General features: G+C 44.7%; 46 protein-coding genes (2 of these 46 cut by a window edge). 30 read left to right on the forward strand and 16 right to left on the reverse strand.

Annotated features, from left to right (window positions below):
* A protein-coding gene (locus tag MD536_RS16695; RefSeq protein ID WP_239602220.1) for a hypothetical protein crosses the window boundary here: on the forward strand, positions 1–368 show its 3' end. 451 nt of this gene lie to the left of the window's left edge; the window shows 368 of its 819 coding nt (coding positions 452–819); its start codon lies off the left edge, out of view; the stop codon is at positions 366–368.
* Positions 369–706: 338 nt separating this feature from the next.
* Here MD536_RS16695 and MD536_RS16700 read toward each other — a convergent pair whose 3' ends face one another.
* A complete protein-coding gene (locus tag MD536_RS16700; RefSeq protein WP_239602222.1) occupies positions 707–2,872 on the reverse strand; it encodes a T9SS type B sorting domain-containing protein in 2,166 nt (721 codons plus the stop codon).
* 138 nt (positions 2,873–3,010) lie between these two features.
* Here MD536_RS16700 and ileS point away from each other — a divergent pair, with 138 nt between their 5' ends.
* Together ileS and MD536_RS16710 are read left to right on the forward strand one after the other, a co-directional pair.
* Complete coding sequence (ileS, locus tag MD536_RS16705) at positions 3,011–6,412, forward strand: isoleucine--tRNA ligase (RefSeq protein ID WP_239602224.1); 3,402 nt, start codon at positions 3,011–3,013, stop codon at positions 6,410–6,412.
* A 40-nt stretch (positions 6,413–6,452) separates the two neighbouring features.
* Entirely contained in the window at positions 6,453–7,556 is a 1,104-nt protein-coding gene (locus MD536_RS16710; RefSeq protein WP_239602226.1) for a TraR/DksA family transcriptional regulator, read from the forward strand.
* 100 nt (positions 7,557–7,656) lie between these two features.
* Here MD536_RS16710 and MD536_RS16715 read toward each other — a convergent pair whose 3' ends face one another.
* The 3 genes from MD536_RS16715 to MD536_RS16725 all read right to left on the reverse strand — a co-directional run bounded on the left by MD536_RS16715 (position 7,657) and on the right by MD536_RS16725 (position 12,797).
* Positions 7,657–8,763, reverse strand: coding sequence for a Gfo/Idh/MocA family protein (locus MD536_RS16715; RefSeq protein WP_239602227.1), 1,107 nt, complete (start codon positions 8,761–8,763; stop codon positions 7,657–7,659).
* A 76-nt stretch (positions 8,764–8,839) separates the two neighbouring features.
* Positions 8,840–10,951: a S9 family peptidase gene (locus MD536_RS16720; protein ID WP_239602229.1), complete on the reverse strand. Its 2,112-nt coding sequence runs from the start codon at positions 10,949–10,951 to the stop codon at positions 8,840–8,842.
* A 25-nt stretch (positions 10,952–10,976) separates the two neighbouring features.
* Entirely contained in the window at positions 10,977–12,797 is a 1,821-nt protein-coding gene (locus MD536_RS16725; RefSeq protein WP_239602231.1) for an ABC transporter ATP-binding protein, read from the reverse strand.
* A gap of 95 nt (positions 12,798–12,892) precedes the next feature.
* On the opposite strand from MD536_RS16725, the gene rbfA reads away from it, so the two are divergent.
* Positions 12,893–13,255: a 30S ribosome-binding factor RbfA gene (gene rbfA / locus MD536_RS16730; RefSeq protein WP_234867790.1), complete on the forward strand. Its 363-nt coding sequence runs from the start codon at positions 12,893–12,895 to the stop codon at positions 13,253–13,255.
* A 10-nt stretch (positions 13,256–13,265) separates the two neighbouring features.
* A complete protein-coding gene (locus MD536_RS16735; protein WP_239602232.1) occupies positions 13,266–14,486 on the forward strand; it encodes an FtsX-like permease family protein in 1,221 nt (406 codons plus the stop codon).
* On the opposite strand, the gene MD536_RS16740 is transcribed toward MD536_RS16735, so the two are convergent.
* Entirely contained in the window at positions 14,483–15,319 is an 837-nt protein-coding gene (locus tag MD536_RS16740) for a transketolase (protein ID WP_239602234.1), read from the reverse strand. The two genes, MD536_RS16735 and MD536_RS16740, sit on opposite strands and share 4 nt — an antisense overlap.
* A 141-nt stretch (positions 15,320–15,460) precedes the next feature.
* On the opposite strand from MD536_RS16740, the gene MD536_RS16745 reads away from it, so the two are divergent.
* On the forward strand, positions 15,461–16,588 hold the full coding sequence (locus tag MD536_RS16745; RefSeq protein ID WP_239602236.1) for a glycosyltransferase family 4 protein: 1,128 nt from the start codon (positions 15,461–15,463) through the stop codon (positions 16,586–16,588).
* A 37-nt stretch (positions 16,589–16,625) separates the two neighbouring features.
* Positions 16,626–17,189, forward strand: coding sequence for a ribosome recycling factor (gene frr / locus MD536_RS16750; protein ID WP_239602237.1), 564 nt, complete (start codon positions 16,626–16,628; stop codon positions 17,187–17,189).
* Between the two features lies 1 nt (position 17,190).
* Here the strand turns inward: frr and MD536_RS16755 are convergent, their stop codons facing one another.
* Positions 17,191–18,066 carry a DMT family transporter gene (locus MD536_RS16755; RefSeq protein ID WP_239602239.1) on the reverse strand — a complete coding sequence of 292 codons (876 nt, stop codon included), beginning with the start codon at positions 18,064–18,066 and terminating at the stop codon, positions 17,191–17,193.
* Positions 18,067–18,124: 58 nt separating this feature from the next.
* Between MD536_RS16755 and mscL the strand changes: the two genes are divergently transcribed.
* The 5 genes from mscL to MD536_RS16780 all read left to right on the forward strand — a co-directional run bounded on the left by mscL (position 18,125) and on the right by MD536_RS16780 (position 21,719).
* Positions 18,125–18,535, forward strand: a complete 411-nt coding sequence (gene mscL, locus MD536_RS16760; RefSeq protein ID WP_239602241.1) for a large conductance mechanosensitive channel protein MscL — start codon at positions 18,125–18,127, stop codon at positions 18,533–18,535.
* A gap of 83 nt (positions 18,536–18,618) precedes the next feature.
* Positions 18,619–19,653 (forward strand): DUF3078 domain-containing protein, encoded by a 1,035-nt coding sequence (locus MD536_RS16765; RefSeq protein WP_239602242.1) that lies wholly within the window; start codon positions 18,619–18,621, stop codon positions 19,651–19,653.
* Positions 19,654–19,708: 55 nt separating this feature from the next.
* Positions 19,709–20,497, forward strand: a complete 789-nt coding sequence (locus MD536_RS16770) for a segregation and condensation protein A (protein WP_239602244.1) — start codon at positions 19,709–19,711, stop codon at positions 20,495–20,497.
* 110 nt (positions 20,498–20,607) lie between these two features.
* Positions 20,608–21,372, forward strand: coding sequence for a type 1 glutamine amidotransferase domain-containing protein (locus MD536_RS16775; RefSeq protein ID WP_239602246.1), 765 nt, complete (start codon positions 20,608–20,610; stop codon positions 21,370–21,372).
* A 197-nt stretch (positions 21,373–21,569) separates the two neighbouring features.
* Positions 21,570–21,719: a hypothetical protein gene (locus tag MD536_RS16780; protein WP_239602247.1), complete on the forward strand. Its 150-nt coding sequence runs from the start codon at positions 21,570–21,572 to the stop codon at positions 21,717–21,719.
* Between the two features lie 12 nt (positions 21,720–21,731).
* On the opposite strand, the gene MD536_RS16785 is transcribed toward MD536_RS16780, so the two are convergent.
* Complete coding sequence (locus MD536_RS16785; protein ID WP_239602249.1) at positions 21,732–23,090, reverse strand: vanadium-dependent haloperoxidase; 1,359 nt, start codon at positions 23,088–23,090, stop codon at positions 21,732–21,734.
* Positions 23,091–23,352: 262 nt separating this feature from the next.
* Between MD536_RS16785 and MD536_RS16790 the strand changes: the two genes are divergently transcribed.
* Together MD536_RS16790 and MD536_RS16795 are read left to right on the forward strand one after the other, a co-directional pair.
* Entirely contained in the window at positions 23,353–26,421 is a 3,069-nt protein-coding gene (locus tag MD536_RS16790; protein WP_239602250.1) for a ligand-binding sensor domain-containing protein, read from the forward strand.
* A gap of 10 nt (positions 26,422–26,431) precedes the next feature.
* Positions 26,432–27,196, forward strand: a complete 765-nt coding sequence (locus tag MD536_RS16795; protein ID WP_239602251.1) for a LytR/AlgR family response regulator transcription factor — start codon at positions 26,432–26,434, stop codon at positions 27,194–27,196.
* A 12-nt stretch (positions 27,197–27,208) separates the two neighbouring features.
* Here MD536_RS16795 and dxs read toward each other — a convergent pair whose 3' ends face one another.
* A complete protein-coding gene (gene dxs, locus MD536_RS16800; RefSeq protein WP_239602253.1) occupies positions 27,209–29,137 on the reverse strand; it encodes a 1-deoxy-D-xylulose-5-phosphate synthase in 1,929 nt (642 codons plus the stop codon).
* 157 nt (positions 29,138–29,294) lie between these two features.
* On the opposite strand from dxs, the gene MD536_RS16805 reads away from it, so the two are divergent.
* The 4 genes from MD536_RS16805 to MD536_RS16820 are packed head-to-tail and all read left to right on the forward strand — an operon-like array spanning position 29,295 to position 33,374.
* Positions 29,295–30,353 carry a sensor histidine kinase gene (locus MD536_RS16805; RefSeq protein WP_239602255.1) on the forward strand — a complete coding sequence of 353 codons (1,059 nt, stop codon included), beginning with the start codon at positions 29,295–29,297 and terminating at the stop codon, positions 30,351–30,353.
* Between the two features lie 10 nt (positions 30,354–30,363).
* Positions 30,364–31,095: a LytR/AlgR family response regulator transcription factor gene (locus MD536_RS16810; protein ID WP_234867813.1), complete on the forward strand. Its 732-nt coding sequence runs from the start codon at positions 30,364–30,366 to the stop codon at positions 31,093–31,095.
* Positions 31,096–31,140: 45 nt separating this feature from the next.
* On the forward strand, positions 31,141–32,430 hold the full coding sequence (locus MD536_RS16815; protein ID WP_239602257.1) for a M28 family peptidase: 1,290 nt from the start codon (positions 31,141–31,143) through the stop codon (positions 32,428–32,430).
* Positions 32,430–33,374: a M28 family metallopeptidase gene (locus MD536_RS16820; protein WP_239602259.1), complete on the forward strand. Its 945-nt coding sequence runs from the start codon at positions 32,430–32,432 to the stop codon at positions 33,372–33,374. The genes MD536_RS16815 and MD536_RS16820 overlap by 1 nt, the downstream gene beginning before the upstream one ends.
* On the opposite strand, the gene MD536_RS16825 is transcribed toward MD536_RS16820, so the two are convergent.
* Both MD536_RS16825 and MD536_RS16830 read right to left on the reverse strand, forming a co-directional pair.
* Positions 33,361–34,119 carry a phosphoglycerol geranylgeranyltransferase gene (locus MD536_RS16825; protein ID WP_234867816.1) on the reverse strand — a complete coding sequence of 253 codons (759 nt, stop codon included), beginning with the start codon at positions 34,117–34,119 and terminating at the stop codon, positions 33,361–33,363. The genes MD536_RS16820 and MD536_RS16825 overlap by 14 nt on opposite strands.
* A 58-nt stretch (positions 34,120–34,177) precedes the next feature.
* Positions 34,178–34,930 (reverse strand): DUF2490 domain-containing protein, encoded by a 753-nt coding sequence (locus tag MD536_RS16830; protein WP_239602260.1) that lies wholly within the window; start codon positions 34,928–34,930, stop codon positions 34,178–34,180.
* 255 nt (positions 34,931–35,185) lie between these two features.
* Between MD536_RS16830 and MD536_RS16835 the strand changes: the two genes are divergently transcribed.
* The 4 genes from MD536_RS16835 to MD536_RS16850 all read left to right on the forward strand — a co-directional run bounded on the left by MD536_RS16835 (position 35,186) and on the right by MD536_RS16850 (position 41,954).
* Positions 35,186–38,551 (forward strand): vitamin B12-dependent ribonucleotide reductase, encoded by a 3,366-nt coding sequence (locus MD536_RS16835; protein WP_239602262.1) that lies wholly within the window; start codon positions 35,186–35,188, stop codon positions 38,549–38,551.
* Positions 38,552–38,984: 433 nt separating this feature from the next.
* The gene (locus tag MD536_RS16840; protein ID WP_239602264.1) at positions 38,985–40,340 is read left to right on the forward strand and encodes an alkaline phosphatase D family protein; all 1,356 of its coding nucleotides are present in this window, start codon (positions 38,985–38,987) and stop codon (positions 40,338–40,340) included.
* A gap of 3 nt (positions 40,341–40,343) precedes the next feature.
* Positions 40,344–40,820, forward strand: a complete 477-nt coding sequence (locus MD536_RS16845) for a YcxB family protein (protein WP_239602266.1) — start codon at positions 40,344–40,346, stop codon at positions 40,818–40,820.
* A 63-nt stretch (positions 40,821–40,883) separates the two neighbouring features.
* Positions 40,884–41,954: a fatty acid desaturase family protein gene (locus tag MD536_RS16850; RefSeq protein ID WP_239602268.1), complete on the forward strand. Its 1,071-nt coding sequence runs from the start codon at positions 40,884–40,886 to the stop codon at positions 41,952–41,954.
* Positions 41,955–41,962: 8 nt separating this feature from the next.
* On the opposite strand, the gene gldB is transcribed toward MD536_RS16850, so the two are convergent.
* Positions 41,963–42,982 (reverse strand): gliding motility lipoprotein GldB, encoded by a 1,020-nt coding sequence (gene gldB, locus MD536_RS16855; protein WP_239602270.1) that lies wholly within the window; start codon positions 42,980–42,982, stop codon positions 41,963–41,965.
* Positions 42,983–43,063: 81 nt separating this feature from the next.
* On the opposite strand from gldB, the gene MD536_RS16860 reads away from it, so the two are divergent.
* On the forward strand, positions 43,064–44,773 hold the full coding sequence (locus MD536_RS16860; protein WP_239602272.1) for an NAD+ synthase: 1,710 nt from the start codon (positions 43,064–43,066) through the stop codon (positions 44,771–44,773).
* 88 nt (positions 44,774–44,861) lie between these two features.
* Here MD536_RS16860 and MD536_RS16865 read toward each other — a convergent pair whose 3' ends face one another.
* The gene (locus tag MD536_RS16865) at positions 44,862–45,338 is read right to left on the reverse strand and encodes a lipocalin-like domain-containing protein (RefSeq protein WP_239602274.1); all 477 of its coding nucleotides are present in this window, start codon (positions 45,336–45,338) and stop codon (positions 44,862–44,864) included.
* 144 nt (positions 45,339–45,482) lie between these two features.
* Here MD536_RS16865 and MD536_RS16870 point away from each other — a divergent pair, with 144 nt between their 5' ends.
* The 5 genes from MD536_RS16870 to rsgA all read left to right on the forward strand — a co-directional run bounded on the left by MD536_RS16870 (position 45,483) and on the right by rsgA (position 50,348).
* A complete protein-coding gene (locus MD536_RS16870) occupies positions 45,483–46,484 on the forward strand; it encodes an AAA family ATPase (protein ID WP_239602276.1) in 1,002 nt (333 codons plus the stop codon).
* Between the two features lie 72 nt (positions 46,485–46,556).
* Positions 46,557–47,468 (forward strand): DUF58 domain-containing protein, encoded by a 912-nt coding sequence (locus tag MD536_RS16875; RefSeq protein ID WP_239602278.1) that lies wholly within the window; start codon positions 46,557–46,559, stop codon positions 47,466–47,468.
* A gap of 4 nt (positions 47,469–47,472) precedes the next feature.
* Positions 47,473–48,381 (forward strand): BatD family protein, encoded by a 909-nt coding sequence (locus MD536_RS16880; protein ID WP_239602279.1) that lies wholly within the window; start codon positions 47,473–47,475, stop codon positions 48,379–48,381.
* Positions 48,378–49,385 (forward strand): vWA domain-containing protein, encoded by a 1,008-nt coding sequence (locus MD536_RS16885; RefSeq protein ID WP_239602281.1) that lies wholly within the window; start codon positions 48,378–48,380, stop codon positions 49,383–49,385. The genes MD536_RS16880 and MD536_RS16885 overlap by 4 nt, the downstream gene beginning before the upstream one ends.
* Before the next feature lie 36 nt (positions 49,386–49,421).
* Entirely contained in the window at positions 49,422–50,348 is a 927-nt protein-coding gene (gene rsgA / locus MD536_RS16890) for a ribosome small subunit-dependent GTPase A (protein ID WP_239602283.1), read from the forward strand.
* A gap of 106 nt (positions 50,349–50,454) precedes the next feature.
* Here rsgA and MD536_RS16895 read toward each other — a convergent pair whose 3' ends face one another.
* From MD536_RS16895 to MD536_RS22100, 4 genes are all read right to left on the reverse strand, one after another.
* Positions 50,455–51,711, reverse strand: a complete 1,257-nt coding sequence (locus MD536_RS16895) for a PQQ-dependent sugar dehydrogenase (RefSeq protein ID WP_239602285.1) — start codon at positions 51,709–51,711, stop codon at positions 50,455–50,457.
* Positions 51,712–51,805: 94 nt separating this feature from the next.
* The gene (locus MD536_RS16900; protein WP_234867831.1) at positions 51,806–52,138 is read right to left on the reverse strand and encodes a DUF3630 family protein; all 333 of its coding nucleotides are present in this window, start codon (positions 52,136–52,138) and stop codon (positions 51,806–51,808) included.
* A gap of 37 nt (positions 52,139–52,175) precedes the next feature.
* A complete protein-coding gene (locus MD536_RS16905; protein ID WP_234867832.1) occupies positions 52,176–52,346 on the reverse strand; it encodes a hypothetical protein in 171 nt (56 codons plus the stop codon).
* A 70-nt stretch (positions 52,347–52,416) separates the two neighbouring features.
* Positions 52,417–52,938: a gamma carbonic anhydrase family protein gene (locus tag MD536_RS22100; RefSeq protein WP_239602287.1), complete on the reverse strand. Its 522-nt coding sequence runs from the start codon at positions 52,936–52,938 to the stop codon at positions 52,417–52,419.
* Between the two features lie 146 nt (positions 52,939–53,084).
* Between MD536_RS22100 and MD536_RS16915 the strand changes: the two genes are divergently transcribed.
* The gene (locus MD536_RS16915) at positions 53,085–54,275 is read left to right on the forward strand and encodes an aspartate aminotransferase family protein (RefSeq protein WP_239602288.1); all 1,191 of its coding nucleotides are present in this window, start codon (positions 53,085–53,087) and stop codon (positions 54,273–54,275) included.
* Between the two features lie 39 nt (positions 54,276–54,314).
* Positions 54,315–57,671, forward strand: partial view of a TraB/GumN family protein gene (locus MD536_RS16920; RefSeq protein ID WP_239602290.1) — the 5' portion only. 90 nt of this gene lie beyond the right edge of the window; the window shows 3,357 of its 3,447 coding nt (coding positions 1–3,357); the start codon lies at positions 54,315–54,317; its stop codon lies beyond the right edge, outside the window.

The following is a 57,671-nucleotide window of genomic DNA, read 5'->3' on the forward strand; positions in this document are numbered from 1 at the left end:
CGGATTTAAAAAAGCAGCAGGTGGCTAATGAGGATCCGAACAATAAACAAATTGCTGCCTATAGAAAAAATTATCCGCAATTTCAAAAGGATGCGGAAGCGGGAAATCAGCGTTTGCTGAAAGAATGGGAAACCAAATATCCTGTGAATCATATGTTGTTTGTAAAAACCCGGTTGCAGCAATTTCTGGATGAAACTAAAGACATTGATTTTGATGCAGAACTCATTGAAAAGAATGGTGTAAAATACTTTGTGAATAAGAATTACGAGCAGAAAGGCAATCGCTGGAAAATGGCTTTTCGTGCAGGAAAACCGGTGATTGAAACTGCGAGAAAATTTACAGAAAACTGGATGACTGAAATTAAGTAAAGTATAAAAATGAGGAAGGGGGCTAGACAACCCCCTATTTTAACCCCTAAACCCTAAACCGTAGAAAGATTACCAGTTCGAGCTGGTATATTTTTAAGATGTGCGTCACATCTGTTTGTTTTGATTTTCGCTTAAATAATGACCAGAAATTGTGCCAAAGCTGGAAAATGTGGAAAAATCCAGGGTGCTTATTGGCTGTAAATGAGATTTTTAACAGAAAAAAGAGCTCATGTTCTCGCGTACTCTTGCCCGTTGGGGACTTTACTTTACGGAATTCGTAATTCTACCAGCTTGGACCTGGGATTCTGTCGCTAGTAAATATTACAGATGCTTTCGGGTTATCGGACGAGGAGGAGTTGTCCCTTCTTTCGTATTTGTACGCTGGTTCGGTCTCTTGCTTCCAGCACCCAGATATAGATTCCGGAAGACTGAGTTTGTCCTTTTAGTCTGCCATCCCATGCCTGTTCCGGAATGCCGGATTCAAATACCAGTTGCCCCAGCCGATTGTATATCCGGAGTTTATAGATTTCAAATGAACCATCTGTGATGGGTTTCCAGGTATCGTTGCGGCCATCACCATCCGGACTAAAAGCAGTTGGGAAAAAGAGTCCGGCTGCTTTACGAATCCGAACCCGGATGGTCGAGGTTTCACTCCAGCAATTCCCCTTCTTAATTCTGATAAAATAGGTTTTGTCAGAATTACCGGCATTTATGGTAAAGACTCCGGTGAAAGAACTATCAATTGCGGATGTGGATCCTGAAGCTTGATCAAATAGAAAATATTCCAATCCCGGTTCTGCAGCTATTACGATTTCAACTGTAGCATTTGCATCGGTCCATACTTCTCTTGATTGTGCTGGTGCAAATTCAATTCTTACTGCAGGTACCTGTATCGGTCCCAATGTGGTTTCGCAGGCTCCGGCGCTTTGCCTGCTGACCAGGAAATAATCGCCAGCTGGTAACCCGGTAATCTTTTTTTCTGTACCCAGGGATTCACCGGTTGAGGAAGTCCATTTCAATTGAGTACTAGGATCCAGGTTAGGCAAGCTGAGTTCAAGGGAACCTGTGCTGGCTTCACAGGTATCAGCAGTGATTCTGATGTCATTAAGCCGGATAAGATTGGATTGATTGGCCATCGGTTGCAGTGATCCGGTCTGACCATTTTTAGTAACAGTCAGAAAATAAGCGCCTGCCAGGAAATTATGCGAAATGGTCCAGTTGCCTTCTGCGTCAGCGGTAGCAGCATTGATATAGGTTTTAAGCGGACAGGGATCTGAGCAATTGGTGCCATACAGTTGCACTATGGCTCCCGGGTCCGTTTTCCCTCTCAGAATATTTTCAAAATAATAGGTGATGGTATTGCTACCCTGGATTGCTGTTGTTGAAGGATGGATCTCTCCTAATAGCTGGTTCTGCCATACGATCATTTTTCCTGTACCATATTGCCAGATGGAACCACGAATGCGGTTGGTTCCCTCTCCATCAGCTGTTCCAATAGTAACTTCCTTACAATCTGTAACGGTGATGGCAAACCGCAATTCTGCACAGGCTTGTGAACTGCTGGAACCAAGTAAGTTGGCCCGCATAAAAACCGGATGCTCTATGAGTTTTAATTCGATTGCCCTGTCAACCGAGTAGAGAAAGTTATTTTCAATAAGCGTTTTTCCATTGTTGCCAGTACTTCCTTCCAGTCGTAATAGAAAAGTGCCATCTGAAATCGGTTGTCCATCTATGTTGTTTGCCTGGTTATCGATGAAGTTTATAAAATCGCCAGCGGTATTACTTGCTTCCGTAACCTGCAATACCGTATTGACAAAAAGATTTTTCTCCATACTCAGGCGTTTTGCATTGGCCAGGTAGATACCATTGTAATCAGCTTTAGAAAGCACTGTATTCAATCCCACTATATTTCCAACAACGTGAACATCTCTCACAAAACCGGCCTCAACACCATTACGGGTTTCATTTACCAGGGCAACCATCGCACCCGAAAAAAGATTACCATTTTCTTCTTCACCAATTTGGATTTGGCTTGCATTGCTGAGCTGAATACCAGCTACTGCCAATTCAAATTGAAAGGGCCCCAGGAGGTTTTGAAAAGCGATGCCCTTTATCGTAATATCAGTAGCCTCAAGTATGCGGAAAAAATGGAAGCGTTGAAAGCTGAGTGGACCGGTGAAATTAAGAATAATGCCTGCATTGATGCGGGGCACACGCGGTCCCGTGGTACTGCTCCCATCTATCAACAGATTGGAAGGAAGAGGTGGTAACTCGGAACTCAATTGAATGGTTGGCAGGGCAGAACCAGAACCAGTAAGCGTAAAGAGGATTGTATCTTTTTCTGTGGTGCCATTGGCAGTGGCGGAAAGGATGGCGTTTCTCAGGCTACCCGGGCCATCATTTGCGGTGCTGGTAACCAAAAAGGTTGCTGCCCGGAGGGTAGATCCGGAAAACAGAAACCCACAAAGGAATCCCAGGAAACAGGCAAAGCAGTGTTTGGTCAAGTGGATGGCTTCACCTAAAATTACAAATACCTGGGCTAGAGGTTTAAGCTGCGATCAGGTTGCGGTCAAATTTCAGTAACTTCGCGTCTATTTCGATCTTTTAGTTTTTATAAGCACTTAAGAATCAGCTAGTTATTTATGGCAGCCAAGTATCGTGAGTTTCAACAGTTGAATTTACCATCCATCGAGACAACCATTCTCGAGAAATGGGCAAAGCACCAGGCATTTGAAAAAAGTATTGAAGTGCGGGAAGGGGCTCCTTCATTCGTGTTTTATGAAGGTCCGCCGAGCGCGAATGGTATGCCTGGCATTCACCATGTGATCTCTCGGACGCTGAAAGACCTGGTTTGTCGCTATAAAACCATGCAGGGATTCCAGGTGAAAAGAAAAGGCGGCTGGGATACCCATGGATTGCCTATTGAACTGGGAGTAGAGAAGGAATTGGGTATTACCAAAGAAGATATTGGCAAGAGTATCAGCATTGAGGAATACAATCAGAAATGCCGGGAAGCGGTATTGCGGTTCAAGGATAAATGGGATGAACTGACCAATAAAATGGGTTACTGGGTAGACCTGAAAGACCCTTATGTAACCTTTGAAAACGAATATATCGAAACCCTCTGGTGGTTGTTAAAACGCCTGCATGAAAAGGGATTACTTTATAAGAGTGTTAGCATCCAACCCTATTCTCCTGCGGCCGGAACCGGACTGAGTTCACATGAACTCAACCAACCTGGCACATATAAAGATGTAAAGGATACTTCTGCAGTTGCGATGTTCAAAGCAGTAAAGGATGAGAAATCGCAGTTTCTTTTTGATGCCGTTGAGTCTTCCATGCGTCTCACTTCTCACGTCTCACATCTCACGTCAGACATCTTCTTCCTGGCCTGGACCACCACTCCCTGGACGCTTCCAAGCAACCTGGGGTTAACTGTGGGACCGAATATCGATTATGTTTTGGTGCAGACCTTCAACCCGTATACACATTTGCCTGTGAATGTTGTACTGGCGAAATCCCTGCTGGGCAAGTATTTCAAGCCGGAAGGCGAAAATGGTAATTTTGAAAATTATTCAGCAGAGACTAAGTTATTACCCTGGAAAATAATTGCTGAGTTCAAGGGGTCTTCGATTGAGCGTGCCCGTTATGAACAACTGTTGCCCTATGAAGCAAACAGTCCGGCTGTAGCAGGAGGTGATCCTTTCAGAGTGCTCTGCGATACCTTTGTAACCACCGAAGATGGTACCGGTATCGTGCATACAGCTCCAGCTTTTGGTGCGGATGACTTTAAGGTTGGAAAGAAATATGGAATTGGCTTCCTGGCCATGGTGGATAGGGAGGGAAAATTTGTAGACGGACTGGGAGAATTCAGTGGTCGCTTTGTAAAGAATTACAAAGATGATCCGAATTATGTGGATGTGAATGTTGACATCAGTGTAAAACTGAAGAAAGAAAACCGTGCGTTTAAAGTTGAGAAATACGAACACAGTTATCCGCATTGCTGGAGAACAGATAAGCCGGTATTGTATTACCCGCTGGATGCCTGGTTCATTCGTACCACAGCGGTAAAAGACCGGATGGTGGAATTGAATAAAACCATCAACTGGAAGCCCAAGGCAACCGGTGAAGGCAGATTTGGCAACTGGCTGGAGAATATGGTGGACTGGAATCTGAGCAGATCCCGGTATTGGGGAACACCTCTTCCGATCTGGAGAACAGCAGATGGAAAGGAAGAAAAATGCATTGGATCCATTGCTGAGTTAAATGCGGAAATCCGTAAGGCAAATGAAGTGCTGGGTGGAGATATCAATAAACATTATTTGCACGATGGCATCCTTGATTTGCATAAACCCTATGTGGATGAAGTGGTGCTGGTAAATGAAAGCGGTCAGCCTATGCATCGGGAACCGGATTTGATTGATGTGTGGTTTGATAGTGGTGCAATGCCTTATGCACAATGGGGACTGGACCAGGAGAAGCTGAAAGCAGGAGCAGAGCAGCCCTTCAATGCACCCTTTGAGCAGAATTATCCGGCTGATTTCATTGCAGAAGGCGTGGACCAGACCCGTGGCTGGTTTTATACCTTACATGCATTAGGCGTATTGTTGTATGATAGCGTTGCCTACAAAACAGTAGTGTCGAATGGATTGGTACTAGACAAGAATGGCAATAAGATGAGTAAGCGCCTGGGCAATGTGGTGGATCCTTTCAAGACCATTGAAACCTTTGGCGCGGATGCTACCAGGTGGTACCTGATCACCAATGCATCCCCCTGGGATAGTTTGAAATTTGACCTGGAGGGTATCCGCGAAGTGCAGCGGAAGTTCTTTGGTACCTTATATAATACCTACCAGTTTTTTGTACTCTATGCGAATGTGGACGGATTTGCTTTCAAGGAAGCTTCCATCCCATTGGAAGAACGCCCTGAAATTGACCGCTGGATACTGTCGTCTTTGAATACACTGGTGAAGGAAGTGACTGCGGCATTTGATGATTATGAACCCACCCAGGCTGGACGACTCATTGAAGATTTTGTGGATGAGCAGTTGAGCAACTGGTATGTGCGTTTGTGCAGACGCCGGTTCTGGAAAGGTGATTACAGCCAGGATAAAATAGCTGCCTATCAGACCTTATATGAATGCCTTGAGACCATCGCAAGGCTGATGGCACCGGTATCGCCCTTTTTTGCAGACTGGTTGTTCAGCAACCTGAATGAGGTAACGGGTCGTCTAAATGGAGAATCTGTTCATCATGTATTGTATCCAAAGGCTGATGAAAGCCGGATTGACCAAAGCCTGGAAGAGCGGATGAAACTAGCCCAGGATGCCTCTTCTCTGGTATTAGGTTTGCGGAAAAAAGTGAATATCAAGGTACGGCAACCCTTGCAGAAAGTGCTAATCCCGGTATTGAACCCGGCGATGAAAGAACAGTTACTGAAAGTGGAAGACCTGATCAAGTCGGAAGTGAATGTGAAAGAACTGCAGTACCTGACCGATGCGGAAGGATTCATTAAAAAGAAAATCAAGCCGGATTTCAAGGCGCTGGGTAAGCGGGTAGGGGCAAAAATGAAGGCTGTATCGGCCGCCATTCAGGCCTTTGATCAGGAAGCCATTTCAAAGCTTGAAAAAGAAGGATCATATTCTTTGGAAATTGATAGCGAACCCTTAATATTACAAATCCATGAGGTGGAAATATCCAGCGAGGATATTCCGGGCTGGCTGGTAAGCTCAAAAGGAGCACTGACAGTGGCCCTGGACGTGACAGTGACACCGGAACTGGAGCAGGAAGGCAATGCACGCGAGCTGGTGAACAGAATCCAGAAGATCCGTAAGGACAATGGATATGAACTCACTGACCGGATTGCTATCAGGCTGGCAGGAATTGGAAGTCTGGCGGATTCGGTTAAGCAATTTGCCAACTACATTAAAACAGAGGTTTTGGCGGATGAGCTCGAATTAGTAGATCAGCTAAACGAGGGCATTCCTGTGGAGGTGAATGAACAGGAGGTCAAAGTTTGGGTGAATAAACTAAGCAGATCCTGACATATAAATAGGACATTGATCACCGGAAAAAGGAATATTTATGGCAACCAACAAAAAAGCACCGGCTGGTAAAGCAGCCGGATCAGCGAAAAAAGTTGCACCGGCAAAATCGGCAGCAGGCAGTAAAGCGGCTACCAAGGCTGCCCCTGCGAAGAAAGCAGCAGCCAAACCGGCTCCCGCAAAAAAAGCAGCTCCTGCTGCAAAGGCTCCTGCGAAACCAGCGGCCAAACCAGCGGCAAAAGCACCTGTTAAGGCAGCTCCAAAAGCAGCTCCTGCGAAAGCGGCCCCTAAAGCTGCTCCGAAACCAGCGGCTGCCAAAGCAGCTCCCGCAAAACCTGCACCTGCCAAAGCGCCAGCAGCGAAAGCTACGGCTCCTGCGAAAGCACCAGCCGCCAAAAATCCAGAACCACCAGTAAAAGCTGATAAAGCTAAAAAGGCAGAACCTATCAAACAACCAGAAGCTCCCAAACAGGAAAAAGCATCGACAGCACCAGCAAAAAGCACCAGTTCCAAATCAGAAGGAAAAGGTAAAAAACCAGTGGTTAAAACAATCCGACAACCAATCGGGAAGCCATCTGTTATGAAACCGGCATCGGTGAAGGATGATTCAAAACAAACGACCCCGATCCCTATTAAAAAACCGGCTCCACCTCCAGAAAAAAGACCGACCAAGTGGGTGGTGCCAGAAATAAAAACTAAAACCGTGAAGCCGTACAATCCTGATTTTACCAAGAGTGTGTTGGATCAGGAGGCTCCAATTCAAACCGGACCTACTATGCGATACAGTGATGCAGAATTAGCAGAGTTCAGAGAGTTGATTAACAAAAAACTGGACGCCGCAAAAAAAGAGCTGGCTTACCTACAGGGATTGATCACCCGTAAAGATGAAATGGGTGGTGATGAAAGTGAAAGCCGTTATATGACCATGGAAGATGGGAGTGTGAGTATGGAGCGTGAGCAACTGGCACAAATGGCCAGCAGACAGATCACCTTCATTGATCACCTCGAAAAAGCGTTGATGCGCATCGAGAATAAAACCTATGGTATTTGCCGGGTTACCGGAAAGCTGATTGATAAAGCGCGTTTACGGGCTGTTCCACATGCGACGCTGAGTATTGAAGCGAAGAATACGATGAATAAGTGATAAGTGAAACGTGAGACGTCAGACGTCAGAAGTGAGAAAAGATGTTAGAAGTGGGAGCTACTACAAGGTGGCTCCCTAATTTTTTATAGCAGTATAACTATCAATAACGAATAGGTTCTTTTTGGCCGGATGCGGCGGCTTTGTAGATGGCATCAATGATGACCAGGTCTTTCCAGCCTTCTAGGCCATCTACCGGTACCAATGGTTTTTTATTTTCAAGCAGAATGGCGGCCATCTCCTCCATCTGCGTGGTTTGATGCGCTACATGCGGATGATTCAATTCACCCTGGTGTGTTCTTCCTTTAATAGGGCCATATCCGGATGCGGGATAGAGTTCCGCGAAGCCTTTTTCTCCATTCAGAAAAAATCGATCCAGGTTATTCATGTTATACGTGGATAAACAGGAAGCTACTGCACCTCCGGGAAAACCCATCTGAAACTGAATGGTTTCATCTACCCCCTCTTTAAAGAGTGTTGGATTGGTTTTGGTTTCCTGCGCTGTTACCCAAATTGGATCTTCACCCACCATATAACGGGCTCCATTAACCGAATAAATACCGATGTCCATCATCGCGCCTCCTCCAGCCAATTCTTTGTTGAGTCGCCATTGACTTGGATTCCCGATACGGAAACCACTGAGTCCCTGAAAAAAAAGAATTTTGCCAAAATTTCCATTGATACGCTGCTGAATGATATCTACCGTATTGGCTTCAAAATGCATGCGATAACCCACCAGTAATTGTTTGCCGGCTTTTTTGCAGGCTTCCACCATTTCTTTTCCCTGCCTGGCATTGAGAGCCATTGGCTTTTCGCAGATCACGTGCTTGCCGGCAGCAGCAACCCGCAGCGCCTGGGGATGGTGCAACGCATTTGGTGTCAGGATGTAGACGGCATCAATTTCAGGATTGTTTTTGATGGCATCGAAATTTTCGTAGTTGTAACAGTTTTTGGTGGATACATTGTATTTCTGCTGCCAGGACTTCAGCTTCTCCGGTGTGCCACTTATGAGTCCTGTGATCCTGGCCTTTTTGCTGGCCTGCATGGCTTCAGCAACCCGCGTTGCATAACCTCCCAATCCCATCAGGGCAACTTTTAAAACAGGTCCTTCGTAAGGACTGGCACAGGAAGGAAAAGCCAGCTCCGATAATACCGGCATAGCCAGAAAAGGAGCGGTCAGTTTGCTGATGAATTGGCGGCGGTTTGTCATAAAAATCAAAGAGGTGTAGTATCTAAGTTACTACACCTCTTTGAGAAGTCATTAAGCCTTGTTGAAATCGTACTTTTTAAAATGCCTTGCGCTCTGTTTTTTTCCAGAAGACCTCCGGAATCGGCTTGTTCAGCAGGTGCTTATAAAAGAAGCTGGCATTCTCGGAAACCAGGTGCTCGCGCTTGGCGCGTACATTGGCACCAATGCCATGCCGCTCATTCGGATAGATCATCATCTCGAAGGGCTTGCCCAGGTCCTGCAGTTTGTTAATCAGCTGCACGCTGTTCTGCATGTGTACGTTATCATCGGTTGTACCATGTACAATGCGAAGGGTACCCTTTAAACGATCTGCATAGGTCATTACAGAAGTGGCTTTATACCCCTCAGGGTTTTCTGCCGGGGTATCCATAAAGCGCTCAGTATAATGGGTGTCGTACAAACTCCAATCGGTTACTGAGGCGTTGGCAATACCGTGGGTGAAATAATCCGAACCATAGGTTAGGGCCATGGCAGTCATATACCCTCCAAAACTGCCTCCAGTGATACCAATCCTGTCACCTGCAACCCAGGGCTGTTTGCGCAACCAGCCTGCAGCACTCATATAGTCTTCAATTTCGTATTTACCCAACTGGCGGTGAATGAAGTTCATCCCCTTTTTACCAAAATGACCACTGCTGCGGTTATCAATGGCAACCTGTACCAGTCCTTCCTGGGCCCACCAAATTTCGGTTGGGCTTGCACGATAGGTATCATACACCGTTCCAGCATTCGGACCGCCATAAATATTAATGATGACAGGATATTTTTTTGCAGGGTCAAATCCAATCGGATAGGTAATCAATACAGGTAAATCAAACAATCCATCCGCAGACTTTACCCGAACCAGTTCTCTTTTCGGTTGTGCATACATGTCAGCACCTTTCCCTTTGGCTGTTCCCAGTTCACGAATAACCTTTCCTTTCATGTCTGCCAACACCATTGTAGGCGGAGTTTGCAGATTGGAATAAGTTGTGATATAGTATTTGTTATCAGGAGAAAGGATCATACCGCGGAAGGTGTAATCGCCAAAAGAATGCCGCTGCATGTTTTTACCATCCATACCAACGCTGTACAGATCTGTGCGGGCACTGTTTTCCTTACGTGCATCAAAATAGATGCGTTTGGCTTTTTCATCAATTTTGTGAATCGCGCCTACTGTAAAATCACCGGAGGTAAGCGTTGCCAGCCTTTTACCACTCATATCGTGCAGGTAAAAATGTTTCCATCCACTGGCATCGCTGCGAAGGATAAAGCCTTTACCGGAGGGCAGGAATTCAAAGCGGTCGGTATCATCCAGGTCAATCCAGGTCTTTTGGGTTTCCTCATACACCAACGCTTTTTCTCCGGAATTCAGCGCCACATTATAGACTTTCAGCTGATCCTGTCCACGGTTCATCCAGGAGATCCAGAGTTGTCCGGCCGGTGTCCATACAGGCGTGCCAAAATACTGGTCGTCTTTTTCATTGAAATCAGCCCAGGTGGTAGTACCTGTTTCAACATTTACAATACCAATCCGCACATCCGGATTTTTATCACCCGGTTTTGGATACCGGTTGTTTTCCAGGTACCCGTGCTGGCCATCGGCCACATAAATCGGGAAGACAGGCATACCACTTTCATCGAATCGCATAAAGGCGAGATGTTTACCATCTTCGCTCCACCAGAATGCTTTGTAGCGGGAAGCACGACCCAGGATTTCTTCAAAATAGATCCAGGAAGCATATCCATTCAGTACAGAATCGTTCCCGTCTTTGGTGAGTTGAATTTCTTTTTTGGTAGCAATCTCCTGGATATACAGGTTGTTGTCCTTTTTCGTGTAAGCAAAATACTTTCCATCCGGAGAAGTAGTTTGGTTACGGGCACCCATAACCGCAATCGCAGGTACCGCCGGAGCTGGTTTTTCAGCCGGGGGAGGAGTATAGGCTTCTGCCACTCCGCTGATCGCATTCACCTTTACTGTTTGGCGAACATTGTTTTCGGTACGCGTTTCCAGGTAATGTTTTCCATCGAGCCATTTGCTAACCATGGGCAGGGGCTGCATCATATTGGTAGGTGCCCCTTTGAATGCCTGCTCATAACTTACGGGTTGCTGTGCCTGCGCAAGGCTCAATCCCCCCAAAAGGCATAAGCCAAGGAAAAATTGTCTCATGTGTTTGTATTTGTATGATTCAAATTTATTTGACCTCCTGCATATCCACCAACCGCTTATAAAATCCCTGTTGAGCTAAGAGACTTTCGTGGTTGCCTCTTTCCACGATGCGGCCTTTCTGCAAAACGATGATCTCATCCGCATGGCGGATGGTACTGAGGCGGTGGGCGATCACAATACTGGTGCGATGTTGCATCATATTATCAATCGCGTCCTGTACCAGGCGTTCACTTTCTGTATCGAGAGAGCTGGTGGCTTCATCCAGTATGAGGATGGGTGGATTTTTCAATACTGCCCGGGCAATGGTGAGTCGCTGACGTTCACCACCACTGAGTTTGCTGCCGCGATCTCCAATATTGGTCTCATAACCGGCTTCTTTCTGTGTGATAAAACTATGGGCATTGGCAACTTTCGCTGCCTGTTCTATAGCTGCCTGGTCTGCATCCGGCATACCCAGGGCAATATTGGCAGATATAGTATCATTAAACAGGATCGGCTCCTGGGTTACGATGCTTAACTGATCGCGTATGGATGACAGTGAGTATTCCTTGATGTTTACGCCATCTATCAGAATTTCTCCTTTGGTTACATCATGAAAGCGGGGTACCAGGTCGGCAAGGGTGGATTTACCTGAACCGGAAGATCCAACGAGTGCAATTGTTTTTCCTTTTTCGATTACGAGATTGATATCCTCCAAAATCGAAGCTTCTTCATAAGCGAATGACACATTCCTAAACTCAATGCTATGGTTAAACGAAGAAAGTGTTTTCGGTGCAATGGCTTCTTCCACTTTAACCGGGGCGTTGATTACTTCTTCAATCCGCTCAATGGCGGCTGTTCCTCTCTGAACATTGTAGAAGGCATTGGAGAAAGCCTTGGAAGGATTGATTATCTGAGTAAAGAAAACGATATACGTAATGAAACCGGCAGCATCGAGTCCGGCTTTGTTATTCAATACCAATTGTCCCCCAAACCAGAGGATCGCACACAATACCAGCACACCCAGGAACTCCGACATAGGCGATGCCAGATCGCGGCGAAAATTCATAGTATTGCGGATATGATTCAGGTGTTTGTTGATGCTGCCAAATTTGCCAGAGATCAGTTTTTCGGCATTAAAGGCTTTGATCACGCGCATGCCACCCAGGGTTTCATCCAGTACACTTAACAACAATCCCTGTTGCACCTGGGCCTGGTTGGATTGCTTTTTTAAGGTGCGACTCACACGGCCGATCACAAATCCCATTACCGGTAATAATACTACAAGGAATAAGGACAATTGCGGACTCAGAAAAATTAGCGAGCTGATGATCAGGATCAGGGTGAGAGGTTCCTTCACCAATACTTCCATCGCCCCGATAATACTCCATTCCACTTCATTCACATCATTACTCATCCGGCTGATGATATCTCCTTTACGCTGTTCGGTAAAATAACCGATAGGCAGACTGAGGATCTTGGAATACAATTCACCGCGGAGTTTGGTCATCACATGATTACGCATGGGCGTGAGCATGCGCAATCCAAGGTAGAGAAAGAGGTTCTTGAAAAAGATGGAAACGATTACCGTAATACAGATGGCAGCCAGGGCAGCAACCGGACCATTCTGATTGATTAGTTCACTGAGCTGGTATTTCAGCTGGTCGAGCACCGAAGAGGCTGTCCATTCAAAAACCGGCTTTTCAATCATCAGTTTTTCCAACCCAAAAAGCAGCTGCAGGAAGGGCGCCAGCATGGCCAGGGAAACCAGGGAAAAAACGATGGAGAGCAGGTTAAACAGAAAATAGAGCGCGATATTGGCCTTTTTTTCTGCGAGGTATTTAAATACGAGCGAAAATTTCTTCATTCTACCAATTAACTAGAAACTGCAAACCTACGTCAATTTAGGGTGGGGCAGCTCCCGAATTCTTTGTTTCTTTGCAGTAACCAAGCAATTACCCCATGCAAAAGGAGACAAAACGACAGAAGCAGGTAGCCGGTGAAATTCAGGGGGTGCTGAACCAGGTGTTTCAGCACCTGGGCCTTACCATGATTGATGGTGGCATGGTATCTATTTCATCCGTTAAAATGACCCCGGATTTACTGGAGGCACGTATTTATATCAGCCTTTTTAAAGTGGCCGATCCAAAGGCTGCGATGAAAAAACTCGAAGATCGCGCCTGGGAAATCAAAAAGGAACTGGCCGCAGCCATCAAAAACCAGGTTCGCCGGATCCCGGAGCTCCAATTCTATCTGGATGACACCCTGGACTATGTGTTCAAGATGGAAGAAGTTTTTGAAAAAATAAAGAAAGAAGAAAAGTAAACCCGACTCCTTGAATTTTCTATTCGCCTGGCGCTATTTCAAATCGAAGAAATCCACCAATGCCATCAATATCATTGCCTGGGTAAGCGTTGTGGCAGTGGTAGTAGGTACCGCCTCCCTGATTGTGGTACTGAGTGTGTTCAACGGGTTCGAAGACCTGGTGAAATCTCTGTATGCCACTTTTTATACCGAGTTAAAGATTGTTCCTGCCGAGGGCAAATTGCTCCGTCTCACACCGCAGCAGGAAACTGCTATTGCCCGGATTCCAGGAATTAAAGCACGGTCGAAAGTGGTGGAGGAAAAAGCCCTGTTGCAAAATGGCGAAGCGCAAACCATTGTTTATTTGAAAGGGGTGGACAGCCAGTACACCAGCGTAACTACCATGGCTGATTATGTAAAAGTGGGGGAGTTTAACCTGGGTACAGCAGATCAACCCCGGGCTATTTTAGGCGTTGGGGTGGAGTCTGCGCTGGGCTTATGGAGTGATCGTGAATTGTTACCCGTTACCGCCTACCTGCCCAAACGCGGAGCAGGCATCAATGTGTCTGACCCGATGTCGGCACTTATTGCAGAAAACCTGCGAACAGCTGGTGCATTTGCGGTTCAGCAGGAGTTTGATAATAAATATGTCCTTACCAACCTGGATTTCATGAAGAGGCTGCTCAGCCTGGAGCCGGATGTATATGGCGGGGTGGAAATCGCCCTTCAGCCTGGTGCAGATGAAAAAGACATCATACAAAACCTGGAAAAACTGCTGGGTAAAAACTACACGGTTTTGAGCAGGTACCAGCAAAACCAGGGACTTTACAGTGTTATGCAGATGGAGAAATGGGTGATTTATATCTTGCTATCCCTGATCCTGGTAGTGGCGGCCTTTACCATGATTGGCTCCCTGACCATGCTGGTGCTGGAAAAACAGAAAGATATCCAGGTATTAAAAGCCATGGGTGCTTCCTCCGGAAGGATTCAGGGAATCTTTATCAGTGAAGGTTTTTTGCTGGCGGGCATTGGAGCGGGGGTGGGTATGGCATTGGCGTTACTAATCTGCTGGGCACAGCAAAAATTTGAATTGATCAAGTTGGAAGGTGGCAGTTTTGTCATCAATCATTACCCGGTAAAGCTCATGTGGCCAGATTTTTTACTGGTAAGTGCAACCGTAGTGCTGGTCGCCTTCCTGGCATCCTGGCTGCCGGCCCGGAAAGCTGCTGCCTCCAATATGGAGCTGGGTTAATAATCACCCAGTGTTTCCGGAAGCTGAGCAAGTGCTTTTGCCAGTTGTTCATCATTAGGCGCGATGCCATGCCACTCGTGGCTGCCTTCCATGAAATCTACCCCTGCTCCCATGCCGGTTTTCATCAGAATCACAATGGGTTTCCCTTTGCCAGTAAGTGTTTTAGCTTTTTCCAGCATAGCTACCACTGCATCTACATCATTTCCCTTTTCGAGAATCAATACTTCCCAACCGAAAGCTTCAAATTTTTTATCGAGCTCACCCAGGTCCATCACTTTTTTGGTGCTGCCGTCAATCTGCTGACCGTTCCAGTCAATAGTGGAGATCAGGTTATCCACTTTATGATGGGCAGCAAACATGGCTGCTTCCCAGTTTTGACCTTCATCCAGTTCACCATCTCCGTGCAGGGAGAATACCAGGTGAGGATCCTTGTTCAGTTTTTTTGCAAGTGCTGCCCCTATTGCCACACTCATTCCCTGTCCCAATGAGCCACTGGCAATCCGGATTCCAGGAAGGTGTTCGTGGGTGGCAGGGTGACCCTGAAGACGACTGTTCAGTTTGCGGAATGTGGAAAGTTCTTTGATATCAAAATAACCGGCGCGTGCCAGGGTGGAATAATATACCGGAGAAATATGTCCGTTTGAAAGAAAGAACAAATCCTCCTTATGACCATCCATGCTGAATTCAGGATGGTGCTTCATGACCTTGAAATAAAGCGCGGTAAAATAGTCCGTGCATCCCAAAGAGCCGCCAGGGTGACCACTGGAAGCGCCATGCACCATCCGTACAATATCTCTTCTGATCTGCGAAGCGATTTCCTGTAAACTGGCCATATTCAAAAATTGTGGAGCAAATCTAACTTTTTTGACCCGATCTTTACAGGAGGATAAGACTAAACAGGGCTTTTTTTCGTTTATAGTCCAGGGTACGATTTTTTAAGGAGCAGATCATCTCCAAACCGGAAACAGCAGCACATGTTTGACGTCGTTTTATCATTAACCATCGCCTTTACGATAACCTTTCTGGCTATTCCTGTAATCATTCGGGTGGCCGCCATGAAGAAGATCTACGATATTCCGGATGAACGAAAAATTCACCAGGCAGCTATTCCGGCCCTGGGGGGATTGGGGATTTTTGCCGGATTTCTGTTTTCCGTATTGCTGATCGCCAATTTCCAGGAAAGTAAAAATCTTCAATTTTACCTGGCTGCTGCAGTGGTAATCTTTTATATGGGATTGAAAGATGATATCATCATCATTTCACCGGTAAAAAAATTCATTGGGCAGGTACTGGCTGCATTTATCATCATTTATTACGGCGGACTTCAGATTCACAGTATGCAGGGTTTCCTGGGGGTGAACGAATTGCCGGAATCATTCAGTCTGCTTTTTACTTATCTGACAGCAATCGTGGTAATGAATTCGTTCAACCTGATTGATGGGGTAGATGGACTGGCGGGTAGCCTGGGACTGTTATGTACCACAGTATTTGGAACCTATTTTGTGTTGACGGGACATTTACCGGAAGCCGTAATGGCATTCGCAATGGCTGGCGCACTCCTGGCATTTCTGATATTCAATTTTCAACCGGCCAGAATTTTTATGGGAGACACCGGATCATTGCTGATCGGCCTGGTAAATGCAGTGTTGGTGGTGAAATTCATTAATGTGGCCATGGAGCCGGAACAGGCATTTTCAGTACAAGCCGCTCCTGCATTGGGCTTTGGTATCCTGATCATACCCCTGATGGATACGCTGCGGGTTTTTGGCATCCGGATCCTGCATCGTCGTTCTCCTTTTTCCCCAGACCGAAATCATATTCACCATTTATTGCTGGATTTGGGCCTATCGCACCGAGCAATAGCCATTACCCTTACATCGCTAAATGCAGTTGTCATTGCAATTGGATTTTACCTGCAGGAGCTGGGAACAACGGCATTAATGGCTCTGTTTTTTGGCATCTTCTTCAGTATTATTGGCCTCCTCTATCTGGTGAGAAAACGCAGGCCGCAATTATTTGTTGGTCCCACCAATGAGATACTGAAACAATCCGGCGGCAAGCTGGTTCCGCTTTCGGAAAACCCACTGATGGAGAAGAAATAATTCCATTTCCTTAGTTTTGCCCGAATAATTTTATAGCATGACCGAAGAATTATCCATGATCCTGGACGATGCCAGTGATTCCATGAAAAAAGCGATCAATCACCTGGAAGTGGAGCTTGTTAAGATTAGGGCCGGTAAAGCCAATCCACAGATGTTGGATGGTATCGTGGTAGATTATTATGGTTCGCCAACACCGATTGGCCAGGTTGCCAATATAACGGCGGCGGATGCACGAACGCTTACCATTCAGCCCTGGGAGAAAAATATGCTGCAGCCGATTGAGCGGGCAATTATCAATTCTAACCTTGGTATCAATCCCCAGAATGACGGAACCATGATCCGGATGTTTTTACCTCCTCTGACTGAAGAGCGTCGCCGGGAGCTTGTTAAAAGATGTAATGGTGAAGGAGAACAATCCAAGGTAGCGATCCGCAGTATTCGCCGGGATGCCATAGAGCAAATTAAAAAATTGCAGAAAGACGGTTTGAGTGAAGATGCTGCAAAAGATGCGGAAAAAGAGGTTCAGGAGCTGACCGACAGGCATATTGCCCTGGTGGAAAAACATCTGGCGCAGAAAGAGAAAGAAATCATGGCGGTATAAGTCATTTATTCCGGTTCACCAGGTAAACCCCGGCGAGAATGATCAGCAGGCAGCCAACCTGCGCCAGGGTGATGGATTCTCCGAAAAGCAATCCCCACCCAATCGCTACAAAGGGAATACCATAGGTAACCAGGGAGGCGAACAAAGTTCCGGCCCTCTTCACCAGCATGTAAAAAATGATGGAGGCGAGGGCCGTTCCCATTACACCCAGTACTACCGCAGAACCCGTAGCCATCCACCAGGTTCCATTATCAGGGAGCCTATCCATTTCAAAATAACCGGTCTTCCAGAGAACTGCCAGAGAAGGCGGAATCAGGCAGGCAAAAGCAAAGGAAGCGATACTAACAGAACCAATTCCTTTCAGGTGCCGGGCCACCATATTCACATTAATCCCATAACACAGGGTAGCAAGGATAACAAGGGAAGAGTAGGAGAGATAACTCAGTTCCAGTTTTCCGCGAACCAGGAATAGCATGCAGAGGCCGATAAATCCAAGCACAACCCCTGCAATTTTTGCCGCGTTGATTTGCAATTGGAAAAACAATGCACCAATACTGATGGTAAACATAGGCGTCAGCGCATTCAATATACCTGCCAGGGAACTATCGATTTTTGTTTCGGCAATGCAAAAGAAAAAAGCCGGGAAAAAACTGCCCAGGAATCCGGAAAGTACCACCATTCCGATTTTTTCGCGGGGGATTTCACGAAACGATTTCAGCGCCATGGGAAGCAGTATCAGTCCACCACTCAACATCCGGATGGCGGCCACCTGGTAAGCTGAAAGTGCTTCCATGCCGGCTTTCATCAAAATAAAGGAGCTGCCCCAGATGAGTGCAAGCGCGGTAAAAAGAAACCAGTTCAGCAATTTTGGAGACATCCGGCAAAAATATTTATCTTAATCACATATTTAGACAGATAACCAAAAACAACTCATTATGGGATTTTTCTCTGACTTTAAAGCATTCGCCACAAAAGGCAACCTGGTGGATGTAGCCATCGGTTTCCTGATGGGTACAGCATTTACGAAATTGGTTGGTTCATTTACTGAGGGGTTGATTGCTCCTATTCTGGGATTGATCACCGGCGGTAAAGATTTTTCCAAAATGGTTGTTACCATCAAGGAAGCGCAACTGGATGCCAATAATGTGGTGATTCAGGAAGCAATAACATTTAAGTATGGAGCTTTTCTGACATCCCTGCTTGATTTCATTATTGTTGCATTTGTTTGTTATGTTTTCATCAAAGCTATACTCCGCAGGCCGCCTGTGCCGCCAGCACCACCTGCCGGACCAACACCTACAGAATCCTTGCTGATGGAAATCCGCGATGAACTGAAGAAGAAATAAAAATTCTTCTATATATATTTGCAAGGGCATTTTGACGTTCTCAAAATGCCTTTTTTTATAAACTAATGAATGAGATAATGACTATGAAAAAAACCATGACCCTGTTTTGCGGATTTTTTTTGCTGGCCGGGTCGTTATTAGCCCAGGATGCAACTGTAAGCGGACTCAAAAAAAGTGCGGAAAGAGCCACTTATGATGATACCACTTATAAGTACAATGCAAAGGGCTGGCGCAAAGGCGGCCTGTTTAACCTGAACCTGGCGCAGGGTAGTGCCCGCAACTGGGCTGCAGGTGCAGAACGTTCTTCCATTTCAGTAGCGGGCTATTCCACACTTTTTGCCAATAAGAAAAAAGGCAAGTTCTTCTGGGATAATACCCTGGATCTCGGATATGCGGTACAGCGAACCAGTTCAGTGGGGACTCGTAAAACCGATGATAAAATTGATTTTTACAGCAAAATCGGGCAAAAAATCAATGAAAAATGGGCGGTTGTAGGAGTATATAATCTGCGTACCCAGATGACCGATGGGTATGATTACGATTATCTGGGTAAAGGTATTCGTCGCCGCATATCCGGACTCTTTGCTCCTGCTTATATGCTGATTTCTCCGGGTATTGAATGGAAGCCTGCTTCTTACTTTAGTGTGATGTTGTCGCCAATATCCGCAAGATGGGTAATTGTGAGTAATGATCCCAATAGCTATTATTATGAAAACGGTCAGATTCCCTTACCAGATGGGGGGCAGGAAACCCCACTGGCGGCGCTGTATGGCGTAAACCCCAACAGGAAAGTGGCCATGGAAGCAGGAGCTTATTTGTCAGCCAATTTTTTTAAAGAAGTGATCAAGAATGTATCGTATAAGTCGAGGCTTGACCTGTTCTCCAACTATGCAGGCAAGCGGGACCCAATTACCGACGCAAAAATCAGTGCTGAACCCAGGAATATCGATGTATTCTGGACCAATAGCATCGCGATGAAAGTGAATAAGTTCCTGAGCGTGACTTATAACCTTGATCTTATATATGATGATGATGTGAAGCAGTTCGGACCGAACGGAAATTCCCCTGGTACCCAGGTAAGGTCCTTGTTGGGAGTCGGTTTATCAGCAAAATTTTAAGTTTCGTATCTTTCGCGCTTCCCGGGTTTCCCGGGAAGCTTAATTTTTGTGAAGTATGGCCGCGCAGCAACCCTCTTACCAGATCAAATTGCCGCAGTTCGAAGGACCCTTTGACCTGTTGTTGTTCTTTATTGAGCGGGATGAACTCGATATCTATAATATTCCGATTACCCGGATCATCAATGATTTCCTGGATTTCATTCATGGCCAGGAGAAACTCAATATTGAGTTATCCAGTGAATTTATATTGTTTGTATCAACCCTGATGCGGATCAAGGCCAAGATGCTCTTGCCGCGCAAGGAAATGGATGCACAAGGGAATGAGATTGATCCACGCCAGGAATTGGTAGATAAACTGCTCGAATACAGAAAATACAAGCAGGCTGCAGCTGAACTGGCAGAGATGGAAGCGGTACGAATGCTGATGGTGAAACGAGGCAATGCCCACAAGGAGTTGAGCCATATCGGCGAAGAAGCCAGTGAAGGATCAGAGATCCAGCAGATCACTTTATTCAAACTAATGAAGTCGTTTGAAAAAGTGATGCAGAAAGTTTATGATCGTAACAACAAACCGGTGCATACTGTGGTGCAATACAATTACACCATGGAGAAAAGCCGGGAGAGTGTGTTGGATATCTGTCGCACTAAAAAGACCATGAGTTTTGAAAAACTCTTTGAAGTTTGCGAGAACCGCATTCACGCCATTTTTACCTTCCTGAGTATGCTGGAGCTCGTTCAGCAGAAATACATGCGCCTGATTGTTGGCGAGGGCCGCAATAATTTCATCGTAGAATGGAATGAGGAGCGGGAGGAAGATGTCAATGATTTTTTATTGCAGTCGTAGTCACTATCTAAAAGGGAAGTAGCTGTTTACTTAGTAAGTAAATCAGGAAAAATGATGAGATGTATCAAATTTGGTACTATTCATCCTATTCATTGATTTAACTAACAAGTATGAACAATCTAAAAGAAAGGCAACGCTATGTCCATCCTCATGGTACTTCCACAAAAGGTAAGATCTTAATGGTGGCCAGTTCGCCGGCAGTTTCCAGTCAAACCGGTTGGCCAATTGGATTTTGGGCTGCGGAACTCACACATCCTATGTGGGTATTTGAAGAAGCAGGGTATGAAATTGAATTGGTTTCCACGGAAGGTGGGAAACTGGAAATGGACGGTTATTCCAACCCCACAGATGCCAGTGGTTATTCTACAAACGATATCATATCATTGGGTTACCTGCAGAAGCCTGAATTTAACCATCTACTGGAGCATACCAAAAAACTGACAGATGTAAATCACAAGGATTATGTTGCTATTTTTCTGGTAGGCGGACAAGGCCCGATGTATACATTCAGAGGTAATGCCGGATTACAGCAACTGTTTGTTTCGTTTTATGAAGCAGGTAAGCCGGCGGCAGCTGTTTGCCATTCCACTACGCTATTATTAGAAGCCAAAACATCAGACGGAGAACTGTTGGTTAAAGGCAAAACCTGGACAGGTTTTGCAAATGCGGAGGAGGACTTCGCAGATGCTGCAGTAGGAATAAAAATTCAACCTTACCGAATTGAAGAGGAAGCCAGGAACATAACAGGAACAACATTTAAAGTAGCTGCTCCATTTACTTCGTATGCTATTCAGGATGGTAATCTGGTAACGGGCCAACAACAAAATTCAGGAGCTGCAGCTGCAGAACTGGTGGTAGAACTCTTAAGTAAATAGCTGTAAACGGAATTGGTTCTTTAGGGGTACATATGTAAAAGGAGGGGTATAACCAGAGTTTATTGCAGCGGCCATGAGTTACCAATCCTGTTTTTTCAATTGAATTATTGGCCAAATTATAAATAACAAATCTTGCCAGGCCGGATCCTTCTATCATATCCACCAAAAAAGCAAGCTGATCATTATATCCATGCTGTTTGGCAAATTTTTTTAGTGCTGAAGCCTGTTGGTTAAGCCTGGAAGTGAAATTATCCAGCGAACTTCCTGATAGTACCAGCAAGGATAAACTGATCAATATTAATTTAAAAAACATAGCCTGCATTTCCGGAGAGATGCAGGCTATTTAAAATTCCATAAACTTATTTAAAATGTAGCTTTTGCTGAATATTGGCAGCAACTTTTCGGCCCTGAATTAGTCCTTGTTCAATTGAAAATCTGTAATGTATTCCCCCATATAACCTGGATAATCCGGCTTCATCCGCCATGGCCCGGAATGAGGAATAGGAGCGTGCTTTAAAGAGCAGGGGATCCGTTGTTTCATTGTAAAGATAATCGAATGTATGATCAACAAAAGGACGGTTATCTCCAAACAAACTGGTAAGGGCCTCTGCATTGGCGGCAGACAGAGAAGAGTGTGCTGATGGATATTCAGGGTGTGGAGGAGTTCCCAGTGTGGGTTCCCAACTGCTATGTCCCAATACGTTTTTAATGTAGCTAACAGGTCGGGTTAGCCAATATTGATATTTGGTTTCCCAGGTACTGATACAGGCATCATACACCATAATTCCACACATCGCAAAAGATAGGCCTGCCATATCAAGTCCGTGTTTTTCATTGTCCAGAACCTGCTTTAAAATACTGATATAATGACCTGGTGTGGTAGTACCTGGAACATCTCTCCAATAAAATGCCATGGCTCTTTCTTCGGATCCGGGTGCAGGAGAAGCATCATATACTTCTTTAACCATTTTATAAAATGCAGAATTTGGGTCGGTGGAATAGGTAGGTGGCGCAGGGAGTCCCGCACCTTGTTCACTACCTGCTACCATGCGCCGGAGATTTTTCCAATAAGGAATGCTCTGGACGGATGGTGTAGCAGGTGGCACCCAGAATCCCGGACCAATTTTATCAGCTGGCGCGGAAAAAGGATTGCTGGCATTTTTATATCCATCCGACTCCGACCACTCATAAATTGCATTGGCGATCTCCCGTCCGAATACTATAGATCGCTGAACTATTTCAGGTGTGCTCTGACTGCCATATTCAATGGCCAACGTCTCTTCGAGTAAAGCAATTTGTGAAAGGTTGGACTGAGGAAGGTAGGCAAAGAATTTCCTAGTTATTTCTGCCAAAGCGGCATTGGCGCTTAAGGCCCAATTGTATTTTTGATTGTTTTCAACTGCCGGTAATTCCTCCAATCCGGTTAATTGTCCGGCCAGGCTTCGATTTGCAGGCATTCCAGGAACAACTGATTCATACAGCGCAATCCCAATATAGGCATAATGCCGGGAGAAGGCAGCATTTCCTGTTGCTGTAGGAGCAGTTTTGAAGAAATCAAGCATCAGGTTCATCCATTGAACAGCTATATCTGCAGGATATGTTTTGGTTAGCTGTTGCTTGCCTTTGTTTTTATTGGAGCCAGGATCATTTAAATCCTTTTTACACTGTACTGCAGTAAGAGCAATAAGCAGCATCACCCAGAAACTAATCTTTTTCATAAATAAAGTTTTAGTGTTCCTAAAACTAATGCTACCAGCTGCCGGTTTTTACAACCAACTTAGGAGAGGCGACTCTCAATTCATAAACGGCTGTGAGTCAAAAAGAATAATTTTAGTTCTACATTTCAGCAATGGTTGAAATTAGCCAACGAACGGTGGGTTTGAGTGCTGGAATGGCCTTTCCTCTTTTAACTGCCTGAAATCGGGTTCTGTAAACAGATTAGATTGGTTAAATTAGTGGTAGATCTTTTCACCAGTTGCCATGAGCTACCTGCACAAACCATCTGTGTTGTTTTTACTATTAATGGGACTTGCATTACCTGCATCCTCCCAGCCTCTATTTTTTGAAAATTACAGTTCCAGGCAAGGTTTATCTCAACATAATTGTACTTCCATTGCGCAGGATAATTTTGGATTCATCTGGATTGGTACAATCGATGGATTGAACCGATATGATGGTAATACTTTTAAAGTCTTTCTGCAGCAAAATGAAGCGGGTAAAAAACTTCCCTCCAATGCTGTTTACAGCCTGTATTTTGATACAGTTCAGCAGTTGTTATGGATAGGAACTGCCAGGGGATTGACTATTTATGATCCGAAGGGGGATAGTCTTGCTTTACCCTCCCATTTCTTCCGCAATAAGGAACTTGACTTATTTAGAGCATGGCGAATAAAATCATTTAAACCTGGTGAATTCTGGTTTATAACTACCAATAATGGACTTATTCATTTCAATTCAACAACCGGAGCATTGAGTTATTTTTTTCAATCCGGGCAAGAAAAGTACAGCGTAACGGATATTGTACTTCACCAGGGCAGGCTGCTGGTTTCAGATTATTTTAAGTTATATGAACTCCAGCCTGCAGGTGCTACTTATCAGTTGCAATCATTTTTAGGTGAGTATAGATTTCCTCAGATAAGAACCATGGCATCTACAGGAAACCAACTCTGGATTGGTACCATTTCCAAGGGTTGCTACTTTATAAAAGATGATCCCCGAAAAACCGAAAATATCATCAGGTCTGAATTGGTATTTGGTGGTATTGAAGCAATAGGAAAAGGAAATGGCCATGATCTCTGGATTTATACCAGGGGAAGTGGTATATATCGATATAATACAAGATCTGAAACCATAGAAAGAGCAATTCAGCAGCAGGCCAATCCCAGTTCCCCCATTTCCAATTTTGGTGCCTGCATTTTTACTGACCGGCAAGGCATTGTATGGTTAGGAGCAAGCGGAGGACTGGTAAAGTATGATACACTTCGATACCAGTTTACTACAGTCACCGGTTCGTCCTCTTTAAAAAATTCACTGGCTGATAACGCCGCTTACACCTTATTTAGAACATCAGACGGCGATCATTTTGTTGGAACGCAGGGGAAAGGACTTTTTCAATGGGATGTTCAAACGCAATCGTTCAAAGCTTTTCCAGGTACCAGTGTGGTGGGAAATGCGAATAATGTCATTTACAGTATTACCGAAGATAGCCAGGGTAAACTCTGGTCTGCAACCTGCGGGGGCCTGATGCAGGTTGATAAAAATACAGCACAGGTCCGCTATTTTCCTGAACAAACAAAAAAACAGCATCTCAATAAAATGTATGCTGTTATCAAATTAAAAAACACTGATAGTCTGCTGGTTGGAACCGATGACGGTTTGCAATTCTTTTCTTTGAAAAATTATCAGTGGCAAAAACTAACGGAAACGAATTTGCTGGATTCGGTTGCTAAAGAGATGAGTGCTTTCCGCTCTGCGCAATATTTTTACGAAGAAGCAGATGGAACTGTCTGGATTTGCAATGGTGGCGTTGGTCTCATGAAACTCAATTACGCGCCCTTATCCGTTCAGCGGATACAGGTTGTAAACCAGCTGGCAAAAGGCGTTAGAAGTATTGTCAGAAAGGGACCCTATCTGTTGGTTGGCACGAATAATGGGTTGCTTGTTTATGATGATAAAAAAAATAAAATAGTTCGGCAAGTTTTCTTTCGGCCTGCTGATCAGTCAAGTGTTTGTCACGCTATTCAAACCGATTCAGATGGTACGATCTGGGTCAGCAGTAATCAGGGATTAGTAAGACTCAATGCCGACTTTTCTGTAATGCAGGAATATAACAGGGGAAATGGTCTTTCTTTCAGTGAATTCAATCCGGGTTGCTCAATGGCCGATTCCGACGGTCGCTTGTATTTTGGCGGAATGGATGGCATCACTGTATTTTATCCCCGCCTGATCCAAAAATCAACCTTTAGTCCGAGACCGGTGATTACTTCCTTGTTGATCAATAATAAGCCATTTGCATCCCAACGTCATCCTGATCTGGTACAACAACTCACACTATCCCATAAAAATAATTTTGTCACGATTGGATTTGCAGTGCCAAATTATTCCAAGGAGTCCAATTGTTTTTTTAGTTACCGGCTTAAGGGGTTGAGTGACGACTGGAGCAGACCCTCCCGGGTACCTGAAGCTGTTTTTACATCTGTTCCACCCGGTTCGTATGAATTTGAATTGAGATCTTCTAACAGTGATGGATTGTGGAGCTATCAGCACAAGACTCTTTCTATGAAAATTAAGGCCGCGTGGTGGCAGGAGCCCTGGCTGCAGGTAGCGGTATTGTGTTTGGTTCTTGCTTCCCTGGTGTTCCTGTATCAAAAACGTATTCAAAAACTAAAGCAGGAGGCCCTGTTGAGAAATCAAATGGCGGAAATCGAGATTAAGGGATTGCATACGCAAATGAATCCACATTTCATTTTTAACGCGTTGAACAGTATTAAAGAGATGATCTGGAAAGATGACAAACGAAATGCCAGTAAATACCTGAGTAAATTTGCCTTATTGATTCGAACCAGCCTTGAACATTCCCGACAACCTTTTATAACCATCCGTCAATGTATTGATCACCTGGAACAGTACTTGCAAATGGAGAAATTAAGGTTTGATGATTTCAATTATAGAATAGAAGTTGATGAAGAACTATTACCGGAAGATACACGGATTGCTCCTATGTTGATTCAACCCCTGGTTGAAAATGCGATCTGGCACGGATTGCGAAGTAAAAAACAGGATCGCCAACTGATCATTCGATTTTCAAAAAAAGCAGTTTCTATCATTTGTGAAGTGGATGATAATGGTGTGGGTATCAGACAGACACTTGAAAAATCCGATACGCATCATCGCTTACATCAATCTGTTGGTATTGAAAATATCAAAGAAAGACTGGCCGTATTAAATGAAAAATACAAAATGAACTGCTCCTTGCGAATCACCGATAAATCTGATCTGCCTGGCTATTCAAATTCAGGAACCCTGGCAATATTAGAATTATCTGCTTAAACCTTTTTGTATGATTAAAACGATCCTGGTCGATGATGAAGCCAGTGGCTTATTCACATTAAAGCAATTGTTACAGGAATATTGTCCTGAATTAAAAGTGATTGCCGAATGCAGTGATGCGGATACAGCCAGGGAGAAGATCGAGTTATTGGACCCGCAACTCGTTTTTCTGGATATTTCTCTTCCCGGTAAAAACAGTTTTGAGTTACTGGAGGAATTGGATCAACATGACTTTGAAATCATTTTTGTTACGGCCCATCACAACTACACGCTTACTGCTTTTAGGTATAGTGCTGTAGATTACCTGGTAAAACCAATAGATGAGGATTTGTTGGTTCAAGCCGTTAAAAGAGCTGAAAAAAGAATATCGCGCAATGATATCAGTCAAAATGTGTCTACCCTGCTTTTTAACTTAACCAGGGGTAAACTCGAACAGCAACCTAAACTATGCATCCCCTCCCTTAAAGGATTTCAGGTGGTGGAAGTGAATGATATTCTGTATTGTGAAGCCTCCGGCAGTTACACAAATTTTTATTTCACGCAACAGTCATCCATTTGTTCTGCAAAACCAATTCATGATTATGAAGAATTACTCCAGGATGCGGGGTTTGTACGCGTGCACAAATCCTTTCTCGTCAACCTGCGACATATTAAAGAATATATCAGGGGAGAAGGCGGCACCATCATCTTAACCAATAACGCAGAAGTTGAAGTGAGCCGAAGAAAAAAAGACTCCTTTTTTAATCAGCTCAAATCGTTTAATAAATTTGGATAAATCGGAAGAACGTTATTGCAACAACTGAACTCTTACTTTCTCCTTCATCATATCCCGCAAAGTTTCTGCAATAGCATTGGCATCATAACCACATTCGCGATGTAATTCCTTCAGGCTGCCATGCTCCACAATCCGATCGGGAATGCCAAGCATCCTGACTTCTGCCTGGTAGTTATGTGCGGCCATGAATTCCAATACAGCAGAACCAGCTCCACCTACTATGGTGCCATCTTCTACAGTAATAATTTTTTTATAGCGCTGGAATACTTCATGAAGCATTTCTTCATCCAGTGGCTTTACAAATCGCAGGTCATAGTGGCCTGCATTGATACCATATTGTTTCACTTCTCGAATCGCACTTGCTGCAAAATTTCCGGGATGACCAAAACTCAATACGGCGATTTCATCTCCCTCTTTCAATTTGCGACCTTTTCCAATTTCCACTTCCTTCATTTCTGTTCTCCATTCCGGCATAACACCTTCACCTCGTGGATAACGAATCACAACAGGAAGTTTGGTGGACTCCAGTTGAGCTGTATACATCAGGTTGCGCAGTTCAGCTTCATTCATCGGTGCACTGATGATCAGGTTGGGAATACAACGGAAATAAGGAATATCATAAGCACCGTGGTGAGTTGGTCCGTCTTCACCTACGAGTCCCGCGCGGTCCAGGCAGAATACAACCGGTAATTTCTGGATGGCTACATCATGCACCACCTGGTCGTAAGCTCTTTGCATGAAGGAACTGTAAATATTACAGAACACTTTCATGCCCTGTGTTGCTAATCCCGCACTCACCGTTACTGCATGTTGTTCACAAATGCCTACATCCAGCGCCCGATCCGGCATTTTATCCATCATGATCTTCAGTGAAGATCCCGATGGCATTGCAGGCGTGATCCCAAAGATGGCTGGATTTTGTTCCGCCAGTTCCAGAATCGTATGGCCAAATACATCCTGGTATTTGGGCGGCTGGGGTGTATCAAATTTTTTCTTGAATATCTCACCGGTAATCTTGTCGAAAAGCCCGGGTGCATGCCACTTGGTCTGGTCTTTTTCGGCCAGCTCATAGCCCTTGCCCTTCACTGTAATGATGTGCAGAATCTTTGGACCAGGAATATTTTTCAGGTCCTGCAGGGTATCTACCAGTTTGGTGATATTATGTCCGTCGATTGGACCAAAGTACCGGATTTTCAATGCCTCAAACAGGTTGCTGCTTTTATTCAGCATACCCTTGATCGAGTGCTCCAGTTTGGAAGCCATTTCTCTTGAGAAATTTCCGCCAACCGGGAGTTTACCCAACGCTTTCCAAACATCGTCCTTGAATCGGTTATAAGCTGGTGAAGTGGTGATATCTGTAAGGTATTCTTTCAGAGCACCTACATTCGGGTCGATGCTCATGCAATTGTCATTCAGGATGATCAGCATATCGGCATCAGAAACCCCAGCATGGTTCATTGCTTCAAAGGCCATACCTGCAGTCATGGAGCCATCGCCAATCACAGCCACGGACTTGCGGTCTTCACCTTTGTATTTGGCCGCCAAAGCCATACCCAGGGCGGCTGAGATGGAGGTGGAGGAATGGCCTACTCCAAACGTATCGTATTCACTTTCAGAGCGTTTGGGAAAGCCAGATAAGCCACCGTATTTGCGGTTGCTTGGGAAATTATCACGTCTGCCGGTTAAAATTTTATGTCCGTATGCCTGGTGACCCACGTCCCAAACCAATTGGTCGTAGGGGGTATTATACACATAGTGCAGGGCTGTAGTCAGTTCTACCACACCCAGGCTGGCTGCAAAATGCCCTCCATGCACACTCACTACATCAATGATGTACTGCCTGAGCTCGTCACAAACCTGGTGCAATTGTTCTTTTCCCAACTTCTTGAGGTCGGATGGCTGATTGATCTGTTCTAATAGTGGCCCCGGTTTAATTTCCATTCGGTAAAAATAAAGCGTATGAGATAAAGAATTTAACAAATCCGTCCTAAAATAGTTGGCTGCCATCCATCCCGGCCAGTTACCCCCGTCCCAATTTATTTGGCCATTAGTACAATTCGGTATATTAGGGGTGGAACAAACAGCTAGATTTGCCTATATGCTACCACGCGGAATTAAATATTATTGGATTTGCCAGGTACTGGGCTGGACCTTCGTGGCCCTGACTATGGTAATTTTCGTATATACATTTACCCCCTCCAAGATTGATCAGCGCCTGTTTGTGCGGGTGGGACTGATATTCATATCCGGGATTTTTACCACCCATATGTTCCGGGCCTTTATCAAGCGGAGCGGCTGGTTATTATTGCCGATTGAAAAAGTGATTCCCCGGATGGCATTGGGAATTGTAATAACTAGTCTGCTTTGTAGCATCTTGTTTATGGCACTGGTGCAACTCTTTGATGTTCAGACTGATGTGCAGCGTAGGATCGATTTTCCAGCCCGATTACTCGGGGCTACCCTGGATATTGGTCTTTTTATAATTCCCTGGACGCTGATCTATTATATTTACCATTATGTGGCGAAGAGCCGGAAACAGGAAGTAGATACCCTTAAACTGGAAGCGCTGGTAAAAGAACTGGAGCTTAAAACCATCAAAGCCCATATCAATCCGCATTTCATTTTTAATGCCCTCAACAGTATCCGGGCGTTGATTGATGAGAACCCCAGCCGGGCCCGGGATGCCATCACGGAACTCAGCAATATTCTCCGCAGTAGTATGCAATCTGAGAAATCTGAAACGGTACCACTGGAGAAAGAGCTGAATATCGTACGGGATTACCTGGCACTGGAACATATCCGGTTTGAAGACCGGCTGAAAGTGGAATACCAGATTGATGAAGATACCCTCGATCAACCCATTCCGCCCATGATGTTGCAAACCCTGGTGGAGAATGCAATCAAACACGGAATTGGTAAGCAGATGAAGGGGGGAGTAGTGCGCATTATTTCTGATTTCCGGGATAATTACCACGAATTACTGGTACAAAATACCGGACGCTTATCCGGACATATCAATGGTGATGGCTTTGGAATCAGCAGTACCCGCAACCGGCTGCAGCTTCTTTTTGGCGATAAAGCAGATTTCCATATCCAGGAGAGTAATGGCAATATGGTGGAAGCGAGAGTAAAAATTCCGGTAACAGAACCCGCTTAAACGAACACTTATGATAAAGGCAGTACTGATCGACGATGAACGTCTGGCCCGTACAGAACTAAGAAAATTATTATCCGAATTCCCTGAAATTGAAGTGATCGGTGAAGCTGCCAATGCGGCCGAGGGAATCGATGTAATTGAAAACCTCCAGCCTGACCTGGTATTCCTCGATATCCAGATGCCGGGAAAAACCGGTTTTGATATGTTGAGCGAACTGGGTAAAGCGCCGCATGTAATCTTTACTACTGCCTACGATGAATATGCCCTCAAGGCATTTGAAGTAAATGCACTTGATTACCTGCTCAAGCCGGTGGATACCAAACGCCTGGCAGATGCCATTAATAAATTACATGTGGCTGAAGAGAAGGAAGCTATGGCACCCGCCATCAGTTCCAATCGTAGTTTACTCAGCGAACACGACCAGGTATTTGTAAAAGATGGAGAACGTTGCTGGTTTGTAAAATTGAGTGATATTCGGTTATTCGAAAGCGTTGGGAATTATGCCAAGGTTTTCTTCGGTAACAACAAACCGCTGATCCTGAAATCACTAAATGCGTTGGAAGAAAGGCTGGATGAAAAGGTTTTTTTCCGTGCCAACCGAAAACATATTGTCAACCTGCGACTGATTGAAAAAATTGAACCTTATTTTAACGGCGGACTCCTGTTAGAATTGAAAGGTGGTGAAAAGATTGAAGTGAGCAGGCGGCAAACAGTGAAGTTTAAGGAGATGATGAGCCTGTAAGGAAGTATGAATTATGAATTGAGAATTAAGAATTAAGAGATGGATATGAAGTATATATTGATGATGGGGGCGCTGGGATTGGCGCTTCAGGTAAATGCACAGAAGAAATCTAAGAAAGAACCCGGTATTGATATCAAGGAAGTAAGCAGGATTGAAAAGACCCTCTCTGCGGATGATATGGAGGGAAGAAGAATTTTTACTCCGGGTATAGATAAAGCAGCCAATTTTATTGCTGCCGAGTTTGAAAAAATCGGACTAGAGAAGCTTCCTAACAGTAATAGTTACCTGCAATCTTTCAAGATGCTGAAGCCCAATCAGATTACTGCTTCAGTTACTGCCAATGGTAAGGTACTGGATGATAAAAGTTTCTTTGTTGTTACGCCAAAGGAAAACCTGGTAGTAACAGAAAGCACCGGTTTTGAATTGGTTGCCATTAAAGCAGGCGGCAACTTTATGCAGGAAGCATACGGACATGTTTCCTCCGGTAAAAACAAAGTGGTAGTAGTAGATCCTTCCTACGCATCTAATTTCGGAAGGCTTTCCTTTTTCAAAAGACAGATGATGGAAGGTGGGGCTTCTACAATTTTCATTTTATCCGCTGAGCCGCCGACCAGCTTTTCAGTTACTGCCAATCACCAGTTTGAGGTGTCCAAACTTCATAATGTGGTAGGTGTATTGCCTGGAAAATCCAAAAAGAATGAGTATGTAATCTTTTCCGGACATTATGATCACCTCGGTATCGGTAAGCCTGTGAATGGCGATTCCATTTTCAATGGGGCGAATGATGATGCTGCTGGTACTACTGCGGTAATCATGCTGGCAAAGTATTTTAAACAACTACGTAATAATGAACGCACCATTCTTTTTGCAGCCTTTACTGCAGAGGAAATGGGAGGTTATGGTGCTACATATTTTTCGCGTCAGTTCGATCCGGCTACTGTAATGGCCATGTTCAATATTGAGATGATTGGTACGGAGAGCAAATGGGGTACAAACTCCGCCTATATTACAGGATATGAAAAATCCAGTATGGGTGAGATCATGAAGAAGAACCTGGAAGGAACAGGATTTACATTTCATCCGGACCCCTATCCTGATCAGCAGTTGTTCTATCGTTCTGACAATGCTACATTGGCCCGTTTAGGTGTTCCTGCACATACCATTTCTACTTCTAAAATGGACAGTGAAAAATATTATCATACCGTAGATGATGAGTTTGAGACACTGGATATGGAAAACATGACCCGTATCATTCGTGCGATTGCGCTTAGTTCAAGAACTATTGTTGCAGGTACGGATACACCAACAAGGGTAGATACATCCAGTTTGCGTTGATGAGATCTGGTCATATTGCGCTTGCTTTTGTCTTTAGTTGTTTGCTGCTGACGCAACGGGCTTCAGCGCAGTTAGCTGTTGACAGTAGTACCGTATTGGAAGATATCCGTAGCTGGATGGAATACCTGACAACTGACCGCTTGAGAGGTCGGGTGGAAGGCTCTCCGCAAAACCAGGAAGTTACCAGGGCTATTGCTGACTATTTCTCCAACCTGGGATTAAAACCTTACCTCGATAGTGGTCTGCTGCATACTTTTTACCGGGATGATACAGATACTTCCATATCAACCAGTAATGTGATCGGATGGCTGCCCGGTTATGAAAAGCCCGAAGAATTCATTGTTCTTTCTGCGCATTTTGATCATGTTCAGGTTGGGTATTACAACAAAACTGATAAAATCTACAACGGGGCAAATGATAATGCATCCGGTACGTCTGTATTGCTGGCAATTGCCAGGCAACTGGTACTCACGGGACCGCATAAGCGTAGTATTCTTTTTTGTGCTTTTAATGCAGAAGAGGCCGGACTTATAGGTTCTGCCGACTTTGCCGAAAAAATCAACCCTGAACAGGTAGTCGCCGGTATTAATCTTGAAATGCTGGGTTATCCTCAGTATGGCAGGCAAACAGTTATGCTGACGGGCATGTACAATTCAGATTTATACAAGCTATTGCGCAAGCGTGCAGCAGAAGCCTCTATCCGCTTTCGGAGAGAACGTGGTGATCTGTTTGAACGCTCTGATAATTATTCTCTGGCTAAAAAGGGTATTCCTGCACATACGATTATGGCAAGTGATGATAGGGAGCCTTGTTATCATCGTCCCTGTGATGAATTAAAGCGTATGAACATTCCCAATATGGCTGAGCTTGCCAAAGGAATCATCTATATGATGGAAGGCTTGCTGGACGGTTCTGAAACACCAACGAGAATCAGGGTGCAGTAGCACTTAGAGCATGAATGGCGGCACTCATTTCACGGATTAGTCCCGGATCTTTTTCAATCGCATTGCCCACTACGATCAGGTCTGCACCTGCCCTGCAATTCCGGTAGGCTTTTTCGGGATCGGTAATTCCACCTCCAATAATAAGCGGAACTGTGATCTGTTCTGCCACTGCGGCAATCATGGATTCCCGGATGGGGATTCGGGCTCCGCTGCCGGCATCCATATAAATAAGTTTCATTCCCAGCATTTCCCCGGCCAGTGCTGTACAAAGCGCGATTTCATTTTTATCAGATGGAATAGGACTTGCATTGCTGATATAGGAAACCGTGGTAGGCGCACCCCCATCAATTACCATATATCCCGTACTCATGATTTCCAGTCCGCTTTGTTTTACAAAAGGCGCGCTGATCACATGTTGTCCGATTAATAACTCGGGATTTCTGCCTGAGATCAGGGAGAGGTAAAGCAGCGCATCTGCGTACCGGGAAATTTGAGAGGGGCTGCCGGGAAAGAGAATTACCGGAATATCGGTTAGAGACTTGATCGCCTGTATACATTCATCCAGGTGATTGGAGATAACCAGGCTGCCGCCTACCAGCAGATAATCAACCCGGGCATCCAGGGCAAGTTGCACCAGGGCCGGAATTTCAGCAGGCCGGACTTTATCCGGGTCAATCAGAACGGCAAAAGATTTCTGTTTTGCCTGCTTGCTATTTTGTATCTGTTGATAGATGCCTTTTTGCATTCAAAAGGTAATGGCTAGGGGCAAAAATGCAAAAAAATGCTGGTATGCCCAATTGTGCTTAGAAACGGGTGTATGCAGCAAGCTGAATTACATGGTTATTCACAAAGGCATCTGCCCGCCCCTTTACATGTTGATTCAGGTAGCCCAATTCCACATCAATCTTAGGCTGGATGCGGTATCCGGCGCTTAGTAACAAACGGTTCTGGTCAAAGATTTTTCCATTTACAGGTGTTTTATCCCCAAAATTGAACATCACTTCATTTTGCAATCCTGCAAACAAGCCTTTCTTAAATGGAAATTCCTGTTTGACTGGAATGACAGTCCGGAAAAAATACCGGAACCTGTTCGCATAGGTATTACCGTCAGCCGACAGGTTGTAGTTTTCAATGGAAGGCTGCATTAAAAAGCGTTGTTCAAGACGAAGCCGGTGGGTAATGGTGTTTTTTCCAATGATGGGATGTGTATAGAGGGCCTGCTGCCAAAGCCGATGTTCCGGTAAGTAGCCAGTTACGTTAACAGGCTCATCTGCTGGTCCGGGTACTATAAAACTCCTTCGGTTTGTAATATACCCATACCCTGCAGTCAGTACCAGGCGGTCGTTTAGGTGGTAATTCAGTCCGGGACGCAATAGTAGGGTAGACATGGTGGAGTACTGATCACCTGAACGCCACTGTGCATCAAAATGGATACTGAATTTTTTATTGATTTTGGTGGTGGTAAAAGCTGCCAGCCAGGTGGTATGGATAGTTTGGGCCTTTACCAGCAAGGAAGAGACCAAAAGCAGGAGAATCAGAGTGTAAGTACGCACCATAGAACCTTAACTTTGTAAAGAGCAGGCAAGATAGCAAAGGATTTTGTAGGGAACCACCAAATAATTTTTTCCTGAATTGGTGGATTTTGACGCAAATCCAGCAGGAATAAGGATAATGAAATAATCCCCATCCTTTATCCACATAGGTGGATATTTCCGGGTCGGAATTTAGGTTGGAGGCTGCTATTTTCGTTATTCACGATCTCCTCACGGAGATTTAAAGATTACATAACACAAAATCTAATAAAATATTGTATGGCCAGCAAAAAAACAGCCGTAAAGGGGCTTGAGTTCCCCCGTCGCTTTACACGCGATGATGTGTCTGTATTCGATCAGTTTGAATACGACTACCGGACTTCCATTATCCGCAACCCCAGCGGTGAGGTAGTGTTTGAAATGAACAACGTGGAGGTTCCGAAAGGCTGGAGTCAGATTGCTACCGATATCCTGGCGCAGAAGTATTTCCGCAAGGCGGGTGTACCCCAGCCGGATGGCAGCCTGGGTCGCGAAACTTCGTCCAAGCAGGTAGCTCACCGTATGGCGCATTGCTGGCGCGTTTGGGGTGAACGCTATGGTTATTTTGCATCTGAAAAAGATGCGCAGGTTTTTTACGAGGAACTGGTATACTCCATCCTCGACCAGGCCTGTGTTCCTAACAGTCCACAGTGGTTCAATACCGGCTTGTATGAGTGTTATGGCATTGCTGGTAAACCCCAGGGACACTATTATGTAGACCAGCTGGATGGTCAGCTAAAGAAATCTACCTCCGCGTATGAGCGTCCCCAGCCACATGCCTGCTTTATCTTAAGTGTTGAAGATGACCTGGTGAATGAAGGTGGTATCATGGATCTCTGGGTTCGGGAAGCCCGGATCTTCAAATATGGTTCCGGTGTAGGAACCAACTTCTCGAATGTTCGTGGTGAAGGGGAGAAACTCAGTGGTGGCGGTACCTCATCCGGCCTGATGAGCTTCCTGAAAATTGGTGACCGTGCTGCAGGTGCAATTAAAAGTGGTGGTACAACCCGCCGGGCGGCTAAAATGGTTTGCCTGGACCTGGATCACCCGGAAATTGTACAGTTCGTTGACTGGAAAGTAGAAGAAGAGAAAAAAGTAGCTGCACTTATAGCAGCCGGGTATGCAAGTGATTATGAGGGAGAAGCCTATCGTACCGTAAGCGGACAAAACTCCAACAACTCTGTTCGTATCCCCAACAGCTTCTTTGAAAAACTGGAGAACAACGAAGACTGGGAATTGAAAGCCCGCAGTGATGGACGGGTGATGAAAAAAGTGTCTGCCCGCGAACTTTGGAATAAAATCTCCTATGCGGCATGGCGTTGTGCGGATCCCGGTACACAATATGACACTACTATCAATGAGTGGCATACTTGTCCGGAAGGAGGTCCTATCCGTGCTTCCAACCCCTGCTCTGAGTACATGTTCCTCGACAATACAGCTTGTAACCTGGCATCCGCCAACCTGATGAAATTCTTCAACAAGGACAACAATATGTTCGATGTGGAAGGATATGCATACAGCTGTCGCCTTTGGACTGTAGTACTGGAGATTTCTGTACTAATGGCACAATTCCCTTCTAAAGAAGTGGCACAGTTGAGCTTTGATTACCGCACACTGGGACTTGGTTTCGCAAATCTCGGTACCATGCTGATGGTAAGTGGTATTCCATACGACAGTGAAGAAGCCCGTGGAATCGCAGGAGCGATCTCTGCTATTATGACAGGGGTAGCGTATAAAACATCTGCGGAGTTGGCCCAGATTCTTGGACCATTCGCCAAATACAATGAGAACAAGGAGCATATGCTGCGGGTAATGCGCAATCACCGCGCTGCTGCATATGATGCTTCTGAAGCATATGAAGGATTGAGCATCAAGCCTCAGGGTATCCAGGCGAAATACTGCCCGGATTACCTCCTGAAAGCTGCTACCAAAGCCTGGGATGAAGCAGTTCAACTGGGTGAGAAATATGGTTATCGCAACGCACAAACAACCGTGATTGCACCAACCGGTACCATTGGTCTGGTGATGGATTGTGATACCACAGGTGTGGAGCCTGATTTTGCCCTGGTGAAATTTAAAAAACTGAGTGGTGGTGGTTATTTCAAGATCATCAACCAGTCTGTACCATCTGCACTGAAAAATCTTGGTTATACAGAGAAAGAAATTGATGCCATCATTAAATATGCAGTGGGTGCAGCCAGCTTCTCCGGAGCTCCGTTTATCAATCACCAGACACTGAGTGAAAAAGGATTTATCGCGGAAGAAATCAAGAAGCTGGATGATGCAGTGAAGGCTGCCTTTGAAATTGGGTTTGTTTTCAACAAATACAGCCTCGGTGAAGCCTGCCTGGAGCGTTTAGGATTTACTGCAGATCAATACAACGACTGGAATTTCAACCTGCTGGAAGCACTCGGGTTTACCGAAGAGCAGATTGATGCAGCAAATGATTATGTATGCGGTACCATGACTGTTGAAGGTGCACCTTATCTGAAGCAGGAGCACCTGGCAGTATTTGATTGTGCCAACAAATGTGGTAAGAAAGGTGAGCGTTATATCCATGCACATGGACATATCCGGATGATGGCGGCAGTTCAACCTTTTATCAGTGGCGCTATTTCCAAAACCATCAACCTGCCGAACGAAGCAAAAGTGGAAGAGATTGCTGATTGTTACATGTTGAGTTGGAAACTTGGATTGAAAGCGAATGCACTTTACCGTGATGGATCCAAACTCAGCCAGCCGTTGAGCAATAAGAGCGATAAGAAGAAGAAAGGAGAAGAGGAGAAGGAAGCAGAAGTGAAAGAGGAAACTGCAAACAGTTCCAACATCATTGATCTTGGCAAACTTACTGTAGAGGACCTGTTGGAAGAAGTACAGAAGCGGGTACAGGCATCTCCTGATACCAAATTGAAGCGTCAACTTGCAAGAATTGTTGAACGGCGTACACTGCCGGCTAAACGTCGGGGTTATACGCAGAAAGCGAAGATCAATGGTCAGGCACTCTTTGTAAGAACCGGTGAATATGGTGATGGTACACTGGGTGAGATCTTCATCGATATGGCCAAGGAAGGAGCTACCATGCGCAGCATGCTGAACTGTTTTGCAATTTCAGTATCCATCGGTTTACAGTATGGTGTTCCCCTGGAAGAGTTCGTGGAGAAATTTGTATTCACTCGCTTCGAGCCAGCTGGTATGGTAGATCATCCGAATATCAAGAGCACTACTTCCATTGTGGACTTTATCTTCCGTTCACTGGCTTATGAATACCTGGACCGGACCGATCTGGTGCATGTACTGGACAAACCGGAAGTGATGAATACCGGGGAAGATGAGTGGGATGAGGTACCAGCAAGGGAGTTTGAAAAAAAAACACCTGAATTAAGTGATGTACGGGTTGTGGCCGGTACCAAGCAGCCGGAAGCTACTAAATCAGCCAAACCAACTGCTATAAAGGCAAGTGCAGCAAGTGGTTATGATGCGTTAAACCAGGCAAATAAGTCCATGCAGAGCGATGCTCCGGCTTGTAATGTCTGTGGCCATCTGACCATCCGCAGCGGCACCTGCTATAAATGTCTGAACTGTGGCAACAGCCTCGGATGTAGCTAGTACCAAATGAATTACATGGACGGTTTCTAATAGAAACAAAGCCCCTGGTTTCTACCCGGGGCTTTTCTTTTTTGGTTCGCTCGTCGAAAAATTTATGTTGCAGATTTTCTAAAAGATTGATTTTCAATTATACTCTTAGAAAACGGGAAGATGGGTTACATACTATTGGCATAAAATTGGCGTTTGGAAAATGATATTTATTCACGAAATCCGAGACTATGCAAAAACTCCTGGCTGTTCTGGCTATAGTGGTATTCCTCGCATCTTGCAAGGCTGTTTCACCCGCGGAAGCGGCAAGCGGTCGGTACAAGCACTGCAGGGCTATCCGATAAGCCTGATTGGTTAAATGAATTGACAAAATACCCCTCTTTCTCCTGAATGGGGGGTATTTTGTTATGGGGCTTTTACTACTTTGCAGTTTCAAACAATAAATATGAAAGGCTTTGTTTTGGTGGTGACGATGCTATTGACTGTTCTTGTGAATGCACAATCGAAAGGCGGATTGTTATCCGGACCTATGCTGGGACAGAACGATTATCGTACTGCAAAAATTTGGATGGAACCGGCACCTGAGGTAAAAACGCTGGCCATCCGGTACTGGAAAAAAGGAAACAGTAGCCAGGCAAAAAATAAAGTCCTGAATATTGGGACTGTTGGCGGGTTGGTGGATTTTAATCCGGTTCAAACAGAAATCGGCGGCCTGGAACCCGGCACTTCTTACGAATACAGAATTATTATCAATGGAAAGGAAAGTACTTACTCCGGTGAGTTTACTACCCGTGAATTATGGCAATGGCGGAAGCCGGCACCTGATTTCAGTTTCCTGACGGGAAGTTGTACCTATTTCAATGAGCCGGAATTTGACCGCCCCGGTAAACCATATGGCCTTGACTCTTCCATTTTTGAAACGATGGCCAGGGAAAAAACTGCCTTTATGTTGTGGCTGGGTGATAACTGGTATACCAGGGAAGTTGATTATACCTCCGAGTGGGGATTGTGGTATCGCGCCAGCCGAGACCGCAGTATGCCAGTTCTTCAACCTTTTTTAAAAGCAATGCCGCATTATGCGATCTGGGATGATCATGACTATGGTCCGAATGATCTTGGTAAAAGTTATCACCTGAAACCTACCACGCGGGAAGTTTTTAAAAACTATTGGGCAAATCCTTCTTATGGCAATGGACGGGAAGGAATTTATACCAAACTATCCTATAATGATGTGGATTTCTTTTTGCTGGATGACCGTTCCTGGAGAACAGAAGACGATATGCCTTCTACCATAAACGGACAACCGAATCCGGATAAACAGATGTTGGGTAAAGAGCAGCTCGATTGGTTGAAAAATGCCCTTGTGGCCAGCCAGGCAAGCTTTAAAATTATTGTAGTTGGCAGCCAGGTGTTGAATCCTGTTTCTCCTTTTGATAAACTGCTCGATTTCCCGGCAGAATACAATGAATTAACCGGCTTTATTGAGGAGCAGAAAATCAGTGGCATTCTTTTCCTAACAGGTGATCGTCATCACTCAGAAATCATTAAAGTCAACCGGATCAACAATTATCCATTGTATGATATAACCGTATCGCCCCTGACCTCCGGAACACATGTATTTGGCGCCGCAGAAAAAGATAACCCCTACCGGGTGTATGGGCTCGATCAAAAACAGAATTATGGAAAAATTTCGGTTACGGGTGCACGTGGTAGCCGGCTGCTGACAGTTCAGTTCCTGGGCCTAAAAGGAGAGGACCTTGGTAATTGGAGCATTAATGAAAAAGACCTCAAAGCCAGATAATTCATGCAGATATCCTTTACTTACGACCGAAAGCAGGTTATCCAGGCACTCCGCTATCATTTTTTCACCAGGCCTGAAATCAGGATGCTGGTTATCCTGGTGAATGTTTTTACCATTGCTGCCGCCGTGCTCCTGTACTTTAAAAAGGTGAATCCACTGTCTTTTGTGTTCTTCTCCACCATCTGGATGATTCTGATGCTGGTCATTTGGCGATTGTTACCCAATAGTGTATATAAAAAATCACAGACATTCCGGGATGATTTCCTGATGCAGTTCCAGGAGGATGAAGTAATACTGGAAACCGAAAGGGGAAGGCAGGTATGGCCCTGGTCCAGGTTTAGCAAATTTGTGGAAACACCTTATTTTTTTCACCTCTATTTCGATAGCCGATCCTTCTTCCTCATTCCCAAGGATGCTTTTTCCACGATAACCGACCAGCAGGAAATCCGGGAAATGATTCGCAGTAAGCTTAAACATTAACACAAACGCATACAAGAAAAGTTTATATTACGCACTTTCAAAAAAGTGGAACAGTAGCCCTATATGCCCAAAGTAAGTTTTAACAACAAACAAAATTCGTTTGCCCAATCTCTGAAAACTAAAGTTGATCAGTATTTCTCCGAGAAGCAGATTAAGAAAACAGGAAACCTGGAACTCTATCTCAAAACAGCCATTCTGATTCCGGCGGCTTTGTTGATTTATGTCTTGTTACTGACTGTAAATATTCCGGGGGGCGTACAAGTCCTGATGGCAGGTTTACTTGGGGCCATATTAGCCAGTATCGGTTTTAATGTAATGCACGATGCCTGTCACGGTAGTTATTCCCAACGCAAATGGGTAAACGAACTATTGGGACTCAGCCTCAACGCCCTGGGAGGAAACGCATTTATCTGGAAATTCAAACACAATATCCTGCACCATACTTATACCAATGTGGATGGTATGGATGATGATATTGCCAAGAGTCCATTGATGCGCCAGTGCAGGAGCCAGAAATGGGTGCCAGCACATCGTTACCAGCATATTTACGTGGTGCTTGTTTATGCGATTTCATCTTTCGCATGGGTATTCATCATGGACTTCAACAAATACCTGAAACAAAAAGTGTATACTACTCCTTTGCAGAAAATGAGTCTGCAGGATCATGTGATTTTCTGGTTAAGTAAAGTATTATACCTGATTTTTTATGTTGCCATTCCGGTTTACCTGGTGGGTTGGGGTCCTTGGGCCCTTGGGTTTACCGCCATGCACCTGGTTATGGGATTGACTCTTGCCCTGGTTTTTCAACTAGCACATGTGGTGGAGCATACCGAATTCGAAGCTGCTCATGGGGAAGTAACTCAAATAGAAAATGCCTGGGCCGAACACCAGGTTCGCACCACTGCCAATTTTGCACCGGATAATCTTTTTGTAAACTGGTTTGTTGGAGGATTGAATTACCAGGTGGAGCACCACCTCTTTCCACGGATCAGCCATGTTCATTATCCCGCACTTAGTAAAATAGTTCAGGAAACCTGCCAGGAACATGGATTACCTTATCACACGTATCCAACCATGACTGCTTCTATGATTTCCCATTTCAGGATGATGAAAGCGCTGGGAGAAAAACCCTGAGCGGTATCTTAACGTGGCTTGTACTTGGATCCATCTAAGATTTCCCTGGGTGATAGTTGCATCAGTTTGCGGGGCTGAATGGATTTGTCCTGCTGGTCAGCGTACGCTTGTACAATGCGCATGCCAATCCATTGCCCGATGTTTCCAGGGGCGGCTGGTGGTAATCCCTGGGTACCCGGCCCTTCACCTATGTATAATTTCTGAATAGAGGGATCTGTGCTATAGAGAAATTCACTTTGTAAAAACATATTCCAGATCAGGCCCTCATTTTTTTCGCAGAACTCCAGCTGGGATTTTGTAAAACCTGTAACCAGGCTGTCTGCTGCATCCGGAAGAACCTGTTTGGTTAACCACCAGTACTTGCCCTGCTCAATCATCTTTTCGAGTAATGGAAAACCGGTTGAACGGTCGGGATAGAGATCCAGCAGCACTGCTTTCATCACATTCACGGGAATGTATTCTTTTTCAAACCGCCTGGAAATATAGGAGGGGAACAGTTCCTGTCCCTGTTGTGATGTATAAAAAGGGAAATCCTTTCCTGCATACAATTGCAGACCAATGGCGATAGCACTATCAGTAAGTGCAACACCTGGTGCATCAAAGGGACCCAGGTAGGCAATCAGCCTGGGCATTTTATAATCCGAAAAATAATAGGTCAGATAGCGAAACCCATTGTTCAATTCTTTTTCTGTATTATCAAGCTCTTTCAGATCCGTTTTAATAATCTCCGCAACCGGGTAATAGGTAGTAAAGAATTGCCGGTTGATAATGGGTAATACCTGGTTGGAATCTGATACCGGTCCGGCTCCCAAAATATTGGCCGTAAAATCATTGATGAAATAAGGATATTTTGAAACCAGGGTTTTCATCCCCTCCTGCAGCCGGTTGGAATCCAGTGCAAAATAATCCAGGTCGAATCGCTCGATTGGTGTATTTACCTTGATACCACTGATATCTGGGCGATTCTCATTATTGGAACAGGCTGCCAGGAAGATCATTCCTGGCAGGAACAGTTTGCTGAATTTCATGGGCAAAAAACGTTTGCGTATGGGTTTTGTTGTATGACGTACATTCGTACGATCTACCAAGTGGCAAAAATATTGAATCCGATGAAGATAGCACTGGCACAGCAAAACTACCATATTGGCAATTTTAGTTCGAATACCAAAAAGATACTGGAGGCCATCGGGGAAGCTCGCAATCAGGGGGCAGACCTGGTTGTGTTTTCTGAATTATGCGTATGCGGTTATCCACCCCGTGATTTTCTTGAGTTTGATGATTTTATCAACCAGTGTTATGCTGCTGTGGAAACCATCGCGAAAGAGAGTGTTGATATTGGAGTGATTATTGGAAGCCCGGCACGTAATCCGGCCAAAGAAGGAAAAGATCTCTTTAATGCTGCCTGGTTATTGTACGAGGGAAAAGTGCAGGGAGTGGCATATAAAACCTGTTTGCCAACTTATGACGTATTTGATGAATACCGCTATTTTGAACCCGCCTTTGAATGGAATGTGCTTGAGTTTAAAGGAAAGAAAATTGCACTGACCATTTGCGAAGATATGTGGGCGCTTAGTGAGAATCCACTCTACCGTGTTTGTCCGATGGATCAGTTGATCGGGCAGCAGCCTGATCTGATGATCAATATATCAGCATCGCCCTTTGATTACGATCATGATGATGATCGTAAGGAAGTGGTGAAAGCGAATATCCGCAGGTATCAATTGCCTATGTTTTATGTGAACTGTGTGGGTTCACAAACCGAGATCGTTTTTGATGGCGGAAGCCTGGTATATGCAGCATCTGGTGAATTGGTGAAAGAAGGGAAATACTTTGAAGAGGACCTGGTGGTAGTGGATCTGGAGGAAATGAATAAGCAGCAGAAAACTCCTGATGATGTGATTCGGTTACTCGATAAGGATATGCGGGTTTCGAAAATTGAGGATCCGGAAAAAATCATCGATTACCTGACTGCTGAAAATAATATCCGTCAAATACATGATGCACTGATTCTGGGCATTCGCGATTACTTCAGCAAGATGGGATTTAAAAAAGCGATTCTTGGGAGCAGTGGCGGCATTGACAGTGCAGTTACCCTGGCACTTGCCTGCGAGGCACTGGGTAAGGAGAACGTTAGGGCTATTTTGATGCCATCCCAATTCTCAACAGATCATTCTGTAAACGATGCGGTTGCATTGAGTCAGAACTTAGGAAACCCGTACGATATCATTCCAATCAAGCCGGTCTTTGATGCTTTTCTGGAATCGCTTGCACCGGTATTTGGCGACTTACCCTTTGGTATAGCCGAAGAAAATATTCAAAGCAGAACAAGAGGGAACCTGGTTATGGCGATCTCCAATAAGTTTGGATATATCTTGCTGAATACTTCCAATAAAAGCGAACTGGCTACCGGCTATGGCACCCTCTATGGAGATATGGCTGGTGGACTAAGTGTGTTGGGTGATGTGTATAAGATGCAGGTATTTGCGCTGGCAAGATTCATCAACCGGGAGAAGGAAATCATACCGAATAATATCCTGATGAAGCCGCCTTCTGCAGAATTGCGCCCGGGACAAAAGGATAGCGACAGTCTGCCTGAGTATGAAGTGCTGGATAAAGTATTGTATCAATATATAGAACGAAGAAAAAGTCCGGATGATATTATTCGCATGGGCATCGACGATAGTCTGGTTCAGCGCGTATTAAAACTGGTGAATACCAATGAATACAAACGCAATCAGTTTTGTCCGATAATCAGGGTGAGTGCGAAAGCGTTTGGAGTAGGCAGAAGGATGCCGATCGTAGGAAAATACCTGAGTTAAAAAGATTGAAAAATATAGCCCCCATATGGAAATACGGGGGCTTGTTTATGAAATCAGCAGATAAAAAAATATGGAACAGTAGTTCTTATTAATGGATGAGTTTGAAAATAATTCTTACCTCGGTACCGGTATCCGGATCTGTAATATCCAGGTAGGCTTCCATGGTGGTTTCATTTAAGGTAATGATGGTAGCATCACCAGAGAAAAAGGAACCTGGAATAGCAATATTCAGAATGGTTTCATTATTCTTTAACGACCAGGTGAAATTTTCTGAATCAGGGTCAGCAGGATCACACTTGGTAGCTCCTTCCCTGGAGATGCCGGTGCCATCTGTTTTGAATTCCAGTGTATTGTCTTTTTCACAGTTTTCCAGGGGATAAGGTAAATCCACCGTATTATTCTTATCAAGGTCCGCGCCTACAGAAGCAATCTTCCATAAACTGGCTGTAAGAAGGGCTGATTTTGATTTTGGTCCGTCATCATCATTGCTCTTCTGGCAGGAGAAGAGTGTGACAAGCAGAACAGAGCCTAATAAAAGCATGTTGGGGAACCTGCTTTTTATCATAAGGTTGGATTTTGCTATTAATAACTTTTTTTTAGGCCTTTTATTGCTTTCGCAAAAAAATATTCTTCCTACTGCTTGATTTTCAGATATTGGCGTAGGAATTGCTAAACTTGAGGTTGTATTTTGCATACTTAAATTTACTATATGTTGCCAACATCGGATGACATCAGGCAGTTAAATGATAAAATTAACCATCAGGCGGCCTTTATCGACCGGTTAAGGGATGAGGTGAGACAGATAATCGTAGGACAGCAATATATGCTGGACAGGTTATTAATAGGGCTCCTGAGTAATGGACATGTATTACTGGAAGGGGTGCCCGGGCTCGCGAAAACCCTGACCATCAAATCGCTGGCGCAGGCGGTACATGCAAAATTCAGCCGGATCCAGTTTACCCCGGATCTGTTGCCTGCGGATGTTATCGGAACGATGATTTACCACCAGCAGAAAAATGAATTCGTAGTTCGGAAGGGCCCCATCTTTGCCAACTTCGTTCTGGCAGATGAGATCAACCGGGCCCCGGCTAAAGTGCAGAGTGCACTGTTAGAAGCCATGCAGGAAAGACAGGTAACCATTGGTGATCAAACCTATAAACTGGATGAACCCTTCCTGGTACTGGCTACCCAAAACCCATTGGAACAGGAAGGTACTTATCCGTTACCGGAAGCACAGGTCGACCGTTTCATTATGAAAGTGGTGGTGGGTTATCCAAGTCGCCAGGAGGAACAACTTATTATCCGCCAGCAGGTGCAGGGCATGAGACCGCCCGTTATTCAACAGGTAGTTAGCATGAGTGAACTGGTGGAGGCAAGAGATCTGACACGCCAGATCTATATGGATGAAAAAATTGAACAATATATAATCGATATCGTATTTGCAACCCGCCGCCCCGCTGAATATGGCCTGGCAAAACTGGAACCGCTGATTTCATATGGTGGCTCTCCCCGTGCGAGTATCAACCTGGCACTTGCTGCAAAAGCACATGCTTATCTTTCTAAACGGGCATTCGTGATTCCGGAAGATGTGAAGGCGATTGCCAAAGATGTGCTCCGGCATCGGGTTGGACTCACCTATGAAGCGGAGGCGGAGAATGTAAATGTGGAACAGGTGATAGAGGATATTTTGGGAGCGGTACAGGTGCCGTAGTAATTTTTCCGGTCGGGTACTGAATCACTGGTATACGATAAACATGTTCCCGACCGGTAAAATTAGGGAGGAATGGAAAAGGGCGGAAAGGAAGAGGGAAACAAAGGAAACTACATGCTAACTACATCCGACATACTCAAAAAAGTTAAAGGGCTTGAAATTAAAAGCAAGCGCTTGACCCGGCATTTGTTTACCGGGGAATATCATTCTGCTTTTAAGGGCAGGGGTATGTCGTTTAAGGAAGTACGTGAGTATCATGCAGGCGATGATATCCGGTTTATTGATTGGAACGTATCAGCTCGTTTTAATGCCACCTTCAGCAAACTGTTTGAAGAGGAGCGCGAACTCACCGTGATCTTACTGGTAGATGTTAGTGCCAGCTCCTTATTTGGCACCGTGCACGCCCGCAAAAAAGACCTGGTTACTGAAATCGGGGCTGTATTATCTTTTTCCGCGATTAGCAACAATGATAAAGTTGGAGCAATTCTCTTCAGCGAAGGAATTGAACTCTATGTTCCTCCCAAAAAAGGGCGCGACCATGGTTTGTTTATCGTGCGTGAACTACTTACCCTTGAAGGAAAAAAGAAAGGTACCAATCTCACGCAGGCATTGAAGTTTCTAAACAATACCACCCGTCAGAAATGCATCGTATTTCTGTTGAGTGATTTCCTTGATCCTGATTTTGCAGATGCTTTGCGGGTTGCAGGAAAAAAACACGATGTGGTAGGCATCAAGGTTTATGATCCCATGGATATGAACCTTCCGGATGTTGGCTTACTGGATGTGGAAGATGCAGAAACGGGCGCCATCACAACCATCGATACCTCTGATTTCCTGGTACGCAAATCACATCATGATGCTTTTTTCCAGCACACGGAATGGACCAAACAGGTATTCAATAAAGCAGGGTGTGACCTCCTGCATATCTCTACCAAAGAAGACTACGTTAAAGTGTTACAGAAATTCTTTATTGGACGCGCCTGATACCATGCTGAAAAAAATCACGATTATATGGATGTTGTCAACAGTTGCCGGATTGTTTTCCGTGCAGGCCCAGGATGTTCGCGTACAGGCATCAGTTGACCGCAATAAAATACTAATTGGCGAACCCATCCAGCTTCGCCTGGATATCGAGATTCCGCAGGGTACTCCAATGGGCTGGTTTAACCTGGACACCCTTCCTCATTTCACCTTTATCACAAAGAATAAGATTGATACGCAGAATAATGCACGCACCATACTGTTCAAACAAATACTTTCGATCACTTCTTTTGATTCCGGTCAGTGGGTGATTCCCCAGCTCGGACTAACGGTTGGCAATAACCGATACCTGACAGATTCAATTTCCATTATGGTGGATTACAGTCCGGCTGATCCCAATCAACCCTACCATGATCTGAAAGATATTGTTGAAGTACCTGAAACGGATTCACTGTATATTAACTATATCCTGGTTGCAGCAACCCTGATTGCTATTGCTTTGTTGGTTTGGCTCCTGAGCAGAAAGAAGAAAGCCGAAGCAACACCAATACCTGCAGGTCCCCGGCTTTCTGCGCTGGAGCAGGCGATGAAAGAACTGGAAGACCTGAGAGCTGCCAGCTCTTCAGCCAACGTAAAAACGTATTTTACCCGGCTGAATGAGATCCTGCGTACCTATTTTAAAAATCGCAATCTTGTTACTGCTCCGAATGCCGGAAATGAAAGTTTCATTCAGAAAGTGCAATCGGATCTTTCACGGGATCAGGTATTACAACTGGCTCAAACGCTTCGTTTAAGCGATGCTGTTAAGTTTGCAAAATACAATCCATCTGCTGCTGAGCAGGAGGAGGCATATGAAGTAATCCGAAAAACCTTGCCCATCATTGATGAAATTCATTATAAAAATCCGGGATCTTGATAGCCGATTATTTCCATAGCATTGATTTTGCCTGGCCCTGGCTGCTTTGGTTACTCCTGCTGATACCGGCATTTGCCTGGTGGTATTGGAAAACCGGCCGGCGTAAAAAAGGCACCCTACTGGTCTCCACCACCGGATGGAACCACCGTACCAAATCTCTGAAAGTTCGTTTTCAGCACCTGCCTTTTATATTGCGATTATTATCCCTGGCATGTATCATCCTTGCCATAGCAAGACCTCAATCACATTTTGATGAGGAGCGCGTGAAAGGCGAAGGAGTGGATATTATTCTCACACTGGATGTCAGTGGCTCCATGCTGGCACAGGATTTCAGTCCCAACCGACTGGAAGCTGCAAAGGCAGTTGCAATTGATTTTGTTGACAGTCGGAAAACAGATAGAGTAGGAGTGGTGATTTTTTCCGGCGAGAGTTTTACACTGGTACCGCTCACCACTGATAAGAATGTGTTGAAAGCCCAGATTGATGGCATACAAAGCGGATTGCTGGAAGATGGTACAGCCATCGGATCAGGCCTGGCTACCAGTGCCGACCGGCTGCGACTCAGTACATCCAAGTCTAAAGTAGTCATCCTATTGACTGATGGTGAAAACAATGGCGGACAAATTCCACCGGTAACTGCCAAGGAAATCGCTAAAAACCTGGGGATTAAAGTGTACACCATTGGTGTGGGATCAGAAGGGTATGCACCTATTCCTGTTCAGGATGGAGCAGGCAGGGTGGTGATGCAAAGAGAAAAAGTGAATATTGATGAAAAACTCCTGACCCAGATTGCCAATGAAACAGGCGGGAAATACTTCCGGGTATCAGATAATGAGGGACTGAAAGATGTTTATAAAGAAATTGATGAACTGGAGAAATCAACCATTGAAGTCAGCTCACTTCGGCAGTATACGGATCGCTTTCTTCCTCTTGCAATAGCCGCACTTTTATTCCTGGCACTGGAATGGATCCTTCGCCTTACTATTTTCCGCAAATTACCCTAAAGCAAAACCTGTACTTTCGCAGTAAGAGCAGCATGTATGAAGGCAAGGGTGTATAAATCAACCGGTAGTTGGTACCAGTTAAAAAATGAAACCGGACAAACCTTTAATGGCCGGGCGAAGGGAGTATTCAAAATCGAAGGAATCACTTCCACGAATCCTATTGCTGTTGGCGACTGGGTAGAAGTGGAAATGGAGAATGAACTGGAGAAATCAGTTACCATTACGGCTATCCATGACCGTGAAAATTATATTGCCCGGACTTCGCCTCATAAGAAAGTTCAGCATCATATTGTAGCCTCCAACCTGGATCAGGCACTTATCTTTGCCACCCTAAAGGAGCCACGCACTTCCCAGGGATTTATTGATCGCTTTTTGTGTACAGCTGAAGCCTATCATATTCCAGCCATCATCGTTTTCAATAAGGCGGATATTTATCGTGATAAGGAACTGGACAAATATGCCGAGTTGGAAGAGATGTATCTGGCAATCGGTTATAAAGTCTTTCTGACCAGTGTAAAAAAAAGGCAGGGGCTGGATGAATTGAAACTGCTTCTTAAAAATAAAACAACCCTGATCAGTGGTCATTCCGGTGTTGGTAAATCCACTTTTATAAATGCCTTGTTTCCTGAAATGGCCTTGCGAACACAGGAAGTAAGTGGCTGGAGCGGAAAGGGCATGCACACTACAACCTTTGCTGAAATGTTTGATTTGCCGGGTGGCGGACAGATCATCGATACACCCGGCATAAGAGAGCTTGGTCTGGTAGGCATCAGCCGGCAGGAATTATCGCACTATTTTCCGGAGATGCGGGAACTGCTCAACAATTGCCAGTTCAACAACTGCCTGCATATGAATGAGCCTGGCTGCGCCGTGAAAGAAGCTGTGCAAGATGGCCGCGTGCACCTCGACAGGTATGTGAGTTATTGTACGATTTTGGACTCCATAGAAGAGAAGAACTATTAGGATGTGAAAGGTGAAACGTGAAAGGTGAAAGATTGTGAAAAGCAGAAGGTGAAAGAGGGAGTCCCCTTTCACCTTTCACGTTCTTTCACTTTTCACTTTTCACCTTTCACTTCTTCGCAATTCGATACAACTTCCCTCCATCACTCACAGCATACAAAGCACCATCTTTACCTGCCTGCACATCGCGGAAACGATCCTTCTGATCTTCAGCGATTCTTTCTTCACCAACCACTTTGTTGTTTTTGATTACGAGTCGCGCTATATGCATGGAACTCAATCCGCCAATAAACAAGTTGTTTTTCCACTCTGGAATAGCATCGCCACTATAGAAAGTCATCCCGCTGGGAGATAGAGTTGGATCCCAGTAATAAACCGGTTGTTCCATACCTTCTTTTTGCGTGCGTGAACCTTCCAGCGCTTCACCACTGTATTCAATTCCATAGCTGATGGTGGGCCATCCATAGTTTTTACCAGGGCGTATCAGGTTCAGTTCATCACCACCACGCGGACCAAATTCCGCTTCCCAAAGATCACCGGTTTGTGGATGAAAGGCCAGGCTCTGCACATTGCGATGTCCATAAGAATAGATTTCAGGTCTCGCATTGGCTTGTCCGGCAAAAGGATTACCAGTTGCAGGTTGACCATCTTTAGTTATGCGAACCAGTTTACCCAGACCAGATTGCAGATCCTGCGATTGCGGACGGGTGGATTTATCCGAACGTTCTCCTGTACTTACAATCAGTGCACCTGTTTTATCAAAGAGAATACGACCACCATAATGCAGATTGCCTTTGGAAGATGCTGGCGTTGCGCGATAAATCACTACTGCATTTTCAATGGTGGATTCATTGTCTGATAGTCGCCCTTTTGCAACAGCCGTAAGACTTTCATTATTGGCCATAGGCTCTGCAAACACCCAATAAACCATCCGGTTGCTGCTGAAAGCAGGATCGAGGGTGATGCCAAGTAAACCTCCCTGTCCGCGGGCGTTTACAGGAGGAATACCAGTAATCGGATTACTCACACTGCCATCTTTGGAGGCGATCCGCAATACACCCCCTTTTTCTGTGATAAGCCAGCGGCCATCCGGAAGTTCAGTTAATGCCCAGGGAGATTTCAGTGTGGTATTTAATACCGTCACTTCATATGGGGTAGTTGTCTTAACACTGCCAATACGGGTCTGGCCAGCAAATGCCGGTTTATACGTGGTGTTGGGAGCCTTGGTTTCTACTGGAGCGCCCGTAGTATCCACCACTGTTTCCGGACTTGTTCTGTTACCGGAAGACTGGGAAGGAGTTTGCGAATTGCAGGCTGCTGCGCTGAGCAGCACCCCTGAAAGAACTCCGAGAAATGCTTGATTCATTACGACTTTTTTTAACGTGAAAACCTTGAAGAGTGTAAACTTAACGATTATTCCCCAAGAGGAGTTCAGATTGAAAAAAGTCAGGTTCAGGCAATCAGGAGATGTATTTTTTTACGGTATGTACCAGTAACCGGGATTCCAGGAAGCTGGCCACTTCGGTAACCATTTCGTTTGGATGCAGCTTGTTTCGGTTGACTGATTGTGGATAGAGGCAGATACCGGTATAGATATTATACTGCAAGCTCAATGGCTGCCCTTTGTACCGGAAATCCCAGATCAGTGAATCAAAATCATCGAGTTTGTTGTGGAAGGAAATCCGGAGTTCTTCAGACAGCAGGTTCGCCACTTCATAAAAGCGTTTCAGACCGCCATCTTCATCAATTACAGCTTCAACAAAGCCATCATGGGTGTGGAGTACGGGGCACATATGATATGGTTTAGAGGTTCCGGCATTGTGACCTTTATCAGGCCTTGAATTTCTTCGCCTTGGGAACTTTTTCACCACTCAGAATTCGCTCTGCACCTACATTTTTTCCATTTGAGGGGCAGCCGGATTTTTTAGAAGCACTGCAGGAAACCAGCAGTGTCATAACGGCAAGCATCACAAACAGAGATGTACAGCGGAACAGTTTCATAAGGCTTTTTGCTTATAACGGGCAAATTCACCCTTTAGTATCCAACAATCAGGCCAGTTCGACGAATGGACTATACCTGGTCTTTGAACCAGCCCGAATACTGCAGGTAGTTATTGGCAATCCGGTTAATTTCCCCATGAATCAGCTCCTGGCTGATTTCTTTAACTTTTTTGGCAGGGGTGCCTGCATAAATGCTGCCCGGTTCGCAAACAGTTCCTTCCAGCACCACAGCACCTGCTGCAATAATGGTATTGCTGTTTACGACTGCATTATCCATTACGATAGCCCCCATTCCGATCAATACATTATCATGAATGGTACAACCATGAACAATCGCATTGTGACCTATTGAAACATTGTGACCGATATGAACTTTTGTTTTCTGGAACGTAGCATGCAGCACAGCACCGTCCTGTATATTGACTTTGTTACCAATGCGAATACTGTTAACATCTCCGCGTACAACTGCATTGAACCAGATACTGCATTGATCTCCCATAACTACATCACCTACAATAGTGGCATTCGGGGCAATAAAGCAATCCTGGCCGAACTGCGGGTAAACTCCGTTGACATGAAGGATGGTTGGCACGATTTCAATAATTAAAGGAGAAGAATTAAAATTTCAACCGGAAAGATCGGAATTTTAATATAAACCATCTTTCACTTTTCACGTTTCACCTTTCACTTCTTCTTTCTCACTTCTCACTTTTCACGTTTCACCGTTATTTTTGCATCGTGAATCAACGACAACTCTTCTTACAGCATGTAGGCCAGACTTCTCCTGCTCCCCTGGCGCTTGAAATCGTGAAAGCCAAAGGAACTGTTCTGACAGACCGGAAGGGAAAAACTTATCTGGATCTTATTGCTGGCATAAGTGTGTGTAATGTAGGGCATTGCCATCCGAAAGTAGTGAAAGCCATCCGTAAACAGGCCGGCGATTACCTGCACCTGCTGGTTTATGGTGAACTGGTAGAAACTCCACAGGTGGCCTATGCGACCCTCCTGACCAAACTCCTGCCTTCCTCCCTGAACTCGGTATATTTTACCAGTTCCGGAGCAGAAGCTACAGAGGGCGCTATGAAACTGGCCAAAAGAGTAACGGGCAGAACTCAGATGATCGCATTCAATCATTCCTACCATGGCTCCACACAAGGGGCCCTCAGCCTTATGGGCGATGAATACTGGCGTAATGCTTTCCGCCCGCTCTTACCTGGCATTCTGCACCTGGAATACAATGATCCCGCTGTTTTTGATTCTATAACGACAGATACCGCCTGCGTACTGCTTGAAACCATACAGGCAGAAAAAGGGGTTAATCCTCCTAAGAAGTCCTGGCTAACGGCCTTGCGCAAACGCTGTACGGAAACAGGTACTTTATTGATACTGGATGAAATTCAGACAGGCTTTGGTAGAACCGGACATCTATGGGGTTTTGAACCTTTTGAAATTGTTCCGGACATCATCCTGCTCGGCAAGGCCCTTGGTGGTGGTATGCCACTGGGCGCTTTTGTGGCGGATAAAGCATTGATGGATCAGTTCACACTGAATCCGGTATTAGGACATATTACCACTTTTGGCGGGCATCCGGTGAGCTGCGCAGCCGGATTAGCTGCACTAAAAGTATTGCTGAAAGAAAAATGGATCAGGGAACTGCCTGAAAAAGAGGCCTTATTCAGGGAACTGCTGGTGCATCCCGCCATTCAGGCTATTCGATCCCGGGGTTTATTGATTGCAGTTGAGTTTGAAAGTTTTGAGTTCAACAAACGGGTAATTGATCGCTGCATTGCTAATGGTGTATTGACCGACTGGTTCCTTTTCGGCTCCAACTGCCTTCGTATTGCACCTCCTTTGAGCATCTCGAAAAAGGAAATAAAGAAAGCCTGTTCCATTATTTTAGATGCAATTCAGTCTGAATACTTGCGATAAACAAATTCTGGTAGTATTTTGATGCGCTAAGTTTATCTTATGAAGCGCATCCTTTTCTTTTTTCTTTTTATTGTCCCCATTTTTTTGACTGCACAACCAAAAAAGAATGCTGCATCCACGCTGTTATGGAGGATCAGCGGAAAGGGTATGCAAAAACCTTCCTATCTCTATGGTACCATGCACCTGCAGGATAAACGACTCTTTCATTTCACCGATTCTGTTTATGAAAGCATTCGCGCTGTTGAAGGTTTCGCTGGTGAACTGGATATGAATGACATGAATGCATTGATCACCAATTGGATCAAAAATGAAGAGGCAACTATAGAGGATCAGATACTGTTGAAAAATCTAATCAGTCCGGCTCAGAAAAAACGATACAAAACCGCGCTCGAAAAGAAATTTAAGAAGTCAATCGAACGTATTACGTTAAAGGATTTAGAATCGGCAGCGGACGCCTGGAATTTCGTGCTACGGAAAGATGATGATATGCCCACATTTGTGGATGCCTACCTATTTGGACTTGCCCGGAATCAGGGAAAGTGGACAGGTGCCCTTGAAACCATCGAAGATCAAACCGATGCGCCGCAATCATTTGATCCGGATGCAACGATTCAGGCTGCATTACTGGAAGATGATGATCGAAGAAAAATGATGAAACAGTTTATTTCCATTTACCTCTCGGAAGACCTTTCCCGAATGAATGAACTGGTAGTAAAAGCGAGCGGTGAATATGATAACCGAAAAATGAATGACCGTAACCTGAACATGGTGCGCAAAATGGATAGCCTGGCTGCCATTCGTTCCTGTTTTTATGCTGTGGGGGCAGCACATCTGCCAGGAGATTCGGGTATCATTCAATTGCTTAGAAACAGGGGATATAATGTAACGCCTGTTTCATCCGAAAAGAGAATCCCACCCGATCAATACATGGTACAGCAATCTGAGCATATTTGGGAGGAAATAAATTGGGCAAATGATGATTTCCAAATAAAAATGCCCGGTAAAGCAAATAGCCTCGATGGATTAGGTGGTTTTCAGCATGCCCGAATTTTTTTCGATCCCATGAGCATGACTGGATTTGTTTCAGGCTTCATACCTATAGGTAATCAAACGGAACATCAAATAGACTCAACCTGCCAAAAACTACCGGAAATGTATGCAAGTGAAGGAACAGTTTTCCGGGATTCTGTTTGGCAAATCAACGGACGAAAAGGATATGAAATTGAAGCATCCATTAAAGAGGGATATGTGAATATGATGATGAATCCTGTTCCAGGGGGCATTGTTATGAATATGATTATATCCATGTCCAAAGCCGGACTCAAAATGAACAATGCAATAACTTTTTTTCAATCCTTTGTTGTAAATAAAAAAGCAATACCACCCCCTGTTAGTGGTTGGAGGCGCAAACTGATTCCCCTTCAACAGGTAAGTTTTGAGGCTCCGGTAGAATTGGAATTGACTGCCACTAAGAATGATTCTTCCTGGATCACCTATACGTATTCTGCAATGGATGGGTCAACCCAGGCTTTTTATATGATTAATGTTATGGAAACCCCACCCGGACTCTACTCCAGTCTTGATAGTCTTTATTTTGAAGAGATCAAAAATCAATATGTTGACAATAAAACCTATAAACTGTTGTCGCATTCCTTTTTTGATCTTGACGGATTTCCAGGCATAGCTATAAAAATGGGAACCAAACTCAACAATGATTCAATACATTATCTTTTACAGGTAATAAACCGGGGAAACCGGAGGTATGTTTACCTGACTGGTTATTTTCCTGGCGAAAAAAACAAATTGGATGCAGAAAGATTCATGAAGGGAATTCGGCTGCTGCCGTACGCGGCAAATAGAACCGTTTCCGGAGAAGTACCCTATGAGAATTACAGTATTCAGTCTCCGGTTCGGTTCTCTCCGGATTTAAGCCCCGATCTGCAGGAAGGTCTCATCCGATGGGTAATGTATGATTCAACTTCAGCCGTAACCATCCATGTGCAGAAAGAACCTTTGAGTAAATATTATAAAGCATCAGATGACAGCAGCTTTGTTTCGGAACAGATGGGGTATTTTATAGCTGAATCAGATAGCCTGCAGCGAATGGAGATAAGTACTTTAGAGGGAAATATTACAGCACAGGCTTGGATTCACCTGGATGGCACACATAATCTCAAGCGGGTTAAATTAATGGCAAGTGGCGATACCCTCTATTCTGTTTCAGGTGTGATTTCTCCTGAAGTAAATACTACCACAGCCTATAACCGAATGTTTGATTCTTTCCGGGTGCAACAGTTTACTCCTAATACTTATAAAGATTCAAAAGCTAAAAAAGTATTTCAGGATCTCTTGTTGCCAGACTCTCTTTCTTTCAATGAAGCAAAAGAAGCGCTTCAATGGGTAGACATTACGGCTGCTGATTTGCCGTATCTGCATGAAGCATTACTGAACCCGCTAATTGATTTTAGTGAGCGTTCGGACTGCACACACGATGAAATAATTCAACGGGTAATCAAATTCAAGGATCAATCAACAATCGATTTTATTAAACAGGCCTACCCTGGTCTGAAAGAAAGAAATGCTGTATTACAATATCCTTTATTATCAGTACTCGCCAGGTTCAGAACAAAAGAAAGTTACGAGGTGATTGAAAAGCTCCTGGAATCGGGATTGCCAACTGCGGGGAATCCGGGAATACTGTATGCTGCCATCGCCGATAGCATGGAACTTGTTGAACAACTCTTTCCACTGATTTTGAAATACAAAAATGATTCGCTGCTGCGTAAGATAGCTCCTGCAATGGTTGTAAGTATGAAGAATGCGGGTAAACTGTCTGCATCCGTATTGGAAGAGTTGAAGCCTGTATTGCTTCAAATGGCTGATCAGTACCAAGTCGAATTGAAGAACAAAGACCTGCCGCTTCCAATTCATTTTGATTTTTTATTGGAAGTAATGACATTCTATCCTGACAGTGAATTTCAACAGCGAATGGATAGTTTAACCTATCATACCAATGAAGATGTTCAATACAGCACAGTAAAAATACTGCTGGAGAAACAAAAACCGGTACCAGTTGCTGTTATTCAGCAAATCGCCGCCGATCCTTTTTATCGGTCCTCTTTATATATACTGATGAAAGATGCAGACCAGCTTAAAAACTTTCCCCGAAATTTTTCTAAGCAGTCATTGATTGCTGAATCCCAACTCTTCCGCGAGATATGGTATGGAACCGAAGAGTATAAACTGAATTTTCTAAAACAGATCAGTCTGAAACAGGAAGGTAAAAAACAGTATTACTATCTGTATAAAGTGAGCTTCAAAACAGAGGATGGGGAAGAAAATTATTTGGGTGTGGCAGGACCCTACCTTTCAAAAACCAGGATCGATGCCACACCC

It is taken from the genome of Flavihumibacter cheonanensis (assembly GCF_022352215.1).
Taxonomy (GTDB): Bacteria; Bacteroidota; Bacteroidia; order Chitinophagales; family Chitinophagaceae; genus Flavihumibacter; species Flavihumibacter cheonanensis.

Coding starts and splice junctions, on each gene's coding strand:
- MD536_RS16880 (WP_239602279.1), top strand. CDS start 47,473: ATGCTGAAAAAAATCACGATTATATGGATGTTGTCAACAGTTGCCGGA.
- MD536_RS16825 (WP_234867816.1), bottom strand. CDS start 34,119: ATGCAAAAAGGCATCTATCAACAGATACAAAATAGCAAGCAGGCAAAA.
- MD536_RS16790 (WP_239602250.1), top strand. CDS start 23,353: ATGAGCTACCTGCACAAACCATCTGTGTTGTTTTTACTATTAATGGGA.
- frr (WP_239602237.1), top strand. CDS start 16,626: ATGACCGAAGAATTATCCATGATCCTGGACGATGCCAGTGATTCCATG.
- MD536_RS16805 (WP_239602255.1), top strand. CDS start 29,295: ATGCTACCACGCGGAATTAAATATTATTGGATTTGCCAGGTACTGGGC.
- rbfA (WP_234867790.1), top strand. CDS start 12,893: ATGCAAAAGGAGACAAAACGACAGAAGCAGGTAGCCGGTGAAATTCAG.
- MD536_RS16840 (WP_239602264.1), top strand. CDS start 38,985: ATGAAAGGCTTTGTTTTGGTGGTGACGATGCTATTGACTGTTCTTGTG.
- MD536_RS16720 (WP_239602229.1), bottom strand. CDS start 10,951: ATGAGACAATTTTTCCTTGGCTTATGCCTTTTGGGGGGATTGAGCCTT.
- MD536_RS16860 (WP_239602272.1), top strand. CDS start 43,064: ATGAAGATAGCACTGGCACAGCAAAACTACCATATTGGCAATTTTAGT.
- MD536_RS16725 (WP_239602231.1), bottom strand. CDS start 12,797: ATGAAGAAATTTTCGCTCGTATTTAAATACCTCGCAGAAAAAAAGGCC.
- MD536_RS16845 (WP_239602266.1), top strand. CDS start 40,344: ATGCAGATATCCTTTACTTACGACCGAAAGCAGGTTATCCAGGCACTC.
- dxs (WP_239602253.1), bottom strand. CDS start 29,137: ATGGAAATTAAACCGGGGCCACTATTAGAACAGATCAATCAGCCATCC.
- MD536_RS16785 (WP_239602249.1), bottom strand. CDS start 23,090: ATGAAAAAGATTAGTTTCTGGGTGATGCTGCTTATTGCTCTTACTGCA.
- ileS (WP_239602224.1), top strand. CDS start 3,011: ATGGCAGCCAAGTATCGTGAGTTTCAACAGTTGAATTTACCATCCATC.
- MD536_RS16850 (WP_239602268.1), top strand. CDS start 40,884: ATGCCCAAAGTAAGTTTTAACAACAAACAAAATTCGTTTGCCCAATCT.
- MD536_RS16820 (WP_239602259.1), top strand. CDS start 32,430: ATGAGATCTGGTCATATTGCGCTTGCTTTTGTCTTTAGTTGTTTGCTG.
- MD536_RS16770 (WP_239602244.1), top strand. CDS start 19,709: ATGGCCGCGCAGCAACCCTCTTACCAGATCAAATTGCCGCAGTTCGAA.
- gldB (WP_239602270.1), bottom strand. CDS start 42,982: ATGAAATTCAGCAAACTGTTCCTGCCAGGAATGATCTTCCTGGCAGCC.
- rsgA (WP_239602283.1), top strand. CDS start 49,422: ATGAAGGCAAGGGTGTATAAATCAACCGGTAGTTGGTACCAGTTAAAA.
- MD536_RS16775 (WP_239602246.1), top strand. CDS start 20,608: ATGAACAATCTAAAAGAAAGGCAACGCTATGTCCATCCTCATGGTACT.
- mscL (WP_239602241.1), top strand. CDS start 18,125: ATGGGATTTTTCTCTGACTTTAAAGCATTCGCCACAAAAGGCAACCTG.
- MD536_RS16875 (WP_239602278.1), top strand. CDS start 46,557: ATGGAAAAGGGCGGAAAGGAAGAGGGAAACAAAGGAAACTACATGCTA.
- MD536_RS16810 (WP_234867813.1), top strand. CDS start 30,364: ATGATAAAGGCAGTACTGATCGACGATGAACGTCTGGCCCGTACAGAA.
- MD536_RS16835 (WP_239602262.1), top strand. CDS start 35,186: ATGGCCAGCAAAAAAACAGCCGTAAAGGGGCTTGAGTTCCCCCGTCGC.
- MD536_RS16710 (WP_239602226.1), top strand. CDS start 6,453: ATGGCAACCAACAAAAAAGCACCGGCTGGTAAAGCAGCCGGATCAGCG.
- MD536_RS16715 (WP_239602227.1), bottom strand. CDS start 8,763: ATGACAAACCGCCGCCAATTCATCAGCAAACTGACCGCTCCTTTTCTG.
- MD536_RS16765 (WP_239602242.1), top strand. CDS start 18,619: ATGAAAAAAACCATGACCCTGTTTTGCGGATTTTTTTTGCTGGCCGGG.
- MD536_RS16870 (WP_239602276.1), top strand. CDS start 45,483: ATGTTGCCAACATCGGATGACATCAGGCAGTTAAATGATAAAATTAAC.
- MD536_RS16745 (WP_239602236.1), top strand. CDS start 15,461: ATGTTTGACGTCGTTTTATCATTAACCATCGCCTTTACGATAACCTTT.
- MD536_RS16740 (WP_239602234.1), bottom strand. CDS start 15,319: ATGGCCAGTTTACAGGAAATCGCTTCGCAGATCAGAAGAGATATTGTA.
- MD536_RS16795 (WP_239602251.1), top strand. CDS start 26,432: ATGATTAAAACGATCCTGGTCGATGATGAAGCCAGTGGCTTATTCACA.
- MD536_RS16895 (WP_239602285.1), bottom strand. CDS start 51,711: ATGAATCAAGCATTTCTCGGAGTTCTTTCAGGGGTGCTGCTCAGCGCA.
- MD536_RS16900 (WP_234867831.1), bottom strand. CDS start 52,138: ATGTGCCCCGTACTCCACACCCATGATGGCTTTGTTGAAGCTGTAATT.
- MD536_RS16905 (WP_234867832.1), bottom strand. CDS start 52,346: ATGAAACTGTTCCGCTGTACATCTCTGTTTGTGATGCTTGCCGTTATG.
- MD536_RS16830 (WP_239602260.1), bottom strand. CDS start 34,930: ATGGTGCGTACTTACACTCTGATTCTCCTGCTTTTGGTCTCTTCCTTG.
- MD536_RS16865 (WP_239602274.1), bottom strand. CDS start 45,338: ATGATAAAAAGCAGGTTCCCCAACATGCTTTTATTAGGCTCTGTTCTG.
- MD536_RS16815 (WP_239602257.1), top strand. CDS start 31,141: ATGAAGTATATATTGATGATGGGGGCGCTGGGATTGGCGCTTCAGGTA.
- MD536_RS16755 (WP_239602239.1), bottom strand. CDS start 18,066: ATGTCTCCAAAATTGCTGAACTGGTTTCTTTTTACCGCGCTTGCACTC.